At 31.4% G+C, this 57671-nt stretch carries 51 protein-coding genes and 1 riboswitch (1 of these 52 running past the window's edge); of the genes, 41 read left to right on the forward strand and 10 right to left on the reverse strand.

The features are described 5' to 3' along the window. The first annotated feature begins 46 nt into the window (after positions 1-46). The gene (locus tag B3040_RS17595; RefSeq protein ID WP_291576201.1) at positions 47-1009 is read left to right on the forward strand and encodes an alpha/beta hydrolase; all 963 of its coding nucleotides are present in this window, start codon (positions 47-49) and stop codon (positions 1007-1009) included. 433 nt (positions 1010-1442) lie between these two features. Beyond that, a complete protein-coding gene (locus B3040_RS17600; protein ID WP_291576203.1) occupies positions 1443-1700 on the forward strand; it encodes a hypothetical protein in 258 nt (85 codons plus the stop codon). Between the two features lie 174 nt (positions 1701-1874). Here the strand turns inward: B3040_RS17600 and murC are convergent, their stop codons facing one another. Beyond that, positions 1875-3296: a UDP-N-acetylmuramate--L-alanine ligase gene (gene murC, locus B3040_RS17605; protein ID WP_291576206.1), complete on the reverse strand. Its 1422-nt coding sequence runs from the start codon at positions 3294-3296 to the stop codon at positions 1875-1877. A 404-nt stretch (positions 3297-3700) separates the two neighbouring features. Beyond that, positions 3701-5215: an alpha/beta hydrolase family protein gene (locus B3040_RS17610; RefSeq protein ID WP_291576209.1), complete on the reverse strand. Its 1515-nt coding sequence runs from the start codon at positions 5213-5215 to the stop codon at positions 3701-3703. Between the two features lie 684 nt (positions 5216-5899). On the opposite strand from B3040_RS17610, the gene B3040_RS17615 reads away from it, so the two are divergent. The 12 genes from B3040_RS17615 (at position 5900) to B3040_RS17670 (ending at position 18059) form a co-directional block, all read left to right on the forward strand. Then, positions 5900-6574: a response regulator transcription factor gene (locus B3040_RS17615; RefSeq protein ID WP_291576211.1), complete on the forward strand. Its 675-nt coding sequence runs from the start codon at positions 5900-5902 to the stop codon at positions 6572-6574. Then, the gene (locus tag B3040_RS17620; RefSeq protein ID WP_291576213.1) at positions 6571-7605 is read left to right on the forward strand and encodes a sensor histidine kinase; all 1035 of its coding nucleotides are present in this window, start codon (positions 6571-6573) and stop codon (positions 7603-7605) included. The genes B3040_RS17615 and B3040_RS17620 overlap by 4 nt, the downstream gene beginning before the upstream one ends. A 209-nt stretch (positions 7606-7814) precedes the next feature. Continuing rightward, positions 7815-9329 carry an alpha/beta hydrolase family protein gene (locus B3040_RS17625; protein ID WP_291576215.1) on the forward strand — a complete coding sequence of 505 codons (1515 nt, stop codon included), beginning with the start codon at positions 7815-7817 and terminating at the stop codon, positions 9327-9329. A gap of 61 nt (positions 9330-9390) precedes the next feature. Continuing rightward, positions 9391-9624 carry a hypothetical protein gene (locus B3040_RS17630; protein ID WP_291576217.1) on the forward strand — a complete coding sequence of 78 codons (234 nt, stop codon included), beginning with the start codon at positions 9391-9393 and terminating at the stop codon, positions 9622-9624. Positions 9625-9992: 368 nt separating this feature from the next. After that, a complete protein-coding gene (locus B3040_RS17635) occupies positions 9993-10754 on the forward strand; it encodes an ABC transporter ATP-binding protein (RefSeq protein WP_291576219.1) in 762 nt (253 codons plus the stop codon). Between the two features lie 30 nt (positions 10755-10784). Continuing rightward, positions 10785-12731, forward strand: a complete 1947-nt coding sequence (locus B3040_RS17640; RefSeq protein WP_291576221.1) for an FtsX-like permease family protein — start codon at positions 10785-10787, stop codon at positions 12729-12731. A gap of 216 nt (positions 12732-12947) precedes the next feature. Continuing rightward, complete coding sequence (locus tag B3040_RS17645) at positions 12948-13712, forward strand: MerR family transcriptional regulator (protein ID WP_349679187.1); 765 nt, start codon at positions 12948-12950, stop codon at positions 13710-13712. 56 nt (positions 13713-13768) lie between these two features. Then, on the forward strand, positions 13769-14482 hold the full coding sequence (locus B3040_RS17650) for an ABC transporter ATP-binding protein (RefSeq protein WP_291576223.1): 714 nt from the start codon (positions 13769-13771) through the stop codon (positions 14480-14482). A gap of 3 nt (positions 14483-14485) precedes the next feature. Then, the gene (locus B3040_RS17655) at positions 14486-15229 is read left to right on the forward strand and encodes an ABC transporter permease (RefSeq protein WP_291576225.1); all 744 of its coding nucleotides are present in this window, start codon (positions 14486-14488) and stop codon (positions 15227-15229) included. A gap of 109 nt (positions 15230-15338) precedes the next feature. After that, positions 15339-15554, forward strand: coding sequence for a FeoA family protein (locus B3040_RS17660; protein WP_291576227.1), 216 nt, complete (start codon positions 15339-15341; stop codon positions 15552-15554). Between the two features lie 413 nt (positions 15555-15967). Then, positions 15968-17914: a ferrous iron transport protein B gene (gene feoB / locus B3040_RS17665; RefSeq protein WP_291576229.1), complete on the forward strand. Its 1947-nt coding sequence runs from the start codon at positions 15968-15970 to the stop codon at positions 17912-17914. 1 nt (position 17915) lies between these two features. Beyond that, entirely contained in the window at positions 17916-18059 is a 144-nt protein-coding gene (locus tag B3040_RS17670; protein WP_291576231.1) for a FeoB-associated Cys-rich membrane protein, read from the forward strand. Positions 18060-18392: 333 nt separating this feature from the next. Here the strand turns inward: B3040_RS17670 and B3040_RS17675 are convergent, their stop codons facing one another. Next, positions 18393-18710 carry a hypothetical protein gene (locus B3040_RS17675; protein WP_291576233.1) on the reverse strand — a complete coding sequence of 106 codons (318 nt, stop codon included), beginning with the start codon at positions 18708-18710 and terminating at the stop codon, positions 18393-18395. A gap of 193 nt (positions 18711-18903) precedes the next feature. On the opposite strand from B3040_RS17675, the gene B3040_RS17680 reads away from it, so the two are divergent. Next, positions 18904-19458 carry a Type 1 glutamine amidotransferase-like domain-containing protein gene (locus B3040_RS17680; RefSeq protein WP_291576235.1) on the forward strand — a complete coding sequence of 185 codons (555 nt, stop codon included), beginning with the start codon at positions 18904-18906 and terminating at the stop codon, positions 19456-19458. A gap of 315 nt (positions 19459-19773) precedes the next feature. On the opposite strand, the gene B3040_RS17685 is transcribed toward B3040_RS17680, so the two are convergent. The 3 genes from B3040_RS17685 to B3040_RS17695 all read right to left on the reverse strand — a co-directional run bounded on the left by B3040_RS17685 (position 19774) and on the right by B3040_RS17695 (position 23951). Continuing rightward, positions 19774-20013, reverse strand: a complete 240-nt coding sequence (locus B3040_RS17685) for a hypothetical protein (RefSeq protein ID WP_291576237.1) — start codon at positions 20011-20013, stop codon at positions 19774-19776. Between the two features lie 330 nt (positions 20014-20343). Then, entirely contained in the window at positions 20344-21744 is a 1401-nt protein-coding gene (locus B3040_RS17690; RefSeq protein ID WP_291576240.1) for a hypothetical protein, read from the reverse strand. Positions 21745-22097: 353 nt separating this feature from the next. Next, positions 22098-23951 (reverse strand): P-loop domain-containing protein, encoded by a 1854-nt coding sequence (locus B3040_RS17695; RefSeq protein WP_291576242.1) that lies wholly within the window; start codon positions 23949-23951, stop codon positions 22098-22100. Between the two features lie 865 nt (positions 23952-24816). On the opposite strand from B3040_RS17695, the gene B3040_RS17700 reads away from it, so the two are divergent. The 12 genes from B3040_RS17700 to B3040_RS17755 all read left to right on the forward strand — a co-directional run bounded on the left by B3040_RS17700 (position 24817) and on the right by B3040_RS17755 (position 36807). Then, positions 24817-26286: an N-acyl-D-amino-acid deacylase family protein gene (locus B3040_RS17700; protein WP_291576244.1), complete on the forward strand. Its 1470-nt coding sequence runs from the start codon at positions 24817-24819 to the stop codon at positions 26284-26286. 450 nt (positions 26287-26736) lie between these two features. Beyond that, positions 26737-27387 carry a C45 family autoproteolytic acyltransferase/hydolase gene (locus B3040_RS17705; RefSeq protein ID WP_291576247.1) on the forward strand — a complete coding sequence of 217 codons (651 nt, stop codon included), beginning with the start codon at positions 26737-26739 and terminating at the stop codon, positions 27385-27387. A 5-nt stretch (positions 27388-27392) separates the two neighbouring features. Further along, positions 27393-27866 carry a carcinine hydrolase/isopenicillin-N N-acyltransferase family protein gene (locus B3040_RS17710; RefSeq protein WP_291576249.1) on the forward strand — a complete coding sequence of 158 codons (474 nt, stop codon included), beginning with the start codon at positions 27393-27395 and terminating at the stop codon, positions 27864-27866. A gap of 264 nt (positions 27867-28130) precedes the next feature. After that, a complete protein-coding gene (locus B3040_RS17715; protein WP_291576251.1) occupies positions 28131-29237 on the forward strand; it encodes a hypothetical protein in 1107 nt (368 codons plus the stop codon). Positions 29238-29246: 9 nt separating this feature from the next. Then, positions 29247-29525 (forward strand): CD3324 family protein, encoded by a 279-nt coding sequence (locus B3040_RS17720; RefSeq protein WP_291576253.1) that lies wholly within the window; start codon positions 29247-29249, stop codon positions 29523-29525. Between the two features lie 465 nt (positions 29526-29990). Continuing rightward, positions 29991-30767 carry an ABC transporter ATP-binding protein gene (locus B3040_RS17725; RefSeq protein ID WP_291576256.1) on the forward strand — a complete coding sequence of 259 codons (777 nt, stop codon included), beginning with the start codon at positions 29991-29993 and terminating at the stop codon, positions 30765-30767. Positions 30768-30774: 7 nt separating this feature from the next. Continuing rightward, on the forward strand, positions 30775-32808 hold the full coding sequence (locus tag B3040_RS17730) for an ABC transporter permease (protein ID WP_291576258.1): 2034 nt from the start codon (positions 30775-30777) through the stop codon (positions 32806-32808). A 7-nt stretch (positions 32809-32815) separates the two neighbouring features. Next, on the forward strand, positions 32816-33505 hold the full coding sequence (locus B3040_RS17735; RefSeq protein ID WP_349679185.1) for a response regulator transcription factor: 690 nt from the start codon (positions 32816-32818) through the stop codon (positions 33503-33505). Further along, positions 33498-34523: a sensor histidine kinase gene (locus tag B3040_RS17740; protein ID WP_291576260.1), complete on the forward strand. Its 1026-nt coding sequence runs from the start codon at positions 33498-33500 to the stop codon at positions 34521-34523. Before B3040_RS17735 ends, B3040_RS17740 begins: the two co-directional genes overlap by 8 nt. Before the next feature lie 304 nt (positions 34524-34827). After that, on the forward strand, positions 34828-35025 hold the full coding sequence (locus B3040_RS17745; protein ID WP_291576262.1) for a hypothetical protein: 198 nt from the start codon (positions 34828-34830) through the stop codon (positions 35023-35025). Then, the gene (locus tag B3040_RS17750; RefSeq protein ID WP_291576264.1) at positions 34958-35647 is read left to right on the forward strand and encodes a helix-turn-helix transcriptional regulator; all 690 of its coding nucleotides are present in this window, start codon (positions 34958-34960) and stop codon (positions 35645-35647) included. Before B3040_RS17745 ends, B3040_RS17750 begins: the two co-directional genes overlap by 68 nt. 386 nt (positions 35648-36033) lie before the next feature. Beyond that, the gene (locus B3040_RS17755; protein ID WP_291576267.1) at positions 36034-36807 is read left to right on the forward strand and encodes a GNAT family N-acetyltransferase; all 774 of its coding nucleotides are present in this window, start codon (positions 36034-36036) and stop codon (positions 36805-36807) included. Between the two features lie 217 nt (positions 36808-37024). Here the strand turns inward: B3040_RS17755 and ahpF are convergent, their stop codons facing one another. Together ahpF and ahpC are read right to left on the reverse strand one after the other, a co-directional pair. Then, complete coding sequence (ahpF, locus tag B3040_RS17760; RefSeq protein WP_414632550.1) at positions 37025-38551, reverse strand: alkyl hydroperoxide reductase subunit F; 1527 nt, start codon at positions 38549-38551, stop codon at positions 37025-37027. 16 nt (positions 38552-38567) lie between these two features. Next, on the reverse strand, positions 38568-39131 hold the full coding sequence (ahpC, locus tag B3040_RS17765) for an alkyl hydroperoxide reductase subunit C (RefSeq protein WP_291576271.1): 564 nt from the start codon (positions 39129-39131) through the stop codon (positions 38568-38570). 377 nt (positions 39132-39508) lie between these two features. Further along, positions 39509-39596: riboswitch (cyclic di-GMP riboswitch) on the forward strand. Between the two features lie 240 nt (positions 39597-39836). On the opposite strand from ahpC, the gene B3040_RS17770 reads away from it, so the two are divergent. Together B3040_RS17770 and B3040_RS17775 are read left to right on the forward strand one after the other, a co-directional pair. After that, positions 39837-40841: a ketoacyl-ACP synthase III gene (locus B3040_RS17770; RefSeq protein WP_291576274.1), complete on the forward strand. Its 1005-nt coding sequence runs from the start codon at positions 39837-39839 to the stop codon at positions 40839-40841. Between the two features lie 70 nt (positions 40842-40911). Then, positions 40912-42444 carry a methyl-accepting chemotaxis protein gene (locus B3040_RS17775; protein ID WP_291576277.1) on the forward strand — a complete coding sequence of 511 codons (1533 nt, stop codon included), beginning with the start codon at positions 40912-40914 and terminating at the stop codon, positions 42442-42444. A 269-nt stretch (positions 42445-42713) separates the two neighbouring features. Here the strand turns inward: B3040_RS17775 and sstT are convergent, their stop codons facing one another. After that, positions 42714-43952 carry a serine/threonine transporter SstT gene (gene sstT / locus B3040_RS17780; RefSeq protein ID WP_291576279.1) on the reverse strand — a complete coding sequence of 413 codons (1239 nt, stop codon included), beginning with the start codon at positions 43950-43952 and terminating at the stop codon, positions 42714-42716. A gap of 1391 nt (positions 43953-45343) precedes the next feature. Between sstT and B3040_RS17785 the strand changes: the two genes are divergently transcribed. The 12 genes from B3040_RS17785 to B3040_RS17840 all read left to right on the forward strand — a co-directional run bounded on the left by B3040_RS17785 (position 45344) and on the right by B3040_RS17840 (position 56849). Continuing rightward, entirely contained in the window at positions 45344-46039 is a 696-nt protein-coding gene (locus B3040_RS17785) for an HD domain-containing protein (RefSeq protein ID WP_291576282.1), read from the forward strand. Positions 46040-46154: 115 nt separating this feature from the next. Continuing rightward, the gene (locus B3040_RS17790) at positions 46155-47441 is read left to right on the forward strand and encodes a transcriptional regulator (RefSeq protein ID WP_291576284.1); all 1287 of its coding nucleotides are present in this window, start codon (positions 46155-46157) and stop codon (positions 47439-47441) included. Positions 47442-47489: 48 nt separating this feature from the next. Next, entirely contained in the window at positions 47490-47627 is a 138-nt protein-coding gene (locus B3040_RS17795) for a hypothetical protein (protein ID WP_291576286.1), read from the forward strand. A 699-nt stretch (positions 47628-48326) separates the two neighbouring features. Next, positions 48327-50345 (forward strand): M4 family metallopeptidase, encoded by a 2019-nt coding sequence (locus B3040_RS17800; RefSeq protein WP_291576289.1) that lies wholly within the window; start codon positions 48327-48329, stop codon positions 50343-50345. Positions 50346-50764: 419 nt separating this feature from the next. Continuing rightward, entirely contained in the window at positions 50765-51700 is a 936-nt protein-coding gene (locus B3040_RS17805) for a TIM barrel protein (protein ID WP_291576291.1), read from the forward strand. 135 nt (positions 51701-51835) lie between these two features. After that, complete coding sequence (locus B3040_RS17810; RefSeq protein ID WP_291576293.1) at positions 51836-52690, forward strand: TIM barrel protein; 855 nt, start codon at positions 51836-51838, stop codon at positions 52688-52690. Then, positions 52680-53084, forward strand: a complete 405-nt coding sequence (locus B3040_RS17815; RefSeq protein ID WP_291576295.1) for an NUDIX hydrolase — start codon at positions 52680-52682, stop codon at positions 53082-53084. Before B3040_RS17810 ends, B3040_RS17815 begins: the two co-directional genes overlap by 11 nt. A gap of 166 nt (positions 53085-53250) precedes the next feature. Next, positions 53251-54294 (forward strand): CPBP family intramembrane glutamic endopeptidase, encoded by a 1044-nt coding sequence (locus tag B3040_RS17820; RefSeq protein ID WP_291576297.1) that lies wholly within the window; start codon positions 53251-53253, stop codon positions 54292-54294. A gap of 36 nt (positions 54295-54330) precedes the next feature. Further along, the gene (locus B3040_RS17825) at positions 54331-54834 is read left to right on the forward strand and encodes a hypothetical protein (RefSeq protein WP_291576299.1); all 504 of its coding nucleotides are present in this window, start codon (positions 54331-54333) and stop codon (positions 54832-54834) included. 16 nt (positions 54835-54850) lie between these two features. Next, a complete protein-coding gene (locus B3040_RS17830; RefSeq protein WP_291576301.1) occupies positions 54851-55411 on the forward strand; it encodes a histidine phosphatase family protein in 561 nt (186 codons plus the stop codon). A gap of 20 nt (positions 55412-55431) precedes the next feature. Then, positions 55432-56022, forward strand: coding sequence for an AAA family ATPase (locus B3040_RS17835; RefSeq protein WP_291576303.1), 591 nt, complete (start codon positions 55432-55434; stop codon positions 56020-56022). 308 nt (positions 56023-56330) lie between these two features. Continuing rightward, complete coding sequence (locus B3040_RS17840; RefSeq protein WP_291576306.1) at positions 56331-56849, forward strand: DUF6886 family protein; 519 nt, start codon at positions 56331-56333, stop codon at positions 56847-56849. A gap of 161 nt (positions 56850-57010) precedes the next feature. Here B3040_RS17840 and B3040_RS17845 read toward each other — a convergent pair whose 3' ends face one another. Continuing rightward, positions 57011-57671 carry the 3' portion of a GerMN domain-containing protein gene (locus B3040_RS17845; RefSeq protein ID WP_291576308.1) on the reverse strand. It continues 35 nt past the right edge of the window, so only the last 661 of its 696 coding nucleotides appear in the window; its start codon lies beyond the right edge, outside the window — the gene reads right to left on this strand; its stop codon occupies positions 57011-57013.

Genomic DNA, 57671 nt, shown 5'->3' on the forward strand with positions numbered 1-57671 from the left:
ATTCGCCAAGGAACCCTATAAATAAATATTAATTAGGGGGATACTTATGAGTTATAAAAACTTTTATGAATTTGAACAATACTATTCAATACCATTCTCTGAAGAAAAGTATGAGGAGGTTTTAAATATACTTCTTCAGGCAAAGGAACTTTTACCAAAGGAGGAATATGAAGAAAATCTGTTTGAACTTATGGTAGATGAATCTAGGATATATACTCGAACCAATAATAGTGACAGTTGTATTAAGCTTATAAAAAGAGCACTTGAAAAAGATTATCCATTTCCATTACATTGGCCAAACTTTGATCTATTAAGAAATCATCCTGAATATGAGTCTCTTAATAATTTAAATGTAAAGCTACTTCAACAGGCTAAAGAAAATTCTAAGCTAAAATATGAAGTTCACCTTCCAAAATCCTATGATTCAACAAAAAAACATCCATTATTCTTTTGCCTACATGGTGATGGATTTCATTGCAATATGAGAAATAATAGCTGGTATTGGAAACCTGATGCACTTTTAGAAAAAGGGTACATAGTTGTATATCCTCAATCATCACAAATGTATTTTCATAACAGCTTTGGCTGGCTTAGGGATCCAGCTATATCAAGAAAAGAGCTAAAAGCTTGCTATGAACAGTTATTATTAGATTATTCCATTGATGAAACTTGTGTAATAATTGGAGGTTTCTCTGGTGGTGCAACTACTTCTATTAATATTGCTTTTGAAAACACTATGCCAATAAAAGGGGTTATTGCATTATGTCCTGGTGATTATTTAGATAACATGGGACTTGAAGACACAAAGAAATTTGCAGAAAGAAAAACAAAAATAGTTATTCTTGAAGGGGAAAAGGACACTGACCCAACTGTTCAGCATCTTTTAAAATTATTTAAAGAAGTTGGACTTGCCCATGAATACCATATTAATAAAGGAATTGGTCACTGGTATCCAGAAGATTTAGCTGAAAAAACTTTGAAGGCCGTGGAATTTATACTTAGCAACTAATTGAGGACATGTCAATGTCCTAAGGAGGCAATAATTTTGATTTAGAATACTTAATAGTCCATAAAGGCTCACTGCCAATGGCATTTTGAGTGGTAGGTAAGTATAAAACTATAATACTAGCAACTTTTTACATATGGTATAATTATAGAATTCAAGTGTTAATTGTTAGAAATATGGGGGGATTATCATTAAAAGAAAGAATTTATTTAAGACTATAGTTAGGACTTATATAATCATTGTAATAGTCACTATAATTCTTAGGCTGTTTTTTCAATTATCACCAATTGGCAATTATACAGATGCTGGATTAATTATAGTAGGTTCGTATTTATTTACTTCCTATGTAGTTAGAGAGAAAATATTAAATAAAATAATTGCTAATATTGTTTTTATTTTTATTTCAATTACTACTATAACGTATCCACTAATCTTTTTGGATCAAAAAGAAATTTACTTTACTTCACCAGAAAAAACTAATACAGTGGTGATTGTTGAAAGATCGTTCTTGCTTGGGGGATACAGTACCATATATGAACAAAAGCTCTGGTTATTTAAAAAGCCAGTGAACTGGAATAGAATTGATGGATTAAATAGTTTTTCCAGTGGGTATTTTACAATCCATTGGATTAGTGAGAAGGCAGCTATTATGAAACGTAATGGGGAACATTATGGTCAAATAAATTTAGATTAAATCAGGTTTTTATAAAATTAGAGTTGGATGCTGGTGGGAGATTAATACCACCGATATCCAACTCTAATTTCATTAAATAACCATTACTCAAGGTCTTAAGTTTTGTTTAGAACATGGTTTGAAGATCAAATTTATTTTATTCATCTTCAATATTTGCAGAAAAACAAGTATGAACTATGATTTCTTATTTAATGCATCAATTATTTTTCTAGATAATTTATAGGATTCACCTGCTCCAAAAACAATGATTATGTCTCCACTTTTAGCTTCATTAAGAATTTTATTACATATTTCATCAGAGGTTTTTATATGCTCTGCTTTATGATTACCTATTTTAGCACATAGTAGTTCAAAATCAACAGGCTCTAGATTTTTGTTTGCTTCTCTTCCTAAAAAGGGTTTTGTAATGATTACTCTGTCAGCTTTTTCAAGTGCTAGAGCAAACTCATTGAAAAATAGCTTTGCTCTTGAAAGTTGATGAGGCTCAAAAACAGCAAACACCTTCCTGTCAGGATAACTAAGTTTAATTGAAGATAAGGTAGTGGCTACTGCAGTAGGATGATGAGCATAGTCATCAAAAATCCTAATTCCATGAACTTCTCCTATTAATTCTAGTCTTCTACCTATTCCCTTGAAGTTTTCAAAGGAGTTCTTTATAGAATCCATATCAACACCTAGTTCTAAGGCTGCAATTAGAACTCCTAAAGAATTCTCTACATTATGCTTACCTATCAAGCCAAGGTTAAAATTATATTCTTTATGATTACTTAGGACTTTAAATGAAGAGTGGTTAGGAGCATTTAAAGTTAATTCTGCTTTATATTCTGAGTGGAAGGGGAAGTCTATCTTATTATCCATATAATAGCCAATGACCTTTATTCCTTCATCCCTTAGCCACTGCTTTAATTCAAATAATATTTCACCAATAGCTAAGCTATCTTCATTAACAATTAAAATTTTAGGACCTTTTAGTTTCTTTATAAAATTTTTGAAGGAAGTCTTAACTTCAGTTATATCTTTAAAAAACTCAGGATGATCCATTTCCACATTGTTTATTATTGCAATTGAAGAGCTATAATTTAAAAAATTATTATTGAATTCATCAGCTTCACATACAAAGTAATCAGATTTTCCAAGCCTATAGCCGCCACCCCATTTCTTAAAGGTGGTTCCAGCTTCCACAATTGGATCAAGTCCTCCATTTTCTAAAACAAGCCCCATTAAAACTGTAGTTGTAGATTTGCCATGGGTACCTGCAATGGAAATAAGAAACTTTTCATTTTGAATATATTTTGAAGAAAACTCCTGCCAGGTCATTAAAATTCCTCTTTTTCGAGCTTCCACTATTTCAGGATGATTAGGAGAAATGTCCAAAATAGCAGGTGATATAGCTAAGATATTGATATCTTCAATATGGCTTAAATCATGACCTTGTAAAATATCTATACCATTTTCTGAAAGAGCATCTTTATAATACCCTGATGCATTCAAGTCACAACCAGAAACTTGAAATCCACTATTTTTTGCTATGATTGCTATGGGTGCAGCACCGCTTCCGCATATTCCCATGAAATGTACTTTAATTTTGTTGTCCAATATAATTCACTCCCGTTATCATATTACTTAAACTAAGACTACGATTTATAAACCCTTTCAGCTACTACTTATTAGAAATAAAGCAGCCTTAATAGGAAATTACAATTATAAATCAATTATAACATTATTTTACTATTATTTCCATAAATAGCCTATAAAGATGGTACTTAGTAGCGATATGTTGAAGCGTACCACAAATAAATAATAAAAGAGGCCTTAATATATTAAGACCTCAGTTTGTTCGGATTTTCGATAATTGCGTAGATACATTTGAGAAAAAAATAAAGTTTGCATATTCCTAATCGAAGCAAAGATAAGAGAAATGGCCTCACATCTTTCAAAATAATCTATAGTATTCATGAAAAATTTCTGTGGTGTTTATTTAGTATTTTTTTGAGGGAATCTCAATCCATGTTTGATAAAAGTGGAGTAATAAACTTAACTTCTGGAAACTTATTGTTTGGCTCAGTTATCAAACTTCCATTTTCATTTTTTAAATACTTGTTAAAGAAATCTAGAATATATGAATTTACAATGGTATTGGCTCTTTGTGGATTAATATTTCCTGTTGCGCCGAATAATTTGAAAATCGGAGAAAAGAATTGTGAGTCAGTGAAATTTAAATGTGCTGAATTCCCAATATATATTGTTTGCCCTCCGATGTTCGCTGAGTTCCTCATAAGATTGAGTTCGGCTTTTTTGTCAGCAGTTTCTTCAGTTTTCCACTCCCTTGTGGTGCCAATTTCCTTAAGTTCTTGGTCGCTGTAGACATGGTTATCTATAACCATTTTAATATTTTTAAATTGCTCCTCTGAGTCAATGAACAAAAATGGCTTATTGGGGCCTGTTCTACTGTCAAGTCGGTATAAACCTCCATCAAGATCTATTCCAGCTATAATTCTAGGATCATATGAAGAATCATAAGCTGTTGCACCGCCTATGGAATGACCGAAAATGCCTATATGAGCCAAATCAAACTTTCCTTTAAGGCTGCTTTGAACTTGACCGGAATTGATTAATTGCAATTCATTAAGAACAAAAGTCACATCATCGGTTAAAACCTTTCCAATTTTGTCACGGTTATTCCTTGTAGTTCTATAATCATCATTTGAGGAAAAAAATTCATTTGTTTTGCAAGCTGTAATTTGACCCTCGGGAAATACAGTGGCAAATGTATTATATGTATGATCGATAGCTACAACGATATATCCATGGCTGGCAAGATTTTCGGCTTGAGACGTATGAAGAAATCTGGAAGAGCCGAAGCCGGGATTTATAATAATAAGAGGGTATGAATTTTTAGCAGTAGAGATATTGGCATCTTTATATGAATGGCTCAAAACATACTTTAGATATTGAAAAGTACACCATGGAAGACTATAATTTTCTGCCATTGGCTTCAAAATCTGAGTATCGGGGATAAAAGGCATTGGTCTTCCATGAGTATTTTCAGCAGGATACCATACCTGGATCATTAGTTCTCTCTTTCTGTTTGTCTCTTTATCTAATATTTCACTTCTTTGCTGATCAATTAGATGAAAAGCTTCTGTGCCCACCTTAAATGTTCCAGTTGGATTGGGCAAGGTGAACACGGGAAAGATATACATTAAGCTAGCAGTTACGAGAAGTGATGCAATAATAAAAGTGTTTCCGAGAATGCGTTTACCACGTGAGGCTTTGCTAGACACAGGTGCTTTGTGATAATTAAAAGTTGAATAGACAAATACAAGTACAGTAATACAGTATAAAAATATAAGCTGAAATCTATAACCTTCAACTAAGAGGTGAATAATGAGCATAGCTAGGCTGGCTACGCTTGTAAGCATAAATGCCGATTTGGGAAGGCGCTTTTTTAGTAAAAAGTTCTCCACTGAAAAAACTACATTTAGCAATAAAAGCAACATTTCAAAAAGTCTCATTTGAATACCTCCATAAGTACCACAATCTGATTGGGAATTATTTGTCGTGATTTGTTTTCTCATTTGATTATAATGAACATAGAGTTCATTATCCATTTCTTCACCTTACAAAGCCATATTTGTTACTTACATTTCTGTCACATTAGACTTCTTTATATTTTTAGGTTTATACAAGTAGAACGTATTATATAAGTAAAGACATGCTATAATTGTAATAATATAAATTTAAAATCTTATGAGCTAACTTATTGATGAGTAATGAAAAAATTCTAATAGTGGATGACCATAATGAAATAATTAATTCACCAGCTATAACCAATATAGAAAGTGCTTTTTCAACAAATATTACGAACGTGACAGTAATTCTGATAGGGTTTATAGTAATAATAAGATGAGCTCCGATGAAACTTCAAAGATATAGGAGCATATAGAACTTATCATGATAGTGCAAAAGGTACTATTTTTAAGTTTATAAGCTTTTTAGGGTCATTTGATAAAAATGAAGATTCATATACAACTAGAATATACTGGGTTTAAATACTTGTTATATTGATATTATGGAAAATTAGACAAAATAAATTAAAAGTCTATAGTATACCTGTTATGGTGAAACATACTATAAGTAAATGAGATTTTGCATAACATAATTTTGATAATTAATGGGTAGTGAAAGGAAGATTTTTTATGTTTAAAATTATGATAATAGAAGATGATCTTAAAATGAGAGAAATAATTTTAGAAAACATTGTAAGATGGGGATTTGAAGGATATATTGTGCAAGACCTTAACAAGGTGTTTGATGATTTTGTAAAGTATGAACCACATCTTGTCCTTATGGATATAAACTTACCCTCCTACGATGGTTTCTATTGGTGCGGTAAAATCAGAGAAGTATCAAAGGTCCCTATAATATTTATTTCCTCGAGAAATACTAATATGGACATAATCATGGCTATAAACATGGGTGGAGATGATTTTATACAAAAGCCCTTTTCTCTGGATGTACTGATGGCAAAGATAAATGGACTTTTGAGAAGGACTTATAATTATACAAATGCCTTTTCAAACATAATTGAACATAATGGGGCGGTGCTTAACATTAAGGATAACTCAATAATATTTAATAATAGAAAATTAGAGCTTACTAAGAATGAGTTTAGAATTCTATATACTCTTATGAAGGATAAGGGAGAAATAATAAGCAGGGATAATATAATGAGAGCATTATGGGAGGATGAGAGTTTCATAGATGACAATACTTTAACGGTAAATATTAATAGACTCAGAAAAAAGCTTGAGGATTTTGGACTTGTTGATTATATTCAGACGAAGAAGGGCCAGGGTTATGTAATATTATGAGGTTTACAAAATTTTTAGCAGATAAGAAAATTTCCATACTGTGCTTTTTCTTGCTCATGATATTTATATCACTAGTAATTTATCTAGATAAGGCATTTAAAGTAGGTGCAGCAAATGTATTATATATCAATTTAGTTTCAACTTCTTTTTTTGTACTTTATTTGATTGCTAAGTTTCTGTATTATAAAAGTTATTTTAAAGCCCTAAATCATATTGTTAGAAATGAAAGCGATGAAATAATAAACCGCCTGCCAAAGCCTAAAAGCTATGAACAAACTCTTTATAATCAGGTGCTTGAAGCTTCATACAATGAACAAAGTGCTAAGATACAAAGGCTTCAGGAACAAAAAAAGGACCATGAAGAGTTTATAACTTCTTGGGTACATCAAGTTAAGACTCCTATAGCAGTAGGTAAATTGCTCATAGAAAATGATTCAAGTTCTCCAAGTAAGGATACCTTGTATAGCATAGAAGAAGAACTAGGCAAAGTAGAAAACTACATAGAACAGGCGCTTTATTATTCTAAAATAGATGACTTTTCAAAAGATTATCTTATAAGTGAGGTTGAGTTAAATAGATTAGTGAAGGAAGCAGTAAAAAAGCAAGCTAAGACTTTTATTAATAAGAAAATAACTATAGAAATCAAAAATACAGATTTCATGGTAATAACAGATAAAAAGTGGCTGTTGTTTATTCTAGATCAAATGTTATCTAATTCTTTGAAGTATACTTCTATAGGTGGGAAAATCAAAATTTATGGGTTAATTGAGGCTAGAGTTCAAAAGCTTATTATAGAAGACAATGGTATAGGAATCAAGCCTGAAGATCTTGATAGAGTATTTGATAAAGGCTTTACTGGGTATAATGGCAGAGAAAATTATAAATCAACTGGTATAGGGCTTTATCTTTCTAAACGGTTATCAAGGAAGCTTGGGCACGACATGTCAATTGAATCAAAATATGGAGATTATACAAAAGTAGCTATTATATTTCCTAAGCATCTAGACTATTTTGCAGTATCAGGAGAGTAAAATCAGATATATATAATTATGTTTTAAAAGTGGTGCTGCCACTTTTTTCTTTTGTGACAAAAATGTAAGTTATAAATATGGTTTTGTAAGCTAAGAAAATGGTTTGATAGAAAGTAATTTTATACAATAAGACTGTAGATTAAAACGAAACATAGGACGGAATAATTAATAATTAGTTTGCGTTTTAAAGTAATACAGGAGGGGATCCAATGAGGATATTTGAAGTAGTATTAATTTTGGTAAACTTACTATCTATATGTCTTAGCTTTAGAAAGCAGTCAAAAGTAGTTAGGCTAGGGATGGCGGGGATAAATCTATTTCTATTCTTAATCCATGGCATATTTGAGGGATTTAGGTATCAGATGATTTTTTCCTATATCTTTGTTATTATTTTTGTATTATTTGCCTTAGTAAAGGCAAATAATAAGCTTTTTCAAGCTAAAATTCCAAAGATGTTTAAGGTAATAATATGTAGTTTGTCTACTATATTTCTTATAGTTACATTAGTATTAGCTTATGCTCTTCCAGTATTTAAGTTTCCAAAGCCAACAGGAAATTATGATGTAGGAATACAGTACTTTAATTTAATTGATGAAAATCGGCATGATCCTTTTCTGGAGGAGGGGTCTAATAAGAGAGAGCTGATGGTTAAGATTTATTACCCTGCAAAGAAAGATAACTCAAAACCATTTGATAGATATTTTCACAATTCATCTCAACTTTTAAAAGCTTTTGCTTCAGGCTATCATATGCCAGAATTTATGTTTAGCCATCTAAGATTAATAAATACAAACTCTAAAGAAAACTTACAAGTATCAGATAAAGAGCAAAGCTATCCAGTAATTCTGTTCTCTCATGGAGCAGGTACAACAATGGAGGTTCAAACTTCACAGTGCGAAGATTTGGCTAGTCAAGGATATATTGTAGCTGCTATAGACCATACTTATGTATCTTGGGCAACGATTTTTCCAGATAGAGTTGTTACAGCTCAAGAGGCTAAAACTGACTTTAAAGTAGCAGATCCTGCAGAGACGATTACTCAAATTATGGCTGATGATTCTAAGTTTGTAATTGACAGTTTAGTTAAAATCAATGGAGGACATATTGATTCTAATTTGAAAGGAAGGTTAAATATTGATAAAATTGGTGCTATTGGTCACTCAGTGGGAGGCGCAGTAGCATATAATTTGGCGATTAATGATAGCAGAATTAAGGCCGCAGTGGATTTAGATGGGATTGTTTTTGTTACTCCTAAAAATAAGTCGCAAGATATGACACCTTTTTTGATGATAGCAAATGATAAATATCATGTTCAAGGAATCCAGAGTAGAGAACCTTTAATAAAAAAGTTTGAGGATATGACGGAAGAGGATCGAAAAATAGCTATTTCAATGTATGGTAGTGAAGAGTTGTATAAGGAGGCTTACCAAAAAGCAGCTCAAAATATCATAGGACTTGCTGAAGTGCTTAAATCCTCAGGAAACCTATTTACCATTGAAGGTAGCGATCATATGAAGTTCACAGATTTAGGGTTTTTTATAGGTTTTAAACAGTTTAGAGAATTGATTGGCATAGGAGGAAATACTACTCCAACAAGGTGTCTTGAAATCACTAAGTCAGTAACAGTGACGTTTTTTAATAAACACTTGAAAAGTGAAGGAAAAGACACGTTACAATCTCAGCTTAATAAGTATCCAGAACTGAAAAAAGTTAATTTACAATAAGTTTACTAGGATTATTTTGCATGATAAAATTAATTCTATAAAAAATCAAGGAGGGTTTATTATGAACCAAGGACAAGAAAAGTTTTTAGTCTATATTTTAGAAAGAGTACAAGAAGATAAAATTGAAGAAGCAAGAAAACTGCTTGAAGACAACTTTAAGAAACAAGCAGAAGGTACTTTCACCCAGGAGGATGCTTTACAATTCATGCCTAAAATTATTTCCTTATTAAAACCTGAAAAGGTAAATGAAGTACAGGAAGTTATGAAGCAATTTGCTCAAAATATAAGACATTAGAAGATAGCAGGCTTAGTTTTAATTAAGCCTGTTTTTTATTTTGTGTTTTTTCCTAAATGTCTTAAATGGTTCTTATCAATAAAATAAGTAGTACATACCTGATATAAAAAATCGCTGTGTGACAAAAATGTAAGTTAGGAATATAGTTTTGTAAGCTAAGAAAATGGATTTAAAGAGCTTAATTTTATACAATAAGACTGTAAGATGAAATAAGAAAAACTGAAGCATAACAATTAATAATTTTTGCGGGCAGACTACGAGTGAGAGCAAGTAAGCTAGAGTAGCCCCCAGAAAAAAATTAGGAATACAGTAGGCATGAAGATTAATAATCTTCATGTACTTTTAAGGAATACAGGAGGGTAATATCAATGAAAGATGTTTTAGTAGCTAAGAATTTAAGGAAGGTTTACGGCTCAAGAGGCAATGTATACACTGCACTGCATGATATAGATTTAAATATTAAAGAAGGTGAATTTGTAGGCATAATGGGACCTTCAGGGGCAGGAAAAACAACACTTTTAAATATAATTTCAACTATAGATAAACCAAGTAGTGGTACTGTTACTATAGACGGTGAGGATATAGTAAAAATGAATGAAGATAAGTTGTCTGTGTTCAGAAGAAATAAACTAGGCTTTGTTTTTCAGGATTTTAATCTTTTAGATACCTTAACAGTAAAGGAAAATATAGTTTTACCATTATCTTTATCTAAAGTAGATTTAAATGAAATAAAACAAAGACTGAAGGAAGTTTCAGAAAGCTTAGGTATAGAAGATATCTTAAATAAGTATCCTTACGAAATTTCTGGAGGCCAAAAGCAGAGAACAGCAGCTGCTAGAGCCATTATAAGCAAACCTGCTTTAATTCTTGCAGATGAGCCTACAGGAGCTTTGGATTCAAAAGCATCTACTGAACTTCTGCAAGCTCTAAGTAATTTAAACGAAGAAAGTAAAGCTACTATTATGATGGTAACTCACGATGCTTTTGCAGCCAGCTATTGTAGAAGAATAATATTTATTAAGGATGGTCTATTATTTACAGAGCTTGTTCGTGGTGGGGGTCGAAAGGAGTTCTTCCAAAAGATACTAGATGTACTTAAGACTTTAGGCGGCGGTTTAGCTGATATGTAATAGATTTATCTAGATGGGAGAGTGAAAATTATGGGCTTATTTGATATTGCCTTTAAAAATATAAAAAGAAACTTTTATAACTATTTTTTATACTTTGTATCCATGGTATTCAGTATAATGATTTATTTTACCTTTACTTCGATACAATATAATACTCAGGTGCAAAAGATTGTTGGAGCTTCAATGAATTTTTCTGTTGTATTTAAAGCAGCGGCTATAGTTATTGCAATATTTGTTACTATTTTTATTTGGTATTCAAACGCCTTCTTTATAAAGAAAAGAAAAAAGGAAATCGGCCTATATTCTTTGCTTGGAATAAGAAAAAGGCAAATAGGTACAATGCTTTTTTATGAGAATATTTTTATGGGAATGGCTGCACTTATAGCAGGTATTATCATGGGAAGTCTCTTGTCAAAATTATTTATAATGTTACTTATTAGACTTATGGGCTTTTCAGCAAACATAAGCTTTATGATACCTTCAATGGCTGTGTTAAATACCGCCAGCGTATTTATTATATTGTTCTTAATAACATCGATACATGGTTACAGACTTATATATAAGTTTAAGCTTATAGAGCTTTTTAAAGCAGAGAGTCAAGGGGAGAGGGAACCAAAAACTTCTGTGTTTCGTTCAATATTATCTGTGTTGCTTATTGGTAGCGGTTATTTCATATATACAAAGAGCTTATCCAGTTTTGGTATTTTTGCAATACTAATAACTTTAATACTAACTGTAATAGGGACATTTTTGCTTTTTTCTTCATTAACTCTGCTTATTATAAAGCTTTCAAAGAAAAATGAAAGAACCTATTATAAAGGGATAAACATGATTGAAGTTTCTCAGCTTTTATATAGAATTAAAGGCAGTGCACGAACTTTAGCAACAATTGCAATCTTAGGTGCTGCTACACTTACGGCTATGGAAGTATCCTCAAGCTTTTACTACGATCTTTCAGTAGACTTGCAGAAAAACTATGGCTTTACTTATGCTTATGCTAGTAATGATAAGGCTTTAGATAAAAAGGTAGAAGCTGTGATTGAAAAATATCCTCAAAATAAACTTATTACTTCTTTAGATATGAATTTTACTAAAGTAAATGGACAGTGGCCGGACTTGGTTATGGAAGCTTCAACAAACCAAACCTATGATGCAAGCTTTTATATAATATCAGAGAGCAATTATAATGAAATTGCAAATATAAGGGACTTGAAGGATAGGATTAAATTAAAAAACAGCAGTGAAGCAGTTGTATTTAGTCAAAGTTTAAATTTTACCACTAACTATGATTATGCTGGGAGAACTATTACAATAAGTGAAAAAAACGAAAAGCAGACTATGAAGGTAACAGACTTTAAAAACTATTCACTTTCAAATTCCGGTATGATGAGAAATGCAGTAGTTGTTGCGGATGAGGTTTACAACAAATACAGCACAAAAAATAATGCATTCAGAATAAAAGGATATATTACTGATAATAAAAAAGACAGCGAAGAACTTACTTTTGATTTGACAAGCTTATTATCACAGGAACTTCAGGAGAGTGATGATGACTTTTTTAAAGTTACTTCATATTATTCACAATATAAAGGCGGACTTGCTTATTCAGGACTCATAATTTTTATCGGTGCTTTCTTAGGGCTATTATTCCTAGCAGCTACTGGAAGTATAATATTTTTTAAACAGCTGGCAGAGGCTAATGATGATAAAAGTAGGTATATAATTCTTAGAAATATAGGAGTAACAAATAAGGAGATAAAAAATTCTATAAGCAAGCAAATTTTTATTGTTTTTGCTTTGCCTTTGGTCATTGGAATAATGCATAGCGTAGCAGCCTCTACACTTTTATCAAAACTTATGAGAACAAATTTAACATTGCCTATAATTATAACAATAGGTACTTATACTCTTATATACATGATTTATTATTTCTTAACGGTAAACTCTTACTATAATATTGTTAGTTCGGATAATTAGTTTCGTTAATGGAGTAAATATATCCGCCCAATCCAGCTAAACTTTCCTGAGTATTTCTATTATTACTTTTAAAAATAAGTAGGATTAAATAATTTAATTAAAATAAAGGTTGAGAGTAAAGGATTATAATTAAAGTTTTAAACTTATTTGAAAGCCTCCATTAAGACACCAGACTTTTATTATGGTTTATTATTAAAGACAGAGGAAGGGGATGATATTATAGAAACCTATAAAACCTCAGAGGTAGCAAAAATAATTGGAATTCATCCAAATACTGTACGTCTTTATGAAGATTTAAAGCTAATTCCAAAGCCAGAGAGATTAGCTAATGGCTATAGAATATTTACTAAGGTGCATATTGAGCATTTTAAGCTGGTAAGAACTGCGCTACAAGTAGAAGTGTTGCAAAATGGACTAAGAAAGCAAGTAGTTAAGGTTATAAAGGTAGCAGCCTTGAAGGAGTATAGTAAGGCTATTGAGCTTACAGAGAAGTATATAGAAAGTATAAAGTATGAAAAAAATCAGGCAGAAGAGGCAATCAGCATCGTAGCAGGAATACTAGCTGATAATAATCAGGAAGAGAGTCCAACTCAGCTTACAAGAAAAGAAGCTGCTGAGTACTTGAATATTACAATGGATACTTTAAGGAATTGGGAACTTAACGGACTGATTACAATAAAGCGAAGAAGTAATTCTTATAGAGTGTATAGAGATTCAGATATGAAAATATTGAAAATTATTAGGGTTCTTAGGTGTGCTAATTACTCTCTAAACTCAATTTTACGTTTATTAAAGGAATTATCTCAAGGGAAAAAAGTTGATATAAAGGAAGTAATAAATACTCCAAAGCTGGAAGAGGACATAGTTTCTATTTGTGATAAACTGCTCACATCTTTACAGGCAGCTGAAGTAAATGCAAAAGTTATTCATGGTCAACTGAAAGAAATGCAAATTGAATATTTTAAAAACCCTCCACTTTAACACCAGTGTTTAACCTGGTGTTATTCTTTTATAAGAAAGTTATAGGAGGCATTACAATGGAGAAAATTATTAAGGTAAAAGGATTAAAAAAAAGCTATGGGGGTGTTACTGCTGTTTCAGACATAAGTTTTGAAGTGCAGAAAGGTCAGGTCTTTGGGCTTCTTGGAGCTAATGGAGCTGGTAAGAGTACAACTATAGAGTGTATTCTAGGAACTAAAAGTCTAGATGCTGGAGAAGTAGCTATATTGGGAATGGACCCTATAAAACACAGGAAAAAGCTATTTCAAAGGGTAGGCGTTCAATTTCAGGAAGGAAGTTATCAAGAAAAAATTACTGTTTCAGAGCTTTGTGAGACTACTCATGCTCTATATAAATCGCCTGAGGATTATCTGGAGCTAATAGAAACTTTCAAGCTTAAAGACAAATTGCAAAGACAGGTTAAAGATTTATCTGGAGGAGAAAGGCAAAGACTTTTTATTGTACTTGCATTAATACCTAGTCCACAGGTGGTATTTTTAGATGAATTGACTACAGGTCTTGATACAAAGGCAAGACGGGATTTATGGAAGTATATTTCTGGGTTAAAAAGTCAGGGGATCACTATTTTTCTAACCTCTCATTATATGGATGAGGTTCAGATTTTATGTGATAAAGTGGCCATTCTCAGAAAAGGCACAGTAGTATTTTATGGTACTGTTTCAGAGGCCATAGCTTCAAGTCCATTTGAAAACTTTGAAGATGCTTATCTTTGGTATGCAGGGGAGGAATAAGTAATGAAAACATTTATAACAATGCTTAAAACTGAAATGAAATTATCCTTGAGGGGAATGGATATGTTTATTTTTGCCATATGTTTACCTATTGTAATGGTATTTATTCTCGGAAGCACCTATGGAAGCAAGGCGGCCTTTGAAGGAGCTAACTATACCTTCTTTGAACAATCCTTTGGGGCAATAGCTGTTATAGCTATCTGTGCTGGAGGGGTTATGGGACTTCCACTGGTAGTATCCGATTATAGGAGCAGAAAAATACTAAAGAGATTTAAAGTTACACCAATAAGCCCAGTGTTAATACTAGCTGTTCAACTAGCAATTTACGTACTTTATGCTGTAACCTCACTTGTACTTATTTATCTCACATCATGGATTTTCTTTAATTTTAGCTTTAAAGGTTCCGTGGTAAGTTTTTTAGGTGCTTACCTTTTAGTTATGGTATCTATGTTCAGTATTGGACTCATGGTTGGAGGAATTTCAGCTAATGTGAAGATTGCAGGTACTATAGCAAGTTTACTATACTTTCCTATGCTAATTTTTTCTGGTGCAACTCTACCTTATGAAGTGATGCCTTCAGCATTGCAAAAGGTAGCAGGAGTTTTACCACTGACCTATGGAATAAAGCTGTTAAAAGCAGCCACTGTTGGTGTACCAATTAGTGAAACTCTGGTTCCTATAGTTATTATGATAGTTCTTACAATAATTTGCACTATAATATCTTTGAGGTTTTTCAGATGGGAATAATATTATCTATAGAAAATAGTGGATTTATGTTGACAAATTCCTTGAGTAAATGATATTATTTATCAATAGAGAATAAAATTCAGTATTATTAAAAGTGGGTGAAAAAATTATGTTATTATCAAAAGCAGGAATCGGTGAAACATTTAATATTAAACAGGTGGAAGGAAAGGAAAAAATACAAAAGTTTCTTTTTACCTTAGGTTGCTTTCAAGGGGAAGAAATTACTCTTATCTCTAAGCTAGCAGGGAATTATATTGTTAATATTAAAGATAGTAGATATGCACTTGATGAAATCATGGCAAAATCAATTGTTCTTGAGGCATAGCTCAAGTGCTTTAGGCGTAGTTCAAGTTTTTTAAAGCACGCTGAACACTTAGATGCCAGCTCTATTGCTAGACCTATAAATTTAGTTTTAGAATTCTGGTTCTATTATTAAAACATTGCCTTTGTGATAATGCATAATCTATAAGATAAAACTTTGTACTTAAGATTTTAATGTGCTATAGGAGTGAATAACTTTAACTCTGAAATTTTGGTGTTAAAGTTATTGCTCTGAAATAGATATTTTAGGCTATTATATTAAATTAAGTTAAACACCTTTTGGAAGAGGTGAACTTAAACAAAATGAACTTGTTCATTATTTAAGCCTGAATATCCATGAAAATAGCACCTTTTATTTTACATATTAAATGATAATGAGTATCAATATCGAATATAAAATTTTGAGGGGGAATTAAGATGAAAATTGCACTAGCGGGAAATCCTAACTGTGGTAAAACCACCTTGTATAATGCTATTACAGGAAAGACAGAGGCAGTAGGTAACTGGGCTGGGGTTACTGTAGCTAAAAAAGAGGCGGAACTTAAGAAAAAATATAATTCAAAGGGTAGAAACATAAAAATCGTTGATCTTCCAGGAGCTTATTCTATTTCACCTTTTAGTGGTGAGGAAAAAATCACAAGGGATTTCATTTTAGAAGAAGCACCAGATGTAATTATTAACATAGTAGATGGAGCTAATTTTAGTAGAAGCTTATTTTTTACAACTCAACTTTTAGAACTTGGAATTCCAGTGATTATTGCTGTAAATAAAAGTGATGTTCTTTCTAAAAGAGGGGACATAATTGATTTAAAAGCCTTAAGTAAATTACTAGGTTGTTCAGTAATTAATACCACTGCTACTTCAGAGGAAGGTTTATTAGATTTAATTAATGAAGCAGTAAAGGTCGGAGAAGAAAAGAAGCCACAAGGTAAACTAGAGCTTGCGGATCAACACTCGGATATTGCTAGACAAAAGTTAGTAGATAGTATTGTTAATAAGAGCTTAGATAAAAAAAGAGATGCGAAAAAGGTTAACTTTTCAGATAAAGTAGATAGAGTTGTGGCTCATGAGTGGTTTGGAATACCAATTTTCTTTGCAATAATGTGGGCTGTATTCTCTTTCTCAATTAATGGACTAGGAGGATTCTTATCAGACTACTTTAATGAGGTAGTATTTGCAGAAATTGTTCCAAATGCAGCCAATGGATTTTTAGAAAGCTTAGGAGTTGCTCCATTATTACAAGCCCTTATAGTTGACGGTGTTATTGGTGGAGTTGGAGCGGTTATAGGATTCTTACCTCTAGTTATGGTATTATTTTTCTGCTTATCACTACTTGAAGATTGTGGATATATGGCTAGAGTTGCCATAGTAATGGATAGATTCTTTAAGAAAATTGGACTTTCAGGAAAGTCTATTATACCTATGATTGTTGGTTCAGGCTGTGCAATCCCAGGGGTTATGGCTACTAGAACCATAGAAGACATTAACGAGAGAAGAATGACTACAATTCTTACTCCTTTTGTACCTTGTGGTGCAAAGCTTCCAATTATTGCACTTTTCACAGCAGTGTTCTTCCCAGATAATTCTTGGGTTGGAGCAAGTATATATTTACTAGCTATAGTTATGATTGTAATTGGCGGACTTTTACTTAAGAAAATTTTTGTTTGGGAGAGTTCTTCTTACTTCATAATGGAACTACCAGAATATAAGATGCCAAGTTTAAAATATGCTTTCCTGCAAATGATAGACAAAGCAAAAGGGTTTATTTATAAAGCTACTACTATTATTCTTGTTTGCAATACCTTTGTATGGTTTGCACAAGCTTATGGTTGGAATCTACAGCCAGTAGAGGATCAAAGCTTAAGCATTCTTGCTTCCCTTGGAACAATAATTGCTCCAATATTAGTTCCATTAGGAATGGTAGGATGGCAACTTGCAGCAGCAGCAATAACAGGCTTTATAGCAAAAGAAAATGTAGTTGCTACCATTGCAGTATTATTAGCTGTAGCTTCAGAGGAAGCATTGCATTTACCAGGAGGAGTTTTAACAGAATTCTTCACTCCAGTAACGGCTTTTGCATATCTTGCTTTTAACTTATTTACACCACCTTGCTTTGCGGCTATTGGAGCTATGAACTCAGAAATGGGTTCAAAGAAATGGTTATTTAGAGCTTTAGGTTTCCAATTTAGTGTGGGTTATCTTTTAGCAATGGTTATAGCTCAAGTAGGAACTTTAATAGTTTATGGAAAACCTGCAACAGGACTTGTACCGGCTATAATAATAGCTGTTGTAGCAGCAGTGTATGTTTTCATAACAATTAAAAAATCTGATTCAAAACGAATTCAGTTAGGAGTTGAAGCATAATATGGGAAATATAATAGTTGGATTAGTTTTTCTTGTCATCTTTGGCTTTGCCTTTAAAAAGGTTTATAGTGATACTAAAAATAACAAGTGCAGCTGTGGAAGTAGCTGCTCAGATAAAAGTAAGTGTAGTAGAGTTAAGCAATAAATATATAGAATATGTCATGACTTAAAGATTAAGAAAGACATAGAAATTGAGGATTAAATTTCTTGATTTGCACATAGGATTTATTGACTTAGACATAGGATTTATAAGTAACGAGATGAAAGTACCAATCTATATGATTAGGACTTTCATCTCTTATTTTTCTTGGAAAGGCTGTGAAAAGTGCTGAAACCCGCATGAACACTATATATTTATAACAATATAAGAATAAGTATTTATAATAAGATAACTTTTCACGCCTATATAAGTTTTATCAAAGAGCAGAAGTAAAGGCCAAGGATATAAATTAAAAAAGGACACCAATTTCAGTGTCCATCAAGATATGTATACTTCACCATTGCCTACTATAACTATTCTATAGGTTGGCTTTAGAGAAATTAGATTAAACTTTTCAGACTTAGGAGACAATCTTATGGATTGTATTATTAGTTGATTTTCATCGAATAATTGTAAGTAAACATCATCTGTGGCAGAAATATTTTGAACAGAATAAAGATTTGCTGGTGAAAAGTTAAAGTCAGCTGCTTTATAAACACCTTCTTTAAAGGTATTAGCTGCGGATACTGGTATAACATTAATTGTATTAAGTGATAAAGAAAGTAGAATTACGAATATGGTAAAAAATTTCTTCATGTAAGACTCACCACCTCTCAACATTATTATGAGAAGATAGCTGGGTTAATATACAAATTTAAGTGAAGTAGAAGTCTAAATAAAAAGTAAAAATAATTACTACATCAAAGGTTTCATACAAAATATGTAACACGTGTTATAATTTTGATAATAGTAAGTTTAACTAGGGGTTAAATATAATTGGGGGGCAAATATGAAAAAAATAATGCTAACATCAACGGGGTTTACAAATAGAAATATTGAAAAAAAGTTTTTGGATTTGGTGAAGTTACCAAGTGATAAAATTAAAGCTATATTTATCCCAACAGCCGCAATAACTGAAGATGCTAAGGTATTTGTTCCTTTGTGCAAAGAGGATCTTTTAATTGCTGGTGTTTTACAAAGTAATATAGTTACCTATGATTTAGATAGAATTATAGGCTGTGATGAGATTTGTAATTTTAATGTTATATATGTTTGTGGGGGAACTACAGAATATTTATTAGACAGAATGAATGTCGTGAAATTCAGTGTTCCATTAAAAAAGTTTTTAGATAATGGTGGAGTATATGTAGGGGTGAGTGCTGGAAGCGTTGCTTTAGCTCAAAACTTACCTGAAAATTTAGGATATATAAATTGCACACTAAAGGTTCATCAAGAAGAAGGCACAGAATGTGGATGTATAGATACAAGGGATTGCCCTACTATCAAATTAACAGATAATCAAGCCATAATAATTGAAGATAATAGCATCATTATAATGGAGTGATTAGAGAAATACAAATTTCTTACTATAGTTTTTAGTTATTTTGAAAGGAAATATGTTAAATGGGGAATTATTAAACATTACTCATCTATGATTTTAGAAATAGAAAAATGGTTAAATAATGAATTAGTATAATTGTTAAAAGAATTTTGAAGTTTTCAATATAAAATAAAATTTATTGGATAAGTATAAGAATTACCTACGAATAATTACAAAGGTATAATAATATTGAAAAGGAGTGATTCTAAGAAATTAAAAGAAAATCATGTATTCTGAACGTTTAATATTCTTAGAACACTCCAAATTATGTATTTGCAATTATTGTAATTTTTCTCCACAGTTACTACAATGGGTAGGATTGCCTGATCTTCCCAAGTATTTATTGCATTTTGGACATCTCCAGTTGAATCTTGTAAATACTACAAGTCCTATAACTATTACTAATGCTATTGTTTGAAGGTTAGTAAAATACGATACCATTACCGCTAATGCTGCTACAATTGTAACAAGAATTTGCATTTTTTTTCTCTTTTTAAAAACGTTTTCAAAATCTCCCAAAATAAATTCATCTCCTTTATATAAACTATATATTATATCGTAAGTTATTCTGAAATCTTTACTATAAATGTCGTATTTTGTATAAAGTGGGGTGATTATAAGAGGTTTATGTTAATATCCATTCGTTAAGTATAACTATAAAATCTATGTTATGGTTGCAAGAGGGACAACAGTAATAAAGAAAAGCATTTTTATGTATGAGACAATTTATAATAAAAAACAGATACTAATTGAAAATAAGGTAAACATACTAAGAAGATTAATAAGTAATTGAATGAAATGCAAAAAAATACGCCAAATATATGTAAACATTGGCGTATAAGGAATTATTTAATTTTGAGGTTTTAAATTTAAAATAATCTCATCTACTGCTTCTATGATTTTATGCACTTCTTCCTCCGTCAAATTTGATCCTACTAAAGTTTTTACCTCCTTTGAAAATCCATTTAATATATCTACATAATTATCCTTGTCTTTTCGCATTGATTTCTCCGCATCATTAAGCTTTGTTAAAAGACTCTTCTTGAGATCTTTGCTCAAATGAGTTTCTTCTATAGAAGCTTGAAGGTTATTTATAGTATATTTATTTACTCCAAAGGGTTGGGTAAAGCTAATTCCGCCATTTCCTATAAGTTGTGCACGTACATAGGAATCAAATTTATCTTCAAAATCATTTAAATCAATAGTATTACCTGTTGCAATTATTTTCCCATCAGCAATCCATTGAACAGTATTATAATGAGAACCTTTAATAGTAATGGAGTTTTCCTCTTGATCTATTTTGATATTACGAATTACTGGAGTAGGGCCTTCAGCTTTAAAATTAGGTCCTAACTCTCTTTTGGCTATTTTTGCAACTGCATAGAAGGTTCCGTTTTTCATAGCATTGCGAAGGTTATCTACATTGTTTTTTGGCATTAACATCATATTATAACTGAAGCCGATTTTATCAACACTATGAGTATCATCATTTGAAAAACCCCATACAGGATTTCTCACATCCATTGTTTCTGAAAGAATACTATCCCAAAGGATTCTATCACTTAAGGAATCTACGTCTTTTTCATTAATAATTTCCATACCTACAAGTGTTTTATATTTCTTAAATAATTCAATATATTTTCCATATACAGTTGGATCTTTTGAAAGAGCTTCTCCTTTAACTATATCGCTACTTCCGCCAGTATAGCCGCCTGGATGATCGATGTGGGAAATTCCCCCCAATTCTTCTGTACGAGTTATAATATCTTCTAAAGTATCTCCAGATTTATTGTTATAGTCTGCAAAGAAAGTATTAAGATGATTTGCTATTGATTGTTCGTTAGAATATTTAACAGCTAACATACCTCTGCCATTTCTACCTATACCGGCATCAATTTCTTTTAAACGCTCTGAGGTTAAATAGGTTTTATTTTCTGGTCTGTCAGTTCTATCCCAAGTGGTGGTTGTAAAGTTATGGTCTGTAATTGCTAAAATATCAAAACCTTTTGCATAATGATCTTCAATCATTTCCTTTGGGGTGTTGCTTCCATCACTTTCAGTAGTATGAGCATGGAAACCTGCCTTATATTGACCATAGCTATTCCAGTCTACATATTTATATGGATCTAAGATAAAATAATCAGTATTTACCTTAGGAGACATAGCAAAACTTGTTTTCAGTGTAGATATAGCAGTAATTACCATAGCTGAAGCTAGAGTAATTAGGATTTCTTTGTTTTTCTTAAACAAAATAGCCACTTCCTTTTTTAAACAGTATAAATTTAAGTAACCTACCCAATAAAAGTGATGCATGGAAAAGTTAGCTACAAATGAAGTGAGAAAACGTCATTTAGAATGACTATGGAGAACCATGTCATAAGTAAGCTAGACTTCTTATAAGGTCTTGATACAACTAGCTTGAAAGGGTATAAATTGAATTATATATTATGTTATACCCAACTAAATTATAAAAAATACGGTATAGCTAGGTGGCTATACCGTATTTTTATTACGAAAAGTCTTTTTACGTTCTTTTATTTTTATTTAGATTACATATTAAATAGTAAGTAGGTTCATTTTGAAGAGCTGCTTCGGAAGATTTATTATAAAAACTCCACAGTTCTCATACGATTTATAGCAGCGGCTAATTCTATTTTTCTAGGAAGTTCAAGCCATCGTTGAGTTAAGAAGACATTTGGATAAATTGAGTCTAATCCATTGGCTTCAACTTCCTTGTATGCTTCTAAAATAGCTTCTTCAATATCAACATTTTCTGTGGTGGTTGACTTAAGTTCTATAAATCTTAGTAAATAAGCCAATGCATTTAGCTGTGCATGTGAGATTATTCCAGGTAGCATACGCAAATCAAGTTTTTCATCACCTAAAGCAATGGACTCTTTTTCTATGACATTAAACTTTTCAGTACCTTGGTCATTAGGATAGGGTGTAAAGCCCTTACTCTTTATTTTACGCTGATGGTACCAGTTTACAGTTTCTAAGGATTCTTCAACAGCAAGCTCACTAAAGTTTAAACACATTAACTTTGTTTCCTTTGTTATATTGTAAGCAGTAAAATCTTCCATAAGGATTACATTATCAGCTATTTCAAGATATTCACTGCTTCCACCAATAACAAGTATGGTTGAGGTTCCAGTTGAATAGAACATTTCGCGTATCCTATCAGTAAATGGAGTTATAGGCTCTTTTTTTATAAGTTTTTTCATTCTAGAATCCTTTATCATAAAGTTTGTAGCACTTCTATCTTCATCAATCAAAAATAGCTTTGAACCATAATTAATAGCTTCAATAATGTTAGCAGCTTGTGAGGTACTCCCACTTGCACGGTCTGTAGAGAAGGATTTTACATTTACCACAGACAAGGATTTTATGAAAGGAGATAAGTCTAAGTTTTGAATTGACCTGCCATCCTCAGCTGATATAGTTATAGCAGTTTCATCAGTTATTACAAATTCACGTCCATCTCCAGGAATATGATTATACACTCCAACAGAGATGGCATCCAACAAGGTGCTTTTTCCTGAGTATCCACCACCAGTAATAATAGTTACTCCTTTTTTCACTGCCATTCCAGCAATATAGCTGCCATCTCTAAGGAGAATTTTAACTTCATCTTCTACTGGACTCTTAAATGGTAAGGAATTTTCTTGTGGAAGCTCCGTTCCCTTGAAACGAGGCAAAATACTTCCATTAGCTACAAAAGAGCAGTAAGAGTTATCACTTAAGAATTTACGGATTTCCTCTTGGATTGAAGCTACTTTGAGACAGTTATTTAAGGTAACATCATCAAAGTTATCTACAAATTCATCAAGTATTAGGGGTAAGTCCCTAGTCATCATCTTTGCAGCCTTCTTGCCATTGATGGTTAACTTCTTTTCTTTATCTTTATATATAGGTAGTAAAGCTTGAATCATTATACATAAATACTCATCATCTATTGAAAAGTCAATAAGATCATTTTCTTCAACTTCATTATAAGGAGCTTCAACCTCCACAAAAGGCTTAGCTTTTTCTGAGGATTCCAAACTTGAAAGGTTTTGAGAACTATCCCTCCAAGGGGAGGTTAAAAAGGAGCAATTACGCTTTAGTACCTCCTGGCCTGGGTTATAAATATAAAGCATACCAGTAATTTTTGCTTCCTTGGTACGGTTATAGTATTCATCATTCTTCAAGTTAATATAGTAACCAAGTTTTCTAAGACAATAGTCTTCAATAGCTAATTTTTGAACTTCTGAATAAGAATTTATATCTTTAAGATTCAAATGAGATATAGGAATTTTAATTGTTATAGTTGGTTTTTCAAGTAAAAGCTTATGAGTAACATCAAATTTAAACTCTATATCCTTATGATAATAATAAGGTCCTTTAACAAGTGATTGCAAAGCTAATTTTCTTTTAAAACTACTAGCCTGTGGAGTACAGCCTAGTTTACGAGACATAATATGAGAGTTATCCTCGTAAATTTTACGATAATAAGATACATTGCAATCATCAATTTCTAATAATATTTTCTTTAAACGATCTATAGGTAACACCTCTTTCAATAATATAAATTGTTTTCGAATCCAAAAATAAATGACAATTAGGCATCTGAAAATAAANNGTGAAGGATATTTTGAGTTCACAAGCAAGCTTGTGCAGGCAAGGAAACAGGTTCCACAGATAGTAGCGCTATCTAAGGGTTCTGTTGACGCAGTATAACTTAAAATAGACAAACAAACTGACTTATTTATTTTTTGAAGATGCCTTATATTAAGAAAAAATAAAACACCTCTGATAAAATCAGAAGTGCTTAGTCTGCGAGAAGTTACCTAAATAATAGGGCATCTAAAGGTTAGAAAGTTCTTGTATATAGTAAATCAAAGTCAACACTTACTTATACAATACTTATACTTTGGGTTCATTAAGGCTTCTGGTGATGAAAAATATATTTCAACGGGGAAGCCTTAGGAAAATAAAGTTAAGACTTAACCTATACATGAACCTACCCTATATTTTTTAGACTTTTAGATATAATTATAAAAAATCACCTTGAAAGTCTATAGGCAGACAAAGAAAATCTGAAATTATCAGTTTTAACTTAACATTAATTGTCATATTGTCTACCTCGCTTTCTTAGTTTATATACATATATTAACAGGTAATAAATAACATGTCAATACTTGGGTTATGAGACTAATAATAGAATTGAGATTTTAAAGGGTAGCCTTAACAAGAGTTCTAGCTTATAGAACTTTATTACAAATTTGATAGTTTCATATAGTAATTTCTAACTTAGCATGGTGATGCTAATATTATTTTCAAATGAAGCGTGAAATAGCTAAAGAAACAATTGATGCTAAAGGGTTAATTGTAGCACCAGGTTTTATAGATATACATAGCCATTCTGATTGGCGCATATTTTCAACCTTGAAAACTGAGAATGTGATAAGGCAGGGGGTAACAACAGAGGTTGTAGGTCAATGTGGGGATTCCCCCTTTCCAGTTATAGACCATAAGGCCCATGAAATTTATGATTATTTTTTAAGTCAAAATATTAGTAGTGATTTACTCAAATGGTCAACACCAAGGGAGTTTTTTGACCTTGTTAATGAGGTCGGAATATCACATAATATAGTGCCATTAGTAGGTCATGGAACTATAAGAATGAATGTAATGGGATATGAAAATAGAAAGCCTACAGATAAGGAACTTGACGTGATGAAGACTCTAGTTGAAGATGCAATGAAAAGTGGAGTCTTTGGCATTTCAACTGGATTGCCTTATCCTCCGGGAGTTTTTGCAGATACACAGGAATTAATTGAACTTTGCAAGGTTGTTGCAGAATATAAAGGTGTGTATACAACTCATTTAAGGAGTCAAAGTACTCATTTTCTTGATGCAATTCAAGAGTCTATACAGATTGGGGAAGAATCAGGAATAAAGGTAAATATCTCTCATTTAAAAGCCTCAGATAAGGATAATTGGGGGAAGGTTGTTGAAGCAATAGAAATTATGAATAAAGCAAGAGAGAATGGACTTAGTATTATATGTGATGTGTATCCTTATATAGCGGCATCGAATCCTTTAAGCTCAGAATTGCCTTCATGGATTCATGAAGGGGGAACGGAAAAATTAATTGAAAAACTTAAGAATAGAAGTATTAGAGAAAAATTAAGAAAGGAATTGCCCAAGGATCAGGATGAATTGTGGAGTTTAATATATATTTGTGATGTTAGAGATGACAAGTATAAAAAATATATAGGTAAAAATATAAAGGAAATATCAGAAATCATTGGTGAGACACCACTTGATACAGTTTGTGAATTATTAATTAAAAATGAAGGAGTTATACAGGTAAATGTAATATGTATGAGTGAAGAAGATGTTCAATATGTCTTAGCATATAACTTTGCTAGTATAGGAGCAGATGGTGGGGCCTTTATTACAGAGGGCTATACAGGGCATCCAAGAGCATTTGGTACTTTTCCTACATTTATAGGAAAGTACATAAGAGATTCCAAGATAGTCTCCCTTGAGGAAGGAATAAGAAAAATGACCTCTCTTCCTGCAGAATTCATTGAAATTAAGGATAGAGGTGTAATTGGTGAAAAAATGTATGCAGATATAGTAATATTTGATTATGAAAAGATTGCTGATAAAGCAACTTATGACAAACCTGCAGAATATCCAGAGGGAATAGAGTATGTTGTAATAAATGGAAAGATACAACTTGTAAATGGTATGTATAATCGTATTGCGGCTGGAAGAATTATAAGGAAAAATGATATATAGATATGTAAATTAGAGAAGGTCTTCGTTATCACCATTACTGTAAAGTATAACATGGACCTTTCTAATGATAGAAATGTATTAATTCTATCTATGTGTGTGATTAAAAGGAATTTTCAGCGTGGGTGAATAATAGTATATATTATGTTAAATCCAGCTAATCTATAAAAAATGAGGTACAGCTAACCAGCTATACCTCATTTTTTATTTAAAGTTTATGCTAAAATTTCTAGAAATTCCTAAAATATTAACCATAGTATACTGCAAAAATCACAACTTGTAAATATATCCAATAATACAGAAAGAAATAGAAAGTAATTCCTAGTGTTTTCTGAACTAGAGTTAAACCACTGAACTTTACTGAATTTGATGTCCTATTTGTGCAGTTATATAATTTAAAACACAGTAACCAGTGCAGGGAAAGCATAATCAGAATTATGAGGGGTGAAAGCTATGGATAATAATATAAACCAGCAGACCGTATTATATAAACATATTACAGTTGAAGGAACATCCTATGAAGTAGGGAGAATTCTAGGGCAGCTTATTATAGCAAAGGCAGATTCATTTAGGAACATTGCAACTAATTTCCATGAAAAGGGCAAAGCTGTAAGAATTCATATAGAGAAAGCAATAGAGTATTTTGATAGATACTGCTCTGGGATTAATGATGAAATTAGGGGAGTGGCAGACACTTTAGGGGTTAGTGTAGAACAAATAATTTATTATATTAACACTTATAAAAGTAAAGGAGGTTGTAGTCAAATGGTAGTGCTTCCTGGAATAACAACAAATGGACATGTTTATGCTGCTCGAAATTATGATTACCGTCCTGAGGAATCAGATTTATGTCTTACGACAACAAAAGTGAAAGGTAAGGCTAGTCATATAGGATTTTCAGAATTAATCTTTGGTCGTGATGATGGTATTAATGAACATGGATTATTTATCAGTATGTCTAATGCAGCTCCAGGTATAACATCAGATTCCATAGGTGTAGATTTTTGGGCAGTAATTAGATCAGTATTGGATAATTGTAAGAATGTTGAAGAAGCCATAGAACAAATTTTATTGTTGCGGATAGAAATTCACAGGCTGCATTAATTGAGGTGGCAGGCTGTGATAAGAGAATTCACAAAATAAATAATAAGAACTCAAAAAAGTATCTTTGTGCTACTAATCATTTTATTTCAGATGAAATGTTATACCATGATAACTCCAGGTATTGGGATTCAGTAGCTAGATATACTGCAATGGAATTAGGTATAAACGAAGCTATTTCTAGGGTTAGCAAGGGGGTTTTAAAGGGGGTCTTAACAGATTTAATGCCTTTTGGAACATGCTGTCATTATTATACTGGTGGGCTTGGCACACTTTGGTCAGTTATATATGATGTCACTGATATAAACATGGAAGTATGTTTTGGTTCCCCTAGAGCAAATCATTGGTATACTTTTGATTTGAATTGCTTAACCAATAGAGAAGATTATTATGCAGTTCTGCCTAATGATAATAAGAAACCCTTATGGAAGAAGCTACCTCCAGGAGCTAATGATTGTTCAGAGTTCGAAATAGTTTATTAGAGAAATATTAGGTTTAGAAATGGTAGACCTAAAGGCTACAAAACATTGTTAAATATAGGGGAAATATTTAAGCATGGAATTAAAATCAGTGCTTATTATATTTTTCATATAATTTAGACTTAAAGCTTTATTATTAAGATATGTACAGAATTACCCAGAAAAGAACTGTCTATATATTTAATTTTAGGATGCAGATATAATTAAATTAAGAAATCGATGGATCCATTAATTTTTAAAATTTAAAAGTAATTTGGAGGTAAAAAAATGAAAAGAGATAAAAGGGTATTAGAAATAGTTAAAAATAAAATCATGAATGAATATAAAGAGGATATCTTATTACTTGTAGTATATGGAAACAAAAGGGAAGCTGAAGATGGGAACTTAGGAACAGGGTTTTACTTCATTCCTAAAGATGAAAGAGGGAAAAAACTTTCAACTCAATTTATTGTAGAAGGTGTAAGTTATGATCTATTTCCTATAAGTTGGGAAAGATTAGTTGCAAATGCTGCAATGGATAGCCCACAAGGATATTTACTTTTAGATACAGAAGTAGTTTATTGTTCAGATGAAGATGCTCTTAGTAGATTTGAAAATTTAAAAGACAGTCTTAAAGTTGTATTGAGTGGTCAGTATGATGAAGCATTGTTAAATAAAGCTTATGAGTACTTTAATGAGAGTTATATATATCTTTATAATATGTATAAGTATAGAGATAGTATAAGCAGTGTAAGGCTAGAAGCAGGAAAACTCCTTAAAAAAATCGCAAATGCCTTAGGCTTTGCAAACAGTCAGTATTATAAAAATGGAAATGGTTCTGTTTTAAAGGATTCTTTAAGTCTTGGAAGATTACCTAAGGATTATGAAGCACTAGTAAATCATATAATTTTTGCTACTTCTAGTGAAGAAATTCACGTGAAATCCTTAGGTCTTGTTGAAAATACTAGAGAGTTACTACTCAGTATGAAAAAAGAGAAAAAACAGGTTGAGTTGTTTGAAACACTTTTCACTGGCTATTACGAGGAATTGAAAAAAAGCATTAATAAATGCAAAAATGCTGTTAGTAAACAGGACTACTACAAATTATTTGAACTCTTCTCATATATTCAAGAAGAAGTTAGTGAGTTTATTGCTAAAGTTGAAGAGGGTATATGGTATGATGATAGAAATGCTTATGTAGAATACTCAAAACACTTTAACAATATATTTAAAGTAGATTTATTGGAACTAGTTTCTCAGAAAGATGATAAACAAATCCTTGTGGCAATTGATAAGTTTGAAAAAGAATTAATTTCATTAATTACCAAAAACCACATTAGATTACTCGATTTTAAATCGATAGATGATTTTGAAAGCTATTTTAGAGAGAAGTAGGAGATTTAGGTGAAATACAAAAATGCAAAGGAAATCTTGCCAAAAGCCTTGATGGATGAGGTTCAAAAGTATATAGAAGGTGAGTATCTATATATACCTAAAGCTGAAGGAACAAGAAAAAAATGGGGAGATAATTCTGGATATAGACGTAATCTTTCTATGAGAAATGATAGTATAAGAAAAGAATATATAAATGGAGCTACAATAAGTGAACTAGCTAATAAATACTATCTTTCTGAAAATACTATTAAAAAGATAGTTTATGTAAAAGACAAAGCAAGTGACTGATTTTAAAGTTGTTTATATTCTTAACAAGTATACTAGAAATAAAAATAAATAAAAATTATGTAAATGCTATAATTTCAAGTGAAATTATAGCATTTACTTTTGAAATAAAAAGTATAAGAAGAATCAAAAGAAACCTTTCACTAAGTGTAAGTGTTTTATCCAATGGATCCTTTGTATAATAGGAATATAAGCTATATGAATAAATTAATTTATTTAAATAATGAATAGATTCATTTTCAGGAGTTACTTTCTATGTTGACCTAAACTGCAATAAAATCCATTTTCTTAGTGGATTGAGCTGGCACTTATATAAGAGTGTGATGATCATAAATAATCAAGGGGTAAACTTGCATAAGTGGGAAACTAACACTTATAGAAGAGGGCAGATTTAAAACTTTGAAAAGGGTGTTAATTTTAGAAAGGTTTATTATTTAGTTATAAAGTCAAAGGTGAGAGGAGATAAAAATGAGTGATAAAATATTAGAGGTTAAGGATTTAAAAAAATATTATGGAAAAACTGCCTCCGTTACAAAGGCTTTGGATGGTATAAATTTTCAGGTTATAAATGGAGAGTTTATCGGAATTATGGGAAGTAGTGGTTCAGGGAAAACAACTTTACTTAATTGCATTGCAACCACTACTCATGGTACAGAGGGAAAAATTTTATTAAAAGGTGAAAATATTGAAGGCTTTAAGGGGAATAAATTAGCAGATTATAGAGGCAGTAGAATAGGTTATTTATTTCAAAACTTTGAGCTGCTTGAAAATTTAACTGCAAGAGAAAATATTTTACTTCCTGTGGCAATTCATAATAAATTAGAAAACAAGAGTAAAGCTGTACTAGAGAACTTAGCAGATTATATGGAAATTAGTGATGTTTTAGATAAATTTCCAAATGAAATGTCAGGGGGACAAAAGCAACGTGTGGCAGCTGCAAGAGCTCTTATTTTAAACCCAGAGATTGTTCTTGCAGATGAACCTACAGGGGCTTTAGATTCTAAAAATGCAAAGGCTTTAATGCAAAAGTTAGCTGATTTGAATGAAAAGCAAAGCACTACCATTTTAATGGTTACTCATGATGCTAATGCTGCCAGCTTCTGTACAAGAATTTTATTTATACAGGATGGAAAGCTTTTTCATGAGCTAAGACGGAAGCTACCAGAAGAATCTAGACAAGCCTTTTATGAAAGAATACTTCTAGTTATGGCACAGCTAGGAGGTGGTAGCGCTAATGTTCTATGATTTAGTAATGAAAAATAGTAAGCGAACCCGTAAAGAAAATGGATTGTTTTTCGCTTCTTTAATTGTGTCAATTATATCTTTTTATATTATTTTAGCTCTTGAAAAGCAGGATGCTATAATATTTTTAAAAACTATAGAAAGTCAGGCTGTAGATAAGTTATTTTTATTAATTCCAGTTTTATATGGCTTTTCTCTATTTATTTTATTTTTTCTTGTATATTTTGCAGGAAAATATCAACTGGACAGAAGAGGCCGTGAGTTAGGTATGTATTTAATGCTAGGAATGAAGCGTAGCAAGCTATTTTTAATGCTCGTTGCTGAGGAATTATGGAACAGCATCATATCACTAGCAATTGGTATTCCAGTAGCAATTTTTTTATCTGAGATAATTAGTTTAGTTACAGCTAAAGTAATAGGAATTGGAGTTATTGGACATGAATTTTCCTTTTCCCTTTCAGCAATTATAGGAACTATTATTGGATATTTTATAATTAGACTTATAGCACTTGGTATTTTAAGTGGTAAGTTTTTTAAAAAAGACGTTACAGAGCTACTTTCAGATTCACAGGTAGAAAAACATAGAAAATTAAACAAGACAGTTATAAGCATTCAATTATTTTTGGGTTTTATATTACTTGCAGTTGCTTATGCTAGGGCTATTATAGGAAATGCTTGGGAGCATACAACCTTTATGGGTATTACAGTGATTTTAGGGCTTTGTGGTACTTTTCTTATATTTCATGGCGTTGGAATTTTATTTGAAATGATTCTTACAAAGAAGAAGAATAGAAATGGATTGGTAATGTTCACCTTTAGGCAGCTTCAAGAGTTTGTTTTTTCAAAGCCAAATACTTTAGCAATTTCTTCTCTTTTAATCTTAATAGCACTTTGTTGCTTTGGATATGGCTTATCTGTAGGCTTTATATCTAATTCAAAGGAACCCCGTGTTATTGATTATACCTTTAATGTAGAGGAACAGGTGTTAAAGTCTGAGCTAAAAAGCCTTAATTTACAGGAGTATATTGATGAATTATCGCCTATGAAGGTAGGAATTTATTTTGAAAATGAGAGCACAAAAAGTTTTTCTATAGATGGGCTAATAAAGGCTGTAGAAAAACAAGCGGATGGAGAAAACAAGGAGATTTTACTAAATAATCTTCAGTATGTTACTAGGCCATATTTAATTTCTATAGATGGCTACAACAAGCTTTTACAGCTAGCAGGAAAGGAACCACTGGTACTAAAGGACAATGAAGTGGCTCTTTATAATGATCCAGAGTTTTGTAATTCAAATTTTATGGATATACTTGAAAAAGCTTTAAAAGATAAGCCTTCTTTAAAGATAGGAAATGAAAGCTATGAATTAGTAGACAAGTATTATAAGGATAGCATAGTAACAGATAGGCTAATAACTATTAGCTATGGATTAATCGTTCCAGAAAAGGTGTTTAATAAATTTACTGATAAAAATAATGTTACTACTTATTGGAATGCTACTTTAAAAGAGACCTTTGTTAAGGCTGAGGGGTTAATGCAGGCTATTAGTAAGGTTAATGAAAAACTAAATACTACTGATTTACATTATGAAAGCTATCTTCAAAACATGGGGAGAGAGCTATTTTATAGAGTAGCAGCAAGTTATACAACAATTTATCTTGCTATTATTTTTCTTATAATAGCAAATACAGTTATGGGAGTACAGTTTTTGATGCAGCAGCAAAAGGCAAGAAAGCATTATCAATCACTAATATATATTGGTGCAACCTATGAAATGCTTTGTAAATCAGCAAGAAGCCAAATTACTTGGTATTTTTCACTATCACTAGTTGTGGCTACCATAAGTAGTATATTTGGAGTAAGGTCATTATTTACAGGTGTTATGACCACAGCCATGAAAGGTCAAGTTAATAAGTTAATGCTTATTTCAATTCCTGTTATTATATTACTTTCTATGGTAGAATTTTCTTATATGGTTGCTGTAAAGAAAATCAGTGATAAAAGTATTTTAAAGCTTACAGATATAAAAAGAGAGGATAGTTAGAAGATTTATGGTGAAGAAGATAGTTATTGTTGAAGATGAGCAATTTATGAGAGAAGAGCTCGTTTATATATTAGAAAAGGAAGGCTATGAGACTTATTGCATAACTAGCTTTTTAAAGGCAACAGAGCAAATCTTTACTGCTTCACCAGACCTAGTCTTACTAGACCTAAATTTGTCAGGGGTTTCGGGATTTGAAATTTGTAAGGAAATTAGGCACAAAAGCACAGTTCCAATTCTTGTGCTAACAGGAAGAGAACAGCTAAGAGATGAACTTCACGCACTAGAAATTGGTGCTGATGAATATATAAATAAACCCTGTCATAAAAAGCGACTGCTAGCAAGGATATCAAATTTGCTTCGTCGCAGGGAAGATAGGAATAACTTTTTAGAAATAGGGGGCATTAGGCTAGATGTACAAACACATATGATTAATGTTAAGGGAAAAACTATGATTTTACCTGAAAATCAAGGGAAAATTATGGAGCTTTTACTTATACATTATCAGGATATAGTTACAAAGGATATGATTTTTGAGAAGCTTTGGGGGACTAAAGAGTATGTAGATGAAAATGCTCTTCATGTTAATATGACTCGGCTAAAGAAAACTATGAAGCACCTTGATACAGATTATAACATAGTTACCATTAGGGGGAAGGGTTACTTTTTAGAGTTTATTGGAGATAAGTGCAATGATTAAAACTTTAACAGAAATATTAAAAAAATATAGGCTATGGATCATTGTTATTATCATATTAAATATTATCTTTGGCTTTCTACTATGGCTAGTTGATGGCAAGGAATTTAGATATCTTTTTCCCACTATGGTCCTTGGTTCTCTACTTTTGTATTTTATTATAGCTCTTATTATTTATAAAAGGGACTTAGAAAAACAGGAAGCAATTCTAAGTTTTTTAGAGGAGCCAATTATAAGTAAAGAGAAGGAAATTATAGGCTTATTCAGTGAGAACGAAAAAAAGGTAATTGAAAAAATAGGGAATATAATACGAGAAAATCAAGCCACTATAAAAAGTCAAAATAGGAATATTGATGAGTATAAAGAGTATATAGAAGCTTGGGCCCATGAGATAAAAACTCCCTTAGGACTTATGACCTTTGTACTAGATAATCGAAGAGAAGAAATATCACCTGTAATATACAATAGGTTAGAGTATGCAAGAACAAAGATGCAAGAGGATATAGAAAGGATGCTATATTATGCAAGGCTTAAAGCTGCTCGTAATGATTATTTTTTTAGAGAACTATCTTTAAAAACCCTTTGCTATGAGGTACTAGAGGAATATGAAATTTTATTACAAGAGCAGGGAATAAAGGTAATAGTGGAACTTGAAGATTTTAATGTTGTTTCAGATAAAAAGGGTATTCAGTTTATAATAAGACAAGTAATTAGCAATGCTATAAAATATAAGAAACCTAATGAAATTTGTCCTCATATATTTATTTCCTCACAGGAGAATAAGAAAAGTATAAGCCTTATCATAAGGGACAATGGAATTGGTGTTAAAGCCTATGACTTACCCCTTATTTTTGAAAAGGGATTTACAGGGGAGCTTGGAGAGCAGAGAAAGAATTCCACAGGTATGGGTTTATACCTAGCAGGGCAAGTAGCAGAAAACTTGAAAATCACCCTAGAAGTCACGGAAGATTATACAGATGGCTTTGAAATTTCATTAGTATTTCCAAGAGTAGTTCGGTAGAAGTTCAATGAAAAAGAAGGCTACATATAAGGGTTGTTTTTTAGGAAAATTGCATTTAAAGTGAAGACTATTTTGAAGATGCCTTATAGAAAAAAATAAAAAGGCTTTAAATCAGGGTTTAATAGGAACTTAATAGAGGAATTAAGGTGTGCAACTTTAAGTTGCAGGAGTAACTGAAAAAGAACTTTATGCTTGATAGAAAGAGGCGTTATTAAAATATACAATTAAGGTATCAAGCTTAGGCAGCCGAAAACAAATAATAAGTCAAAGATGTAAAGGATATTTTGAGTTTACAAGAAAGCTTGTGCCGACAAGGAATCAGATTCAGCAGATAGCAAAGCTATCTACGGGTTCTGTTGACGCAGTACAACACAAAATAGACGAGTATACTTACTTATTTATTTTTGAAGATGCCTTAAAGGAGGATATGTATTATGTTTGGCAAAAATCTGCAATTTTTAAGAAAAATGCACAATGGTATGACTCAAGAGGAATTGGCTGAAAAAGTGGGCGTAAGTAGGCAAACCATTTCTAAATGGGAGTTGGATGCAACTTATCCTGAAATGGACAAAATCCTAGAACTTTGTCAGTTATTTTCATGCTCTATGGATCAGTTGATAAGGGAAGATATGAATGTATGTGGTGAGGCATACTCTCATATTAGAATTGAAGATGTTGGGGAGTTTCAATACATCAGATATGCTGTAATCAGTATGGAGCCTGAAGATGATGCTGTAAATCATGTAAAGAGCTGGGCAACCAACTTGGGAATAGAGAGGCCTGAAATTATAGGGTGGGATTTCCCTTTTGCATCTCAGGAGCAAGTGAATGTATTTCATATGCATGGTTATGCAGCTGCATGTATTTTACCATCAGGCATTAAGCTAGGCGATAACAATGCAGAAGTGATTACGCAGAAAAAACAAAAGTATGTAGCAATTACCATTAAGGAGCCCTTTAAAGCACCTTTTAGCATAATTCCTAACGCATATAAGACATTGATGTCATATATGCAAATAAATGGACTTCAAGGTAAAAATGATAAAGATATTATTTCATGTTTTGAGAAAGTATATATAATAAATGGTGTAGATTATATGGATGTATACATTGCAATAAAATAATAAATTTATAGCGCGGATTAAAAATAAACTTCAATATTATCTTTTACACAAAGTTATATATGCGTTCTATAAAATAGACGAGGATACTGGGTATTTATTTTTGAAGATGTCTTATATAGATATAAAAAGAGGACTTACTATAATGAGGTAAGTCCTTGATACATTCTAAAATTGTTCGTATTGCTCCAATTATAGCAACTCCAGATTGTATATATACATGGAGCTAATTCAAATCATAAAGATGTCATGAAACGGAAAGGTGAGTGGTGGTCTGATATGATAAACTGGTGATTAGGGGAATAATTATTATGATGTCGGCATTGTGATTTATGTAAAATGTTAAAAGAGAGAAGATGTAGATTATATGATAAGAAAGAAGTGATTTTATGATTTATAAAGCAGATATTAAAATAAGGGAACAGTTGAATTTTATATTTAAAGATATGAGTGACACTATGATTTTATCATATCTTCAAGGGTACATGGGAACAGCTTGGGTTAATGATCCTAGAAATCCTACTGCGGCACAAATAATAGTAGGTGTTTTTGTGTTTTATGCTGGAGATCCATATGCAAAGGGTACAGAGGAGTTACTTAAAAATTTACCTAAGGATAATCTAGTGATTGTTGAGAAGGATGAATGGAAAAATCGTATAGAAACTGTTTATAAAGGGTACGTAGATAAATTTCAGCGTTATGCCTTCAAGAAGAGTCCTGAATATCTAGATTGTAATCATATACAATCTTTTTTAGGGAAGCTACCAATAGGATATGAATTAAGGAAAATAGATAAGGTTCTATCATATGATCCATCCTTGCAGGAGGTTTCAGAGGATTTTACAAGTCAGTTTGATTCCATAGAGGATTATATTAATAAAGGTATAGGATATTGTATTTTGCATAAGGGGAAAATTGTTTGTGGGGCCTCATCCTATAGTGTTTATGATGATGGTATCGAGATTGAAATTGATACACATCCAAACCATAGAAGAAAAGGCTTAGCAACTGTAGCTGCTGCTGCCTTGATATTAGATTGTGTTGAAAACGGAAAATATCCTAGTTGGGATGCTGCAAATCCTGTTTCAGTTGCCCTTGCACAAAAATTCGGATATGTGCTGGAGGAACCTTATGATACATATCATATTCATTGTGAAAAATAGTTGATTTCTATATAATTAAAAATATATAATCATAATAGTTTTACTTAAACACAGATAATGGGTTGCGGGTTAGTTTAGAAATTATACAATATAATAATCTAATTATTTGATTACATAATGAAAAACAAAAGTTTTTTCAATGGAAAAGTTCCCAAACTCTCTAAAGAAGAGCCTGGGAACTTTTAAAAGTTTTGAGCGAAATCTATTGATTTTATGGTTAACTACGGATTAAGTAATCAAAAGCTCCTAAAGCTGCAGTTGCGCCTGAACCCATGGAGATGATAATTTGTTTGTAAGCACTGTCAGTACAATCACCAGCAGCAAATACTCCAGGTACACTTGTAGCACCATACTTATCTACAATTATTTCTCCAAATCGACTACGATTAACTTCTTCTCCTAACCAATCTGTGTTTGGCACAAGACCAATTTGAACAAATACTCCTTGAAGTTCAATATGATGAATTTCACCATTATCACGGTTGATATAAGAAATACCGTTAACTTTATCAGTACCTGTGATTTCTTTTATTTGAGCATTTTTTATAACAGTTACATTAGGTAAGCTGTAAAGGCGTTTTTGAAGTACAGCATCAGCCTTTAATTCTGGCATGAATTCAAGTACTGTTACATGTCTTACAATACCAGCAAGGTCAATAGCAGCTTCTATACCAGAATTACCACCACCAATAACTGCTACATCCTTTCCAGCAAATAATGGACCATCACAGTGAGGACAGTAGGCTACACCTTTAGTTATAAACTCCTCTTCACCAGGTACACCGACCTTACGCCAGCGAGCACCAGTTGAAATTATCACTGTTTTTCCTTTGAGGATAGCACCGCTTTCTAGTTCAACTTCAATATAATCCTTCTTTGTAAGGCGCTTTGCACGTTGTAATTTCATTACATCCACGTTGTATTGGTTAACGTGTTCTTCAAGGCTTGCTACAAGCTTTGGACCTTCTGTATATTTCATACTAATAAAGTTTTCTATGCCTAAAGTATCCATAACCTGACCACCAAAGCGTTCAGCAACTAAACCTGTACGAATACCCTTACGAGCTGAGTAGATAGCAGCACTTGCACCAGCAGGACCACCGCCAATGATTAATACATCATAAGGCTCTTTATTAGATAGTTCTGATACATCTTCATCAGTGCCTAATTTTCCTAGAATTTCTTCAATAGTCATACGTCCACTGCTGAAGAATTCTCCATTTAAATATACTGAAGGCACCGCCAAGATATTTTTACTTTCAACTTCATTTTTGAAAGCAGCCCCATCTATCATGGTATGGGTAATATTTGGATTAAGAATACTCATTAAGTTTAGACTTTGCACCACTTCAGGGCAGTTGTGGCAGCTAAGACTAATATAAGTTTCAAAATTGTATTTTCCACTAAGGTTTATGATTTGATTAATTACTTTTTCATGAACCTTTGGAGGTCTTCCACTGGTTTGTAGTAAGGCCAACACTAGTGAAGTAAATTCATGGCCTAAAGGAATTCCAGCGAAGGTTATTCCAGTATCCTCATTAGGGCGGTTTATGCTAAAGCTTGGAGTTCTTTCAAGCACTGCTTTTTCTACTGTGATTTTAGAGGACATTTCGGCTAGCTCCCTAACTAGGGCCACCATGTCTTTAGATATATCATCAGAGTCTGCATTTATTTTGATCAGCACATTGTTTTCCATTAATTCAAGGTATTGTGATAATTGAGCTTTTATATCTGCATCAAGCATCATAGGATTAAACTCCTTAAATTTTTCCTACAAGGTCTAAATGTGGTTTAAGAGTTGCAGCTCCTTCTTTCCACTTAGCTGGGCAAACTTCACCTGGATTATTTCTAACATATTGTGCTGCTTTAATTTTATTAACTACAGTGCTTGCATCACGGCCAATACCGCCTGCGTTAATTTCTACTGCTTGAATAACTCCATCAGGGTCAATGATGAAAGTTCCACGATCAGCAAGACCGTCTGCTTCAATTAGAACATCAAAGTTACGAGATAAAGTATGTGATGGGTCGCCAATCATAATGTATTGGATTTTCTTTATAGTTTCTGAGCTATCATGCCATGCCTTATGTGTAAAGTGAGTATCAGTCGAAACAGAGTAAACTTCTACTCCAAGTTTTTTTAAAGTTTCGTAATTATCTTGTAAATCCTCTAATTCTGTTGGGCAAACGAAGGTAAAATCTGCTGGATAGAAGCAAACTACACTCCAGTGTCCTTTGAAATCTTCTTCAGTAACATCTATGAAGTTACCATTTTGAAAAGCTGATGCTTTAAATTCTTTTACTTGAGTTCCGATTAATGACATAATTAATTCCTCCTAAAATTTAATTTACAAATTGAAATAGTAATTTTGAATGAAAAATCATTTATTTTCCCAGATTATTATGTGTTACTTACTATTTATAAATTCATATAACGATTACTAATTAATAATAATTATTACATGAGAAAGATTATATGTCAATAGGATATTGGAAAATTTTATAGGAGTAAGTAATGAATAGTAGAGAGTTAGCTTATATACTTACTTAATTATTGGGAAGATTTTATTAATGTTTTCTAAAGAACACTACGATAAATAACATTTCATTGAGATAAATTAGTTGTATTATTAGGTAATTTTGTTGAAAAACTTTAATATTCTTACAAATTATGCTATAATATGGTGTATCATAAAATTAAATGTCGAAATGGCAAACTCGTTGAAAAGCGGGGACGCAAAGCTATGGGTCTAAGGGAGAAATAATCCTATGATTGCCAGGTTGCCGAAGTATTTACTTAATTAAAGTACTTACATAATACCACGGGAGACGTATAACTATTTTTATAGAAGTCTTCTTCGGTATTTTTTTGAGCGCTTATTTATAGTCGCCACAAAAATACTATCGGAAATTTTAAAGCAAATGGGGTGAAGTTGTATTTGGATTAGTATAAAAATTGTATTCTTTAAGGCTTATTAAAAGTTGAACTATTTAGTAAAAGTAAAGAGTAAAATTTGGAGGCGATTTATATGTTTAAAAATGTATACATACAAGGGGTGGGAAGTTATCATCCTAAGAAAATAGTAGATAATCAGTATTATGTGAAACACTTTAAAAAATACAATTTAGAAGAACATGCTATTGGATTAATGGAGAAGGTTGGTAGAGAAAAGAGAACTTTAGCAGAGAAAAATGAGACAAGCATAACAATGGCTGTTGAAGCTTGCAAGACTGCACTTGTTAACGGAAATTTAAAACCAGAAGATATAGATGCAATTATATCAGTGTCAGATACTCCAGAGTATTTAACTCCCTGCTGTGCTTTAATATTAAAGAACAAGTTACAAGCTATAAATGTTACAAATGTATTTGATATTAACAATGATTGCATAGGAATGATTACAGGTATAGATATTGCATCAAGATATTTAAAGACTGATAAGAAGTATAAAAGAATTTTAGTAGTTGGAGCTATGAATATAAGTCCATTTGCAAAGGAAAATGACTTGGTGGTATATGGATGTATTTCAGATGGGGCAGCTGCAGTAATTTTAGAGGTAAGGGAAGAAGCTGAGGAAAGAGGAGTTTTAGGGTCTAGAATGTATACAGATGATACCTACAATGAAACTATTAGATTCCCTGCCTGTGGATTATCAAATATAGCAGATATAAACATAAATCCAGATCATAAAAAAATGCAGTGGAACCCCTTTGATTTTGGCTTTTTATCTGAAAAGTGGACAGAGTTAATAACGGGATTGTTAAAGGAAAATGGATATTCCTCAAAGGATGTTGCTCATTATTTTATGTCTCAATTTTCTAAAGCTGATTTAGAATTAACTATTGATATGCTAGGATCAGCTCCTGAGCAAGCTACATTTGTTGGAAACAAATATGGCTATACTGGATGTACAAGTCCGATTATGGCTCTGGATGATAAATTGAAAGAGGAGAAATTTAGTAAAGATGATATTACTATTTTTTGCTCAGTAGCTGGTGGGTATACTATGGCTGCTTTATTATACAAATGGTAGTAAGGAATGGGTAAGAGGATTTTAGAGAGGTTAAGATTTCTAACATAATAATTTAATAAGGAGTGTAATTATGGAGAATCCCGGAAGTATTATTGTAAATTATCAAAAAAGAACGCTAAAATTTGTATTAATTATATACTCAATAAGTGCTTTATTAGCAGGAGGCTTATTTTCAGTGATGAAGTATTTTGGCTTATATAGCGAAATGAAATGGAGTCATCTTGGTGTACTTATTGGTTTAATTATAATTGAATTAGTAATTTTTAGAACTATGTATAAAAAAACCACAAAAGATGAGGAGCATTGGGAAAAGAATTTAAGTATACTTAAGAAAGTTATATTAGTAATCTCCTATGTTAATTATTTATATATTGCGCTATTAGTTCCTTCAAAGGAGCTATGGATAAGTGTTTTTTATTTCATAATTCTTGGGGCTATATTTTTAGATGTTAAGATGAATATAATGTCTATAATCACAAGCATATTATGTCAGGTAGCAGTATTTTTCTTTAATCCTTTTGTGCTTCCAGATAAACAAGTATTTCTGAGGGAGTTAATTATTAGAATCGTAGATATCAGCCTTGTTTCTTTTGGAATTTTTATTTTCACCTTATTTGCTGCTAGATTACTCAAGGAAGTTGAGGCCAATGAAAAGAGTCTTAATGAAAAAAATAATAGTATATCCATATTATTTGGAAAAATATCAGAGTTTGCAGATGTGATGCGTAATTCCAGTGAAACTTTGTCAACTATTATTGAAGAAGAAAATAGTTCTATGCAAGAAATTGCTAGTACAAGCCAATCGATTAGTGCGGACGCTAACGAAATGTTAAATAAATCCTATAAAAGTAAAGAAATATTAGAAACCTTACTAGACATAAATAAGACAGTATCTTTAAAGATAAAAGATACTGAAACTGTATATGAAGAGTTAATGGAGGTTTCTAATTATAATGAAAAATCTTTAAATGATGTTTTAGGAATTATGGACGGAGCAATGAAAAGCATAAAAACAACTTCTGAAGCAACTAAAATTCTGAAGGAAAAATCAAGGCAGATGGATGAAATTTTAACTATGATAAGTAGTATTTCTGATCAAACCAATCTTTTAGCCTTAAATGCTAGCATTGAAGCGGCAAGAGCGGGAGAGGCAGGAAGAGGCTTTTCAGTAGTAGCAGAAGAGGTTAGAAAACTTGCTGAGAATAGCAAGAAGTCTTTAAATGATGTAGACATTATTGTTAAGGAATTTAAAGAGAAAACTCTACAGGTGGAAACGCTGATGGAAGATAATAATGAAAAAATAGAATTTGGAAATAAAATTTTAAGTGAAACCGTTTCAAAGGTAATAAACATGATAAATAAGCAAAAGTTATCAGGTGAAAACATCAGAGAAGTTAACGAACTAATGAATAACTTACTAGAGGAAACAGGAAACGTTGTTGTATTTAATTCTAACATAGTTGAAACTACAGAAAATACATTAAGTGGATTTGAAATTGTAGCAGACTCTGTTAGTAAGAGTGCTGAAGCCAGTGAAGAAATTGCTAGCAGTTCTGAAAAGTTAAAGCTTACTGCTATTGAAATGAATGAATTGGTAAGATAAGTAATAATACAAGTTTTATAAAAAGCTTATATGAAAAATCCTATTAAAGTTGAATTAGAAATTGTTTTATATAAGTTTTAATATGACTAAAGCCCTTCTTGGCATAGATTAGAATGCCTAAGAAGGGCTTTAAAGTTTTGATAAATATATAGTTTATTTTAGGAAGCAATGACTGTTAAACTGTTTACTTATTTAGTATTATAACAAGTATCTATTTGAATATTAATTAGTTTATGAGGCTATTTTTTGTAAAATTATTTAATTATTTATTATGCAGCTTTTTTGATTTTAATTTCTTTTCCTTCTTTTTTCCATTTTGAGAACTCAGCAGCTGCTGTAAAGAGTGCATCGGTAGATGAGTTTAATGCAGTTTCAGCTGAGTCTTGAATAACACCTACTATAAAGCCTACACCAACTACCTGCATTGCAACATCTCCAGGGATTCCAAACAAGCTACATGCAAGAGGAATAAGTAGTAGTGAACCTCCAGCAACTCCAGATGCACCACAGGCACTTACAGCAGATAGTACACTAAGAATTATCGCTGTTCCAAGATCTACATCAATTCCTAAAGTGTTAACGGCTGCAAGAGTTAATACAGAAATTGTAATAGATGCACCAGCCATGTTGATAGTAGCTCCTAGTGGAATTGATACTGAGTAAGTATCTTTATCTAAACCTAAATCTTCACATAAGCTCATGTTTACAGGAATGTTTGCAGCTGAGCTACGTGTAAAGAAAGCTGTAATGCCACTTTCTCTTAAGCATTTAAACACAAGTGGATATGGATTTTGACGAATACATACATATACCATGATTGGATTTACTACTAGAGCTACAAATATCATACATCCAAGCAGAAGTACAAGTAACTTTCCGTAGCTAAGTAGGGATGCAATTCCACTTGTAACAATGGTATCAATTACTAAGCCCATGATTCCAAGTGGTGCAAAGTTTATAACCCATATAACTATTTGAGATAAGGCATCTGAAATATTATTAACCAATGTTTTTGTTGAATCAGCAGCATTTTTTAAAGCAAAGCCTAAAAGTACAGCCCATGAAAGAATACCAATATAGTTAGCATTAAATAGTGCTTTTATTGGATTATCAACTAGATTTAAAAGTAAGGCTTTAAGAACATCTACTACACCACCAGGAGGAGTAACGTTTTCAACTCCAGCGGCAAGGGTCAAATTAACTGGGAACATAAAGCTTGCTACAACAGCTGCAGCTCCTGCTAAAAAAGTTCCTAAAAGATAAAGTATAATAACGGTTTTCATATTCGTTTCATGACCAGACTTGTGTTGGGAGATAGCACCAGTTACTATGAATAATACTAGAGCAGGGGCAACGGCTTTTAAAGCACCTACAAATAAAGAACCAAAAATAGTAATAGGTTTCGCTACACTTGGAGCAGTTACAGCTAAGATAATACCAATAACCAAACCTACAATAATTCTTTTTACTAGACTCAGTCGATTCCATGCATTCATTAAGTTTTTCATAAAGTTCCTCCTAATTATTATAATTTTGAAAAAATTGCATTTTTACACATATTATGAAACGTGAATTATAATTGGGGAGTTTGTCCCAAATAAAGAATATAAATGCATTTATGAAGTATTTGTGAACTTATTCTAACACGGATTTAATAAAAAGTGAAGTAAAATTTAAAATTATCTGAAAGTAATTTATGGTAAATATGAAAAGGATATCATATTAATTAACAAAAAGTCGAAATGTGACAATTTATATCATGAAAGTCATTTTTTTATTTGAGACAAAAATATAACAAAATAAAATATTATTTTGAAGCTTAAATGTTAAATTATGTTGAACATCTATTAGTGGTTTTAAAAGAAAGTATGGTAGTATCAAAATAAAACCTTAGAAATTTTAAAATTCATTTTGAACTTTTGTATGTAGACACCTTTTGCTAATTATTTTAGGCTTATAAACCGAATTTTATGCAATAAAAAAAGTATGCCAATGCATACTTTTTTATTGCATAATCTTTTATTTTAAGTTTTAAATTTAAATTCTTTTAAACAGGCCTTACAGGTAACAGTAATTTTCCCTTTGCCTCTTGGCAATCTAAGTTTTTGTTTACAATAAGGACATTTAGTTATTTTAAATTGACGTCTTTGATTTATTTTATATCTAAGCTTATTAATAAAGGGAGTAACTGCACTAAAATTTAATGGAGCTATATAATAAGGGATTTTTATACCTATTTTATTGAAGATTCTATTAGCATAATTATAGAATGTATCATATTCCTTCTGTCGCTTATAAGTATTCTTGGAGAATACTCTATATGCTGAGTATATAAAAAGGAATAAACTTAATGGGGTAGTTCTTTGCCAAAGACTAAAAAGAAAGCTTAAAAGAAATAAAAATATAGAAAGCAAATCAAAACCATAATATTTTCGATTATAATTCATTTAATCACTCCTAATATTGAAGTTTAATTGATACAATTATAGCTTAAAAATTTATTATATACAATGGACAGAACTTGAGGAATAAGAATAACATTTAATACTAATGTAGTTAAATTTCAAGGTCCAACCATAGAAAAATAAATTACCCATTGATATTAATATTTCACAAGTAAATCATAAAACCGTAAGGTTTATTAAGTGACTAATGTGTTGAAATAATTGAAATTAGACAAAAGGAAATAAAATCTTCATAACTAATGTATAAGTAAGAAAAATTTCATAACTAAAGCATAAATATAATAATTAAGATATAAATTTACTTATAATATAATAAAATTATTGACCACTAAATCAGATAAGAGGTATCATAATAAGTAACAACTATATATTAAAACTAAGTTGTAATTATATAAAGCTTTAAGGGGTAAGGGAGCTTGAATAAGGGGACTAATATGGAAGAAACTATTTTAGAAGAAGGTAAGAAATTCCTTGTTTCTTACTTAAGAGGTAGGATAATAAACTATGAAACTATTCATCCTTGGCGTAATACTTGGGAATTTGTTGTGTTACATTCACTAAGAGTGGAAGAATATGTTAAAAAACTTTTAAATAGAGAAAATCATCAGTTATCTTATGAGGAAGTTTTACTTACAAGATTAGCTACCATATTACATGATGTAGGTAGAATACATATAAGAGAAAACCATGCTACACTAGGAAAAGATATTGTTGAGCAATGGTTAGGTGAAAATAAAGACATAGCTAATGAGGTACATAATATAAATAGATTACTATATTTAATTGAAAAACATTCTGATAAAGAAACAGAAGATGATGATTATTGTTTAAAAATCTTACAGGATGCGGATATTTTAGATGAGATAGGGGCTATGTCTATATTCATGGCTTCAAACTGGATTGATAAAAATAATCCCTATTTTTTCAGATTGCTTTCGGATAGAGTTCAGGGTTTTGAAGTAAATTTTTGTAATGAAGGATTTAAATTGTTAAAAACAGTAGCAGCTAAGAAAATTATGGATGAGAAGAAAAGCTTCATAACTGATTTTAGTAAAGGACTAAAAGAAGAAATATATGGTACAGAGATTTTTGGGGAAGTTACTATAGAAGAGTATTTTGGGGATTATTAAGAATTTTTATGTGTAGATATGTTAATTTTGTGAATAATGAACTATAATGTAAATATAATGCAAAACAAATAAAGACCTTTAAGCAAATTAAATACACCATAAAGGGATGATGTGAATGGAGTTTCTAACACCTGGCCAAAGGTTAAAAAAAATTAGAAAAGAATTAAACATGACTCAAAATGATTTTACAGATGATACAATGACTAGAAGTTATTTTGGCATGATAGAAGTTGGAAAAAGAAACTTAAATAAGAATACTGCAAAGTTAATTATGGAAAAATTAAGATCAAAAGCAAAAGAACTTAATATTGAGATGAACATAGATGAAAACGATTTACTTATGTCAAGAGAAGAAGAAGCAGTAATTTACTGTAAGAGCAAAATGGAAAACAACCCAACTGAAGAAGATGTTAATTCTGTTATTGAAATTGGTTCGAAATATGGACTAAAAGAAGAAGAAGCCAATGCTTATAAGGTGCTTGGGGATATAAAATATGAAAGCTATCAGTTTTTAGATGCTTTTATAGCCTACAGTAATTCTTTAGAAATTTATAAGGAAATAAAAAACATAGATAAACAATGCTACTTAAATAATAGATTGGGTATGTGTAAATTAAGAGAATTAGACTATGTTGAGGCTCTTTTGTATTTTAATAGAGCCAATCATTATGCTGTTGAGTTTAAGGATAAAGTTGTTGAAATAAACTCTATATTTAATATAGCTCTTACTTATAAGAAAATGGGGAAAATAGAAGAAGCACTTAAATATATTGATATATATATATCTAAAATAAGTGATTTTAGTGATTACAGTGAAAGATGTCCTCAGGTTAATATTTTAAAAGCCAATTGTTTAAATGAAAAGGGATATATTGAGGAGTCCATATTAGTGCTAACAGAAACCCTGAACAACTTTACAAATTTAAAAGAAGAGATTAAAGGAACTATTTATAATAACTTAGGCAGTTTTTACTTAGATCTCGGTGATTATGATAGCAGTCTTATTGCTTTTAATAAGTCAGAAAGCATAAGAGTTGAGCATGATGAAGCATTATTGTCTCATACAATAATTAATAAGGCTGAATTATACATTGAAAAGGAGCTTTATACAGAGGCAACCTTACTGCTCAAAATGGGCTGCGATATTGCTAAAAAGTATAATGAGAATTATTATTTAATTGAAGGATATTACCTATTAATTGATGTTTATAAAAAATTATGTAAACTTGAAGAGGCAGAAGAACTATATCATAAAATCATAGAAATAGCTGATACAAAGTATAATTCTTCCCAGCTACTTAAAGCATATTTAAAACTGATAGAACTATATATTAACCAAAACAAGTTAAAAGAAGCTGGTGATATTATAAAAGTGTCACAAAAAATAGGTGGAAATTGGTGATAAGTTATTGTATAATAAAATCATAATGAATAATGGGGGGGATATATTATGAAAAAAATGAAAAAGTTAGTAGCAGGTACTCTAGTAGCGTTACTTCTTTCTGCTGGTTTTAATATTATGAATATTCATGGACCTTCAGATGATCCAAATCCTATAGGCAATAGTAATATTATTCATTTAGGGTAATAATAAATAGGCATCTATAAACAAAAGAGGAAATGTATATACTATAGTATATACATTTATGTTTTATAAGGAATTTATTATGACTCTATTTAGTTATGCTCAAGCAATAGTAATGCATTACTTAAGTAAAAAAATTCCTTTAATAATAATTTTAAGAATTTATGGAACAGCCCATATAGAAATATGTGGGCTGTTTTTTTGTTTCCCTATTTTAGTACTTTGTTCTATTAAAAGGTTACTTAATCAATAAAGTAGTTTTTAAACTAACTATCTATTAAATGTATTAACAAACTAGAAAACTATAAAGAATCTAAAATGTAAAAAAATCAATAAAAAATTAGCAACAAAAATATTTTAAAAAAGTGTTGCCAAGGGGGTGCTTTATATGTATAATAAATACAAGAAGTTAATAATTTGGAAACAAATTCAGATTATTATTCAGATAAAATTAATATTTGCATGATAAATTTGAAGTAAATTTATTATGTAAGTAATCAAGTTACATAAATTTTAACATAAATAATAAATAAACAAGAAAGGAGGGAGTGTAGGAGTTAAGATTAGGCAAATCAAGAATTGGGGAGTTTTATGACATGCCTTTTATTTAACTTTTACAAGATTTGGCGTTTAGCTTTTAACTTAGAATGGAGTGCTTTAAAGAGTACAAATCCAATTATAATTAAAAAGGGGGAAACTTTAATGAAAAAAGTATTAAGTTTAGTAATGGTAACAGCGCTTTCAATGAGTTCAGTTGCTTCTGCTGCATCATTAAACAATGAATCAAATGCACAAGGGTTAAGTCCTAAGAAAATGGAAACAATCGAAAAATTTAGAGAAAAATCAGAGAAGAAAGGGGACAAGTTTGAGGTAAAATGGGATAGCAAAAAGAATGTTCCAAACTTTATTACAGGAACTCTTTCTGAAAAAGGTGTAGATGATTCAAAAGATGCGGCAGCATTTATGAGCAAGAATAAAGATATGTTTGAGGTAAGTGTTGGAGAATTTGTGAATGAATCAGTTGAGGTTGATAGCCTAAACAAAAAACATTACAAAAATAAATTGGTTGTAGATGGTATTCCAGTATACGGAACAGAAGTTATAGTTCACACTAATGAAGATGGAACTGTATACGCTGTTAATGGTAATGTAGAAAGCAATGTAAGCGATAAGGCTTGGAAGAAAGAATTTAAACTTTCAAGTGAAAATGCTATTAAAAATGTATTAAAGGAATTAAATATTAAGGAAAATGAGATTAAATACTCTGCAGATCCTAAGGCTGAGCAATATATATATAATGATAATGGTAATTGGATACCTGTTTATTATGTGACAACTCAATTTATGGCACCTTACTATGGAAATGTAAAAAGTATTGTAAATGCAAACACTGGAGATGTAGTAAAGACCAGAAATGAAATAAAGAAGGTTGCAAGTACTGGTACTGGAACAGGTCTTTTAGCAACAAGAAATTTAAACCTTGACTTAGTAAGTGGAAGATACTATATGAGAGACTTAACTAAGGCGGCGAGAATCGAAACTTATGATGCTAATAGAACAGCTAGATTCCCAGGAACAATAGTTAGTGACGTGGATAATGTTTTTAACGCATCTACTCAATTAGACGCAGTAGATGTACATGCTAACATGGCTGTAACCTACGATTTCTTTAAAAATAAGTTTAATAGAAATAGCTTTGATAACCAAGGAGCAACTATTATAGCAACAGTAAACGGTAGAGATCCACAATATCCAAATGAACCAATGGATAATGCATTCTGGAATGGAACACAAATGGTATTTGGAGATTGTAGTGGTACAACCTTTGCTCATATTGGATCTTCTCTTGATGTTGTAGGACATGAATTCACTCATGCTGTTACAGAAAGAACAGCTGGATTAGAATATGAAAATCAATCTGGTGCTTTAAATGAATCTTTCTCAGATGTTTTTGGTTATTTAATTGAAGGACAAACTAGTGATTGGTTAATGGGGGAGGATTGCTACACACCAAATACACCAGGAGATGCTCTAAGAAGTTTATCTAACCCTACTTTATATAATCAACCAGCTCATATGAATCAGTATCAAAATCTTCCAAATACATCAAGTGGAGATTGGGGTGGAGTTCATATAAACAGTGGGATTCCAAATAAAGCATTCTATCTTGCAGCAACATCAATTAATGATAATAATAAAATGTCACAAATATATTACAGAGCATTAACTTCATATTTAACTCAATACTCTCAATTTACAGATGCCAAAAATGCTTTAGTACAAGCTGCTAAGGATTTATATCCAGCAGATACAACTGTTGCAACAAAAATTAGCGATGCTTTCACTAACGTAGGTATTGGCTCAACTACACCATCAGGAGATACTTACGAGCCAAATAATACAATGAGTGCAGCAGCAGCTTTAACAAGTGGAACAACTTATAGTTCATATATTTATTCTTCAACAGATGTAGATTACTATTATCTTAATTCTTATGCTGGAAGGACTATAACTATAAATTTAACAAATCTTCCAAAGGATTATGACTTATATTTAGTAAATTCAGCAGGAACAGTAGTTGCTAGATCAGAAAACGGAAGCACAACTAGCGAAAGTATATCTTACACAGTTCCTACAACAGGAAAATACTATGTAAAGATTTCAGGTTATAATGGAGTGTATAGCACAACTACACCTTATAGCTTAAAGGCTACATTCTAGTTTAAGTAGCAAACTATAGGGAACTAAAGTTGAGACAAGCTTATACAGGAGCTTGCTTTAGTTCCCAGAAGGCCTTCAAGGTGAATAAAAATAAAATTTCAGCTTGAAAGCCTAACCCATGCCTCTAACTTAAGTAAAGCTTTCACAAAATCCCTTATAATATCTTACCCATGGCCACATGAGAACAGTAGTAATACAACTCATGTGGTTATTTTTATTGTAAGTAAAGTAATCCCTATTATATACATTTTATTAGAGTTAATGGTACAATTGTAATATTAATACATTATATACTAATTATTCTTGTAAGAATTAGCAAGGATAATATAAAGTACGAGTAATTAATAAAAATATTTGATAATCAAGAAGGCTTAATGAATAGATAATGTGTATGCTCAAAGCTTTAAGGGGGAATAAAAATGGTAATTGATGAGATAACACAAGACAGGGAAGGCAAATACATAAAGAGATTTTTAATAGGACAATTTGAGACTTTTGACATAGATAAGCAAAACAGAGATTTTAGAGAATACTTTTTTGGTGTTGAGGCTACTCAAATGGAGTCCAAGGAGGAACTCAAGATACTTAGGCAGAACCTTAGGGACAGAAGGTTACAAATGGGAATTCATTTTCCACTATTAAAAAATCAGTGGAGAGCAAGAGATCCACAGTATCTTTCTAAAGATACTAGAACTTATGAAGAATCAATAAAGTATATGGAGGAAGATTTTAAAAGGTCACAGGAATTTAATCCAGATTATATTTTACTTCATTATCCAAAGCCAGTTATTTTAGACGATGAAGTAGATTGGTCATACTGGAGGTTTTATGATAAAACTGAGTATTACTATGAATCTGAAATATCTTATGAGTTTTTTGAAGAAAGAAGCAGAAATTTTTTTAAGATCTTATGTGACCAAGGAAGAAAATATAACTTTACTCCAGTTTTAGAGTTAGACGGATTAAATAAATTTATATATGGAACTAAACTTTTAGAAGAGCTATTAGAGGAATATCCTAGCATAAAACTATGTCTGGATTTTGGAAGAATACATATACAGGATTGCATAGACAAAAACTTTAAGGCCTTAGAAATAATCAAAAGGTTTGGAAAGTATACTCATTTAGTTCATCTTTGGAATGCTAAGGTTGATTCAAATGGTCACTATCCAGCATTGCCTTCACTTAAGGTGGGAGAAGGCTGGGGGGATATGGCTGTATATTTTAATACTTTAAATAGTGTGAACAATAGCTATAAAGTTTTGTTTGAACATAAATCAAATCTAATAAATGATGAAGAATTGGAAGAATGCTATAGATGGGTCAATGAACTTGTAAGTGAAGTAAAAAAATAGGAAATTTATGGTAAATGTAATTTATAAAATAAATATAAAAATTAAGGATATAAAAGTTTAGACTATTAACAGAAATATGGTACAACAAAGCAATGGGATTGTACCGCTCTTTAATAGGAGTAGGAGTATAAAATCATGGGAAACAGATTAGGAATGTCGGGAAGTATAATTTATTCAAACCCAGAGCTATATTCGGAATTGTTTATGAAAGGGATTAAGCATATAGAGATTGGGGAATTTTCTGAGGAAGAGGATTTTAATAAGTTTTTGGAAGTTTGCAGGGAAAAGGGTTGCACCTTTGGGATTCACTCCCCATTGTTACGAAGTGGAAGCAAATATGATTTAATTGAAAAGTTAAAGTATGAACCAAGTGAAGCTTGGGACATGCTTGAAGCTGAAGCAGAAAAATTATCAGCCTTAGGAACACAATATATTTTGGTTCATTTTCCTTACTTTAAGGGAGAAGTGGAAGTTAATACAGATGAGTTAATAGAAAAAGGGCTAAAAAAATTAAAGTGCATTCAGGAGAAGTATGGAATTAAGATAGTCTGTGAGCCTAAGTTAGGACTGAATCGCTGTAGTGAAGGAATAAACTATCTTCAAGAATTTCCTATAAACATATGGAGAAAGTATGATATACAATTATGCATAGATATTGGTGATTACATAATAGCTACAAGTGAAGAGCTGTTAAATTATTTAAAAAAGTGGAAGGAATTTATAGCAGAAGTTCATTTACATAATATACATTACGAAGAATGGGAATATATTTGGACACCGGTTCATCCATCACAGGAGCAAGATGAAAAATTTCATAAGGTTGAAGAGATAATTAAGTTTTTAGCTGGAGGTAAAGATGTAACCTTTGTTTTTGAGCATACTCCAGAAACTAATCCTAGCAGGGAATATGTTCAAGAGGGCATTGAATGGGTAAGTAAAATTATTAATGGTGATAAATGTGATTTGGGGGGAAGTTGTAATGGGATTTAATGATTTTTATAGATTTAGTGTACATGCTGTAATTACAAATAGTGAAGGGAAAGTTCTGCTGCTAAAGCAAACTTATAGTGATAAGCGATGGGGACTTCCAGGAGGTGGCATTGAGCCAGGGGAGACAATACATGAAGCTATTAAACGTGAGTGCAGGGAAGAATTAGGGATAGATATAATAGTAAAAGCTTTTACAGGCTTATATTATCATAAAAGCTTTAATTCTCAGGTTGGTATTTTTAAGTGTGAATTACCAGAAGAAGCAATCATAAGATTAAGTAGTGAGCATTCAGAATATAAATGGGAAGACATACAAGAGCTTAGTGAAGTTCAAAGGTTGAGAGTTGAAGATTCCATAAATTTTGCTGGTAATGTTGTTAGTAGAGCTTTTTAAAATATGTGTAAAGGCGAGTAATGTTAAGATCAAGTTTATTATTAACATGGCTTGTCCTCATTTATTTAAGACTTTGGGGATAAATTTAGAGATTTTTCACTATAGAGGGAATCAGTAAGAAGTTATATAAAGAGTTATTCTTGAAGGGGTTAAAGGGAGAGATTTTATGAGTATTAGATTAGAGCAAATTAAAAAAGAAGTTACCATGTTTTTGACAATTACTTTTGTAATAACATCTTTAATGGGAATAGTCATGTTTTCTATACTAAAGAGTAACAGTGGTATTAAAGCTGACACTTTTGGATTATTACAGATGTTGTACCCAGCTTTAGCAGCTATAATAGTGCAGCTTCGTTATAATAAGGAAAATGTATCTAGGGGGTTAATGAGATTTTTCAAAATTTATATTGTCACTTTTGTCTTGGCTATGGGAATTTTTATAGTTGGAGTATTTGTTTTTCCCACGAAGGTAGATGTTGTATTAAATGGATTAATAGTTGTAGCTAGCTTAATCACCTTTATTATGATTTGCAGTGGAAATCCTGCTGCATATGAGAAAATAAATATGGTGCTTACAAAGAATTTTAAGAAGGTGGTCATGTTAGGTTTATTATTTTTAATTCTTAAAATAATAACTATTATGTTTAGTGTAGTTATTTATGGTGGGTTAGGAGAAACATTCAAAGAACTTGTTCCTAAAATTATATTATCCATAGTTAATATACCTTTTGGGATTGCTTTATCTTACATAATATTCTTCGGTGAAGAACTGGGGTGGAGAGAATATTTACAAGTTAGACTTCAAATTCTTTTCGGCAAGAAAAAAGGGGTTATTATATTAGGTTTTATATGGGGGATATGGCATTTACCTCTTTGTTTTATGTTATATAGTCCAGAAACACCTATATTTTGTGTAATAAGTCATGTGTTTTACTGTATGTTTGCTGGTATATTCCTAGGATATGTATATATGAAAACTGAAAATCTTTGGTCAGTAATAATTATACACTTAATTAACAATACTTTAGCAGTTAGTTTTAATAACGGTGAGTATACCCAAGTTATTTCTCCAACAGACTTAGTTGCTGGAATAGTAATAAGTGCTATTGTATTCTTACCCTTTATCTTTACTAAAGAATACAGAGGAGAAATTCACGAGGGTAAAATAGGAAATTCAGCAAAGCTTTATAAAGAATACAATAATTTATAAGAAAACTTAAGTAATTAAAATAGAGAGGAAATTAATATGGGGATTATTCAAATGGTTGCCAATATATGTGCATTTGTAATAGTATTTCAGCTAACCACAATTATTCATGAGTTAGGACATGCTATACCTGCAAGAATTTTTAGCAAGGATAAGGTTACAATTTATCTTGGGGTAGGGGATAGTAAAAGAAATTTGAAAATTGGGGGCCTTCAAGTGGTGATTAGAGGTTTTGATTCTTTCACTGGATTTGCTCTTTGGAATGGAGATAAACTAACAAGGTTAGGAAAGCTTGTATCAACTATAGGTGGACCACTGATATCTTTAATGGTAGGAATTGGTTCACTTCTAATAGCTAGAAATATAGCAAATAATGCTTTAAATAATCTATTTACCTTTATAGCTTATTACAACTTGTTTCAATTTATTGTTACTGCAATCCCAGTTAAGTATCCAAGTTGGTGGGGTGCATATGGTGGAACTACAAGTGATGGGTATAAGGCCTTAGCAATTTTGAAAGAAAAAGCTCAACCAATTAATTAAGATAGTAGGTGATATAATGATTACTAATATTTATTTGGTTCGCCATGCTCATTCAACCTATACCCCAGAGGAGTTAAGTAGACCACTATCTAGCAAAGGGGCTGAAGCGGCTGAAAAAGTAACGGCTTTACTATTAGAGAAAAATATTAATCATATTATAGCTAGTCCTTACAAAAGAGCAATACAGACTGTAGAGGGGTTAGCACAAACTTTAAACTTAGATATTCAAATAGAGGAAGCCATTAGAGAAAGAAAATTATCAGAAGAACCAGTGGAGGATTTTGAGAATTCTATAATGAGAGTTTGGAAGGATTTCACCTTTAATTTTCAAGGTGGGGAGTCTGGTTTAGAAGCTCAATCAAGAGGAGTTAAAGCTATTTTAAGGATTATAAGTGAATATCGTGGACAAAATATTGCAGTTGGAACCCATGGAAATATAATGGTTTTGATAATGAACTATTTTAATAAAAGCTATGGTTACGATTTTTGGACTACCCTTAAGATGCCTGACATCTATAAACTTAGCTTTGATGGAGAAAAGTTAATGGAAGTCCAAAGAATTTGGAAAGAAGATTAATAGTAAAAAGGAGAAATAAAATGATAGTTTGGATAAATGGGGCTTTTGGATCAGGAAAAACTCAAACTGCTTTTGAACTTCATAGAAGAATTCCTAATTCTTATGTGTATGATCCAGAGAATGTGGGTTTCTTTATTAGAAAAAATATTCCTAAAGGACTAGAAAAAGGTGATTTTCAAGACTTTGAAATGTGGAGAACATTTAATTTTTCTATGCTGAAATATATTAATGATAACTACAAAGGAGTAGTAATTGTGCCCATGACAGTAGTAAATCCAGAGTATTTTAAAGATATTGCAGAGAAGTTAAGAGCAGAGGATATTGAAGTAAAGCATTTTGTTTTATGGGCTTCAAAGGAAACCTTACTTAAAAGGTTAAGAAGTAGGGCAGAGGGGAAGGATTCTTGGGCAGCAAAGCAAATAGACAGATGTATGGAGGGACTTTCAAAGGATATATTTAAGGAGCACATTCATACAGATAACTTATCTATTGAGGAAGTAGTGGAGATAATAGCCTCTTCATCAAATATAAAATTACTTCCAGACAATAGAGGAAAATTTGCAAAAGCATGCCAACGTGCTATGGTAAAATTGAAACATATAAGAGGTTAGATGCAGGACTAACATAGTAAACTAATATGATTAAATACCCCTGTAGAATGTATAAAATTGATACATCCTACAGGGGCATTTTAACTTTCTATATTAAACTGTTTTAGATTTTCAAGGCAAAATCTTTTGCTGTCATTTTTAGAACCATTAAGGGGATCGAGGTGAATTCGAATATAAGCTAAGTATGACGTTGAATCCTTGTAAAAAAGTATTATTAAAAATACAATATGGTATATTGTTACAGTAACTTTATGGTAAAATAGAATATAAAAGTATATTACAATGAGATTAAAGAGTAGGTGAGTAAAATGAGATTATTCCATGTAAGTGAAGAGGGTAATATTAAAATATTCCAGCCAAGGCTACCCTATAGAGATGATTTAGATAAGAGCAAGGGGCTTGTATGGGCAGTTAATGAAAAATGCCTACCAAATTTTTTAACTCCTAGGGATTGCCCAAGAGTTGCTTATCATTGGAGCTCCTTATCAACTAGTGAAGATAAGGACAAGTATTTCTCCTCAAAGGCTTGTAAGCATGTGGTAGCTATTGAATATAAATGGTTTGAAGTTATGAAAAATACAACCTTATACTTATATGAATTTAGCCCTTCGAAGTTTTATCTACAAGATGAAGCTGCCGGATATTATGTAAGTGAGGAAGTAGAAGTTCCAATTAATCAGATTATTATAAAGGATATATTTGAGGAACTATTTAAGAGAAATGTAGAACTGCGGGTGGTAGATAATTTATGGCATCTAAGCAGTGAAATTCAAAAGACTTCCTTAAATTGGTCAATGTGTAGAATGAAAAATGCTACTCCTCTATAGTATTGTAAGTGGAGTAGCATTGTAAAAAGTTACATATTATTTAGCTAGTTATAGAATTTCATAAAGAAGTTTTATTTCAAGCATATCAAAATTTTAAAAGGGAACCAAAGTAAGGCTTAGTTATAATACAAGGCTACATTTTATTTTCTAAATCATATAGTTTACTTAACAAATTTCTTTGCATCACCGTAGTTCACCTTAAAATAACCTTCGGGCAATTCACCTCTTAAACTAGTGTAAAGTTCATCGTTAAAGTATATAGCTACTTTATCAACTCCTAAGTTATAACCATAGGTGGAGAGTAGCATAGTAAGAAGTCCACTTTCTGTAGCATTTCCTAAAGTCATGTGGTTAACATAAGAATCTGAAAATACTACTGTAAGAAGTTTTTTATCTCTATCAACCTTTGCAGATTTAATTTGAACTTTATTTGTTAGAGTTAAAAAGTCCTTATTGTAATTTTGGTTTTGTAGTTCTTTGGTTAAAGCTTTAATTATGGCATTGTCTTCTACAGGAATAGTTGTATCTACATAATACATTGCAAGTTCACTGGTGTTAAAGAAATATAATCTGCAATTAGTATCTTTTATTGAAGGTTTATTTTCATTAGGAGTTACACTGCCTGGCTTTGGGTAATTTGGCTTTTCAGTAGTTGGTTTTTCTTGCTGATTATTGCTAGGAGTATTAGAGTTTGAATTATTGTTAGTTGAGTTATTAGTACCCTGATTGTTAGAGTTTTCGTTATTAAGATTTATATTGTTGTTATTTTCATTTTTTATCTGTGTATTACTTTTGCAACCACTTACAAGAAAAGTGAAAAAT

The organism is Clostridium sp. UBA4548 (assembly GCF_002387895.1).
Taxonomy (GTDB): Bacteria; Bacillota; Clostridia; order Clostridiales; family Clostridiaceae; genus Clostridium_J.

Bases quoted from the DNA above. Each gene is read 5' to 3' on its own strand.
- B3040_RS17810 (WP_291576293.1), top strand. From the start codon at position 51,836: ATGGGAAACAGATTAGGAATGTCGGGAAGTATAATTTATTCAAACCCA.
- B3040_RS17610 (WP_291576209.1), bottom strand. From the start codon at position 5,215: ATGAGACTTTTTGAAATGTTGCTTTTATTGCTAAATGTAGTTTTTTCA.
- B3040_RS17800 (WP_291576289.1), top strand. From the start codon at position 48,327: ATGAAAAAAGTATTAAGTTTAGTAATGGTAACAGCGCTTTCAATGAGT.
- B3040_RS17805 (WP_291576291.1), top strand. From the start codon at position 50,765: ATGGTAATTGATGAGATAACACAAGACAGGGAAGGCAAATACATAAAG.
- B3040_RS17680 (WP_291576235.1), top strand. From the start codon at position 18,904: ATGAAAAAAATAATGCTAACATCAACGGGGTTTACAAATAGAAATATT.
- B3040_RS17730 (WP_291576258.1), top strand. From the start codon at position 30,775: ATGAAAAATAGTAAGCGAACCCGTAAAGAAAATGGATTGTTTTTCGCT.
- B3040_RS17775 (WP_291576277.1), top strand. From the start codon at position 40,912: ATGGAGAATCCCGGAAGTATTATTGTAAATTATCAAAAAAGAACGCTA.
- B3040_RS17700 (WP_291576244.1), top strand. From the start codon at position 24,817: ATGAAGCGTGAAATAGCTAAAGAAACAATTGATGCTAAAGGGTTAATT.
- B3040_RS17635 (WP_291576219.1), top strand. From the start codon at position 9,993: ATGAAAGATGTTTTAGTAGCTAAGAATTTAAGGAAGGTTTACGGCTCA.
- B3040_RS17660 (WP_291576227.1), top strand. From the start codon at position 15,339: ATGTTATTATCAAAAGCAGGAATCGGTGAAACATTTAATATTAAACAG.
- B3040_RS17620 (WP_291576213.1), top strand. From the start codon at position 6,571: ATGAGGTTTACAAAATTTTTAGCAGATAAGAAAATTTCCATACTGTGC.
- B3040_RS17785 (WP_291576282.1), top strand. From the start codon at position 45,344: ATGGAAGAAACTATTTTAGAAGAAGGTAAGAAATTCCTTGTTTCTTAC.
- B3040_RS17625 (WP_291576215.1), top strand. From the start codon at position 7,815: ATGAGGATATTTGAAGTAGTATTAATTTTGGTAAACTTACTATCTATA.
- B3040_RS17740 (WP_291576260.1), top strand. From the start codon at position 33,498: ATGATTAAAACTTTAACAGAAATATTAAAAAAATATAGGCTATGGATC.
- ahpC (WP_291576271.1), bottom strand. From the start codon at position 39,131: ATGTCATTAATCGGAACTCAAGTAAAAGAATTTAAAGCATCAGCTTTT.
- B3040_RS17695 (WP_291576242.1), bottom strand. From the start codon at position 23,951: ATGTCTCGTAAACTAGGCTGTACTCCACAGGCTAGTAGTTTTAAAAGA.
- B3040_RS17630 (WP_291576217.1), top strand. From the start codon at position 9,391: ATGAACCAAGGACAAGAAAAGTTTTTAGTCTATATTTTAGAAAGAGTA.
- B3040_RS17750 (WP_291576264.1), top strand. From the start codon at position 34,958: ATGTTTGGCAAAAATCTGCAATTTTTAAGAAAAATGCACAATGGTATG.
- B3040_RS17830 (WP_291576301.1), top strand. From the start codon at position 54,851: ATGATTACTAATATTTATTTGGTTCGCCATGCTCATTCAACCTATACC.
- feoB (WP_291576229.1), top strand. From the start codon at position 15,968: ATGAAAATTGCACTAGCGGGAAATCCTAACTGTGGTAAAACCACCTTG.
- B3040_RS17650 (WP_291576223.1), top strand. From the start codon at position 13,769: ATGGAGAAAATTATTAAGGTAAAAGGATTAAAAAAAAGCTATGGGGGT.
- B3040_RS17790 (WP_291576284.1), top strand. From the start codon at position 46,155: ATGGAGTTTCTAACACCTGGCCAAAGGTTAAAAAAAATTAGAAAAGAA.
- B3040_RS17825 (WP_291576299.1), top strand. From the start codon at position 54,331: ATGGGGATTATTCAAATGGTTGCCAATATATGTGCATTTGTAATAGTA.
- B3040_RS17595 (WP_291576201.1), top strand. From the start codon at position 47: ATGAGTTATAAAAACTTTTATGAATTTGAACAATACTATTCAATACCA.
- B3040_RS17840 (WP_291576306.1), top strand. From the start codon at position 56,331: ATGAGATTATTCCATGTAAGTGAAGAGGGTAATATTAAAATATTCCAG.
- B3040_RS17715 (WP_291576251.1), top strand. From the start codon at position 28,131: ATGAAAAGAGATAAAAGGGTATTAGAAATAGTTAAAAATAAAATCATG.
- B3040_RS17725 (WP_291576256.1), top strand. From the start codon at position 29,991: ATGAGTGATAAAATATTAGAGGTTAAGGATTTAAAAAAATATTATGGA.
- B3040_RS17615 (WP_291576211.1), top strand. From the start codon at position 5,900: ATGTTTAAAATTATGATAATAGAAGATGATCTTAAAATGAGAGAAATA.
- B3040_RS17655 (WP_291576225.1), top strand. From the start codon at position 14,486: ATGAAAACATTTATAACAATGCTTAAAACTGAAATGAAATTATCCTTG.
- B3040_RS17705 (WP_291576247.1), top strand. From the start codon at position 26,737: ATGGATAATAATATAAACCAGCAGACCGTATTATATAAACATATTACA.
- B3040_RS17820 (WP_291576297.1), top strand. From the start codon at position 53,251: ATGAGTATTAGATTAGAGCAAATTAAAAAAGAAGTTACCATGTTTTTG.
- B3040_RS17835 (WP_291576303.1), top strand. From the start codon at position 55,432: ATGATAGTTTGGATAAATGGGGCTTTTGGATCAGGAAAAACTCAAACT.
- B3040_RS17735 (WP_349679185.1), top strand. From the start codon at position 32,816: ATGGTGAAGAAGATAGTTATTGTTGAAGATGAGCAATTTATGAGAGAA.
- B3040_RS17770 (WP_291576274.1), top strand. From the start codon at position 39,837: ATGTTTAAAAATGTATACATACAAGGGGTGGGAAGTTATCATCCTAAG.
- B3040_RS17675 (WP_291576233.1), bottom strand. From the start codon at position 18,710: ATGAAGAAATTTTTTACCATATTCGTAATTCTACTTTCTTTATCACTT.
- B3040_RS17795 (WP_291576286.1), top strand. From the start codon at position 47,490: ATGAAAAAAATGAAAAAGTTAGTAGCAGGTACTCTAGTAGCGTTACTT.
- ahpF (WP_414632550.1), bottom strand. From the start codon at position 38,551: ATGCTTGATGCAGATATAAAAGCTCAATTATCACAATACCTTGAATTA.
- B3040_RS17670 (WP_291576231.1), top strand. From the start codon at position 17,916: ATGGGAAATATAATAGTTGGATTAGTTTTTCTTGTCATCTTTGGCTTT.
- sstT (WP_291576279.1), bottom strand. From the start codon at position 43,952: ATGAAAAACTTAATGAATGCATGGAATCGACTGAGTCTAGTAAAAAGA.
- B3040_RS17755 (WP_291576267.1), top strand. From the start codon at position 36,034: ATGATTTATAAAGCAGATATTAAAATAAGGGAACAGTTGAATTTTATA.
- B3040_RS17815 (WP_291576295.1), top strand. From the start codon at position 52,680: ATGGGATTTAATGATTTTTATAGATTTAGTGTACATGCTGTAATTACA.
- B3040_RS17640 (WP_291576221.1), top strand. From the start codon at position 10,785: ATGGGCTTATTTGATATTGCCTTTAAAAATATAAAAAGAAACTTTTAT.